Here is a 54,258-nt window from a genome sequence, read left to right on the forward strand (position 1 = left end):
TGTTCCTCGAGCGCGCGAGCGGCACGGACGCCGGCAGCCCCGAGGGCGCCGCGTTCGTCGTGCACTACGCGATCGCCGACGTCGCGTCGTTCGTCGAGCCCGGCGGGGCGATCGACACCGAGGTCCACGAACGCGGCTCGACGCTCTACGCGCCCGACGCCCGGACCCCGCTGCACCCGGCGGTCCTCTCCGAGGGGGCGGCGAGCCTGCTCCCCGACCAGGAGCGCCCGGCCGCGGCCTGGCGCATCGTGCTCGACGCGCGCGGCGAGATCGTCGACGCGACCGTCCGCCGCGCCGTCGTGCGCTCGACGCAGCGGCTCACGTACGACGAGGCGCAGGCCCGGATCGACGCCGGGGGCACCGGCCCCGAGGACGCCTCGCTGCTCCTCCTGCGCGAGGTGGGCGAGCTGCGCCTCGCGCGCGAGCGTGAGCGCGGGGGAGTGTCGCTCGAGGTGCCCGAGCAGGAGATCGTCCCGCGCGACGACGGCACGTTCGGCCTGGAGTTCCGCTCGACCCTCCCCGCGGAGGGCTGGAACGCGCAGATCTCCCTGCTGACCGGGATCGCGGCGGCACGGATCATGCGGGCGGGTGGCGTGGGGGTCTTCCGGGCGCTGCCGGAGGCGGACCCGCGCGACCTCGCACGGCTGCGCCGGACGGCCCGGGCGCTCGGCATCGACTGGCCGCGCGAGACGGCGTACGCCGAGCTCGTCCCGACCCTCGACTCCGGGCTCCCGCGCCACGCGGCGTTCCTCAGCGAGGCGACCTCGCTGTTCCGGGGCGCGTCGTACGAGGCCTTCGGCGGCACGGGCCAGGAGACCGGCGTGCCCGACGACGCCGCGCACGCCGCGATCGCGGCCGAGTACGCGCACGTCACCGCGCCGCTGCGCCGGCTCGTCGACCGCTACGGCACCGAGGTGTGCCTCGCGCTGTGCGCGGGGGAGGAGGTGCCGCGCTGGGTGCTCGACGCGCTGCCCGGCCTGCCGCGCACGATGGCCCGCACCGGGCAACGAGCCGGGTCGTACGAGCGCGCGATCGTCGACGTCGTGGAGGCGGCGCTGCTGACCGGACGCGAGGGCGAGGAGTTCGACGGTGTGGTCGTCGACGTCGAGGACGACCGCGAGCGGGGGCGCCGGCTCGAGCGCGAGGGTGCCGGGGACGCCGCGCCCCGACGGGGCCAGGTCGTGCTCGCCGACCCTGCGGTGCGCGCGCCGGTCGAGGGCACCGAGGGCACCGACCTCCCGCTCGGCGACCCCGTCCGCGTGATCCTGCGCGAGGCGTCGGTGCCCGCGCGACGCGTCCGCTTCTCCGTCGGCTGAACCGTCGGACCGCACGGCCTACCCTGGTGCCGTGCCTGCCCGACGACGCACCGACCCGTCCGCCGGCCGCCTCGCCCTGGCGACGTGGCGGGGAGACCCGACCGACCGGAAGGCCGTGACGACCGCGGTGCGGTTCACGCTCGAGGAGCTCGCCGACGTCGCGCCCGGGCACGCAGTCGAGGTGCGGGTCCCGCCCGCCGGAGCCGTCCAGGCGGTCGAGGGGCCGCGGCACACCCGCGGTACGCCACCGAACGTCGTCGAGACCGACCCCCAGACGTGGCTCGGCCTCGTGACGGGCGAGCTCGCGTGGGCCGACGCCGTCGCGGACGGGCGGGTCCGGGCCTCCGGCGAGCGGTCCGACATCTCGTGGCTGCTCCCGCTCCAGGCGGCCCGTCCGCGCTGAGGCGCGCCCCCGGCCGATGCACCGGGTGAACGTGTTACTGGTGCGTAACGTTCTGGGCCGGTGGTCTGGCGTACCCGGGCACCGGGGGCTAGCGTCCGATGATGACCGGCCGCCGTCCGCGCGGGCGCTCGCAGCACGACGACGTGCCGCGGCGTTCTCGCGGCGGTGACGTGGCAGCAACCGTCCGTTCATCCGGGTGGGGTGCGATGACCTGCGGAGGCAGGGCGCCGACCCGTCCGACTCGTGGACGTGTCAGGCTGCTGCCCGGCCGTCCGCACGAGATGAAGGAGTCAGCGTGACCGACCACCAGCACCTGCGGCGACGGAGGGTGGTGGCGAGCACGTTGACCCTGGCGCTCGCCGCGCCGTTGTCCGTCGCGGCGGCCACCGCCGCGAGCGCGGCGCCCGACGGGTCGGGTCTCGTCATCAACGAGGCCTACCTGAGCGGCGGCAGCGCGAACGCCCCGTTCACCCACAAGTTCGTCGAGCTGTACAACCCCACGCAGGCGGCGATCGACCTCTCCGGCATGTCGCTCCAGTACCGGTCCGCGACGGGCACGGCCGGCTTCACGGGCGTCACCCCGCTGTCCGGCACCGTCGCCCCCGGCGGGTACTTCCTCGTGCAGGGCGGCTCCAACGGGTCCACCGGCGCGGCTCTCCCGACGCCGGACGCGACCGGCAGCCTCAACCCCTCCGGCACGACAGGCACCGTCGCGCTCGTGCGCTCCACCTCGGCGGTCACGCTGCCCGCGGGGAACGCCGCGGGCGCCGCGAACGTCGTGGACCTCGTCGGGTACGGCACGTCGAACACGTTCGAGACGGCCGTGAGCCCTGCGCCGTCGGCCAACAACGTGCCGGCCTCGATCAACCGGACCGGGTTCGCGGACACGGACGACAACAGCAAGGACTTCACGCTCTCCAGCGCCGTCACCCCGCAGAACAGCGGCGACGGCGGCGGCCCGGACCCCGAGCCGGGCGAGGTCGTCCCGATCGCCGAGATCCAGGGCACGGGCGCGGCGAGCCCCTTCGTGGGCCAGACGGTCACGACGCGCGGCGTCGTCACCGCGACGTACCCGACCGGCGGCTACGACGGCTTCTACCTGCAGACCGAGGGCACGGGTGGCGACCTCGACGCTTCGCACACGGCGTCGGACGCGATCTTCGTGTACTCGAAGGCCGGCGCGGCCGCGGTGCAGGTGGGCGACCACGTCGAGGTCACGGGCGCGGTGTCCGAGTACTTCACACTGACCCAGGTCACGCCCGCGGCGGGCGGCTGGACCGTCCTCGACGAGGCGGCCGAGGAGGTCAAGCCCGCGAACGTCGCGTTCCCGGCGACCGACGCCGCGCGCGAGGTGCTCGAGGGCATGCTCGTGCAGCCCGCGGGCGACCACGTCGTCGCGGACAACTACGACACGAACTACTACGGCTCGTTCCTCCTCGCTGCCGGCACCGAGCCGTTCCTCCAGCCGACGTCGGCCGGTCGACCCGGGTCCGCCGAGGCGGTCGCCGCGGTGGCCGACCGGGCCGCGCGCGGCGTCGTGCTCGACGACGGCGCGACGACGAACTTCAACAACGCGGCCAACAAGGGCATCCCGCTCCCGTACCTCACGGGTGGGGCGCCGGCGCGCGTCGGTGCGGGAGTCTCCTTCACGACGCCCGTGATCCTCGACTACCGGTTCGACGCCTGGACGTTCCAGCCGCTGACGCAGCTCTCCGCGGGCGACGGCGGCAACGCGGCCACGGTGCAGCCGGCCACGTTCGCGAACACGCGCGAGGACGCGCCGGCCGACGTCGGAGGCGACCTGTCGGTCGCGACGTTCAACGTGCTCAACTACTTCACGACGACCGGCGACCAGCTCACGGGCTGCCAGTTCTACACGGACCGCGCGGGCAACCCGATCACGGTCCGTACGGGCTGCGCCGCGCGCGGCGCAGCGGACGCCGAGAACCTCGAGCGTCAGGAGACGAAGATCGTCGCCGCGATCGATGCGCTCGACGCGGACGTCGTCGCGCTCATGGAGATCGAGAACTCGGCGCCGTTCGGCAAGGACCGCGACCAGGCGCTCTCCGACCTCGTGGACGCGCTCAACGCGGCCGCGGGTGCCGACGAGTGGGCGTTCGTGCCCTCGCCGGCGGCGCTGCCGACCGACGAGGACGTCATCCGGCTCGCGTACATCTACCAGGTGGACGCGGCCGAGCCCGTCGGCGAGTCGCGGATCCTGCTCGACGACGCGGCGTTCGTCAACGCGCGCGAGCCGCTCGCGCAGGTCTTCCAGCCGGTCGGCGGAGCGGCATCGGCGGACGACGACGTGCTCGTCGTCGCGAACCACCTCAAGTCGAAGGGCGACGGCGACCCCGTGCTCGACGGCGACGAGGACCAGGGCGACGGGCAGGGCTGGTTCAACGCGTCGCGCGTCGCACAGGCCACGGCGCTCGTCGGGTTCGCGCAGGACGTCGCGGCGGACGCCGGGACGGACAAGGTCCTGCTCGCGGGCGACTTCAACTCCTACGACCAGGAGGACCCGCTCCAGGTGCTCAAGGACGCCGGGTACACCAGCCTCGGCGCGACCACCGGCGAGCAGACCTACCTCTTCGACGGCTACGTCGGGTCGCTCGACCACGTGTTCGCCTCGCCCGCGGCGGCCGCGGCCGTCACGGGCACCGACGTGTGGAACATCAACTCGGTCGAGCCCATCGCGAACGAGTACAGCCGGTACAACTACAACGCGTCGATCCTCTACGACACGACGCCGTTCCGGTCCTCCGACCACGACCCCGTGCTCGTAGGCCTCGACCTCGCGGCCGAGGCCGGGACGACCGAGATCGACCTGCTCGCGATCAACGACTTCCACGGTCGCATCGAGCCGTACGTCACGAACCGGGACACCGGGGTCGTCACGAACAACACGCTCTCCTTCGCGGGGACGGTCGAGCAGCTGCGCGCCGAGAACCCGGAGGGCACCGCGTTCCTCTCGGTCGGCGACAACATCGGCGCCTCGCTGTTCGCGTCCGCGCTCCAGCAGGACCAGCCGACGATCGACGTGCTCAACGCGCTCGACCTCGCGACGTCCGCCGTGGGCAACCACGAGTTCGACCAGGGCTTCGCGGACCTCACCGGTCGCGTCGCCGACGAGGCGGACTGGAGCTACCTCGGCGCGAACGTGTACGACAAGGGCACGACGGACCCGGCGCTGCCGGAGTACGACGTCATCGAGGTCGACGGCGTCCGGATCGGCGTCATCGGTGCCGTGACGGAGGAGACACCCACGCTCGTCACCCCGGCAGGGATCGCCACGATCGACTTCGGCGACCCGGTCGAGGCGGTGAACCGCGTCGCGGCCCGGCTCCAGGACGGCGACGAGGCCAACGGCGAGGCCGAGGTGCTCGTGGCGCTCTACCACGAGGGCGCGGGCGCCGGGACGCCGGACGGCGCGACGCTCGAGGAGGAGGTCGCCGCAGGCGGCGCCTTCGCCGAGATCGTCAACGGCACGGACGCGTCGGTCGACGCGATCTTCACCGGGCACACGCACAAGCAGTACGCGTGGGACGCCCCGGTCCCGGGTGTGGAGGGCGCGACCCGTCCGATCATCCAGACCGGCAGCTACGGCGAGAACATCGGTCACGTCACGCTCCAGGTCGACGACGCCACGAGTGACGTCGTGGACTACGAGGTCGTCAACGTGCCGCGCACCACGGCCCCGTGGGAGCAGCTCGTGGCCACGTACCCGCGTGTCCAGGCCGTCAAGGACGCCCTCGACCCGGCGCTCGCCCAGGCCGAGGTCATCGGCTCCCAGCCGGTGGGCGAGGTGGCGGCCGACATCACGACCGCCTTCACGGGCGGCTCGTACGTGAACGGCGTCTACGTGGGTCCTGGCCCGACGCCGACGACGGGTCGTGACGACCGCGCGTCGGAGTCCACGCTCGGCAACCTCGTCGCCGACTCGCTGCTCGAGACGCTCGCGGACCCGGCTCGCGGGGGCGCGGACATCGGCGTCGTCAACCCGGGCGGCCTGCGCGGGGAGCTGCTCTACGGCGAGGACGGCGTGATCACGTTCGCCGAGGCGAACGCGGTCCTGCCGTTCGTCAACAACCTGTGGACCGTGACCCTCACGGGCGAGCAGGTCGTGGAGATGCTCGAGCAGCAGTGGCAGACGGACGCGAACGGCAACCGGCCGTCCCGCCCGTACCTGGCGCTCGGCCTCTCGGACAACGTCTCGTGGACGGCGACCACCGCCGACCCGAACGCGACGCCGGGCAGCAACGTCTCGTCCGTCACGATCGACGGCGAGCCGATCGACCCCGCGGGCGAGTACCGCGTGGCGACGTTCTCGTTCCTCGCGACCGGCGGTGACAACTTCCGGGTCTTCACCGAGGGCACGGATCCCCGCGACTCGGGCCTCGTGGACCGCGACGCGTGGATCGCGTACCTGCGCGACCACTCGGCCGAGGCGCCGATCGCGCCGTCGTTCGACCGCTCGCGGGTCGTCGTCGGTGCGCTGCCCGAGCCGGTGGCGGCAGGCGAGGACGTGAGCGTCGAGCTCTCGCGCCTCGACCTCACGTCGCTCGGGTCGCCGCAGAACACGGAGGTGACGGGCTACCTCGTCCCCGCGGACGGTGAGTTCGACCCGGCGAACCCGGGCGACGCCGTCGGGACGGCCACCGTCACGGGCGGTGCCGCGACGCTCACGGCCACCGTTCCCGCCGACGCCGCGGAGGGTGAGTACGACCTGTGGGTCGTCGCGTCGCCGAGCGGCACGACCGCCCGGATCCCGCTCACGGTCGAGGCCGCAGCCCCGACCGTCGTCCTCGAGAACGTGGAGGCCTCGGCACGCTGCCTCGGCAAGTTCGTCCACGTCGCCGTCCGCGCGACCAACGGCGAGGACGTCCCGGTCGAGGTCGTGGTCGAGACCCCGTACGGGTCGAAGCGGTTCCCGAACCTCCAGCCGGGCAAGAACGCGTACCAGTCGTTCAGCACCCGGGCCACGTCGGTCGAGGGCGGCACGGTGACCGTCACCGCCACGCTCGACGGCGTGACGCAGGAGTACGAGGTCCCGTTCGAGGGCCAGACCTGCGGCTGACGCGCTAGCGGAGCCGAGCCGCGACCCGGGTCCCGTCCGACGGGCCCGGGTCGCGGTGCGTCCGGGGGCGAGCGCCGGGTGGGGAGGGCTCCCAGGAACCGCGGGTAGGGTCGTCACGTGAGCTCCGAGCAGTCCCCCGTGCCCGACGACGCGGCCACCGACACGTCCGCCGCACCGGACACCGCGGCGCCCGAGCAGACCCCCGCGGGGGCCCCTCGGGCGGACGAGGTCGAGATCGAGACCGTCGTCGACCCCGCGACCGTCCGTCGCGCGCCGCGCTACCGCGCGTTCTTCACCGTGGGCGTCCTGCTCGGCACGGTCCTGGGCCTCGGCATCGGCGGCGCCTGGCTGCAGTCCCCGGTCTCGGAGCCCGTGTACAAGCCCGGCGTCTACTTCACGGTCATCGTCGTCACGTGCGCCGCGCTCGGCGCGGCCGTCGCGGGCCTGTGGGCCGTGGTCGCCGACCGCAGGAGCCTGCGCGGGCGACGCTGACGGCGTCCTGACGGCGCTGGGCGGCCGACGCGGCCGGGTCACCCGACGAGCGACGCCGTCCGAACACCCTCGGCCGGCGCGAGGCGGACGGCCACTCCCGACGCCAGACCCAGCGTCCTGGCCTCCGCCCGGGTCACGACGACGGACACCACCTCGTCGTCGGTCCTCACCTCGGCGCGCACCTCGAAGCCGACGCGGGTCGTCCGGGTCACGAGGCCGGTGACGGCGTGGTCCGTCGACGCGGGTGGGGCGCCGTCGGGCAGCACCTCGACGTGGATGTCGTGCGGACGTACGAGGACGCCGCCGAGCCGGGTGACCGGACCGAGGAAGCCCATGACGAACTCGTTGGCCGGCCGGTCGTAGAGGTCGTCGGGCGTGCCGACCTGCTCGATGCGGCCCTCGTTGACGACGACGATCTCGTCCGCGACCTCCAGGGCCTCCTCCTGGTCGTGCGTGACGAACACCGTGGTCACGGGGATCTCGTCGTGCAGGCGGCGCAGCCAGTCGCGCAGCTCCTTGCGGACCTTGGCGTCGAGCGCGCCGAACGGTTCGTCGAGCAGCAGGACGCTCGGGCGGATCGCGAGCGCGCGGGCGAGCGCCATGCGCTGCCGCTGGCCACCGGAGAGCTGGGACGGCAGGCGGTGCGCGAAGCTCTCGAGGTGGACGAGGCGCAGGAGCTCGTCCACGCGCGCGGCGATCTCGGGCTTCGGCGTCCGCCGGATCTCGAGCCCGAACGCGACGTTCCGCGCGACGCTCAGGTGCTTGAACGCCGCGTAGTGCTGGAAGACGAACCCGACGTTGCGGCGCCTCGCCGGAAGGTTGGTGGCGTCCCGGCCCTCGATCTCGACCTCGCCCGAGTCGGGCTGCTCGAGGCCGGCGACGACGCGCAGGAGCGTCGACTTGCCGCCGCCGCTCGGGCCGAGGAGCGCGGTGAGACGACCGGTCGGGACGGACACGGACACGTCGTCGAGCGCGACGAAGTCGCCGAAGGTCTTGCGGACGTTGTGGATCTCGATGCTCATGCGTCGGCCTTCGTGGGGGAGCCCGTGCTGCGGCGCGGGGTGCGGGTGGGAGTGCCCGGCGTGCGGGCCGGTGCGTCGTCGCGTCGCAGGAAGGTGACCGCGACGATGCAGGCGACGGACACGGACGCGAGGAGGAACGCGACGGCGTAGGCCGTGCCCTGCTCGAAGTCCTGGTAGCGCTGCTCGACGAGGAGCGTGGAGGTCTGGGTGCGGCCCTCGAAGTTGCCCGAGACGACCTTGACGGCGCCGAACTCGCCGAGGGCTCGCGCGAGCGTCAGGACGACGCCGTACACCACCGCCCACCTGATCGCGGGCAGGGTGATCCGCCGGAACGTCTGCAACCGGCTCGCGCCGAGGCTCGTCGCGGCGAGCTCCTCGTCGGTGCCGACCTCGGTGAGGACCGGGACGACCTCGCGGATGACGAGCGGCAGGCAGACGAACGCCGTCGCGAGGACGATGCCCGGCGGCGCGAAGATCACCTGGAGCCCGGCGTCCTCCAGCGCGCCGCCGAACCAGCCGTTCTGGCCGTACACGAGGACGAGCGAGAGCCCGACGACGATGGGGGAGACCGAGAGCGGGAGGTCGAGCAGGGCGTTGAGCAGCGCCTTGCCCGGGAAGTCGTAGCGCACGATGAGCATCGAGATCCCGACGCCGAAGATCGTGTTGAGGACGACGACCTGGACCGCGACGGCCGCGGTGAGCTGCAGCGCGAAGACCACCGACGGGTCGGCGAACGCGCGCGCGAACGTCTCCAGGCCGTCCGCGAACGCGTTCTTCGCGACGAGCGAGACCGGCCACCCGACGAGGAGCACGAGGTAGACGACCACGACCGCGCGCAGCGTGCGGCGCACCCACGGGGAGCTATCCACGGCGGGCCACCCTTCGCTGGAGGAGCTGGATCGAGGCGATGACGAGCAGCGAGACCCCGAGGAGCACCGACGCGACGGCGGCGGCCTGCTCGGGCTGCCCGTTCTCGAGGTAGCTGAGGATGCGGACCGAGCCGACCTCGGTGCGCATCGGCAGGTTCCCGGAGAGCAGGACGAGTGCGCCGTACTCGCTGATGGCGCGCGCGAACGACAGCGCCGCGCCCGCCGTGATCGCCGGCGCGAGGGCCGGGAGGATCACGCGCCGGAACGTCGTGGCGCGGGTCGCGCCGAGCGACGCCGCGGCCTCCTCCACGTCGCGGTCGAGCTCGGCGAGCACCGGCTGCACGCTGCGCACGACGAACGGGAGAGTGACGAACAGGAACGCGAGGAAGACGGCGGCGCGTGTGTTGGCGACGTCGACCCCGAGCGGTCCCGACGGCCCGTACAGCGCGAGCAGCACGAGGCCGGCGACGATCGTCGGGAGCGCGAACGGGATGTCGATGAGGACCTCGAGGAGCCGCTTGCCGGGGAACCGGTCGCGCACGAGGACCCAGGCGATGAGCGTGCCCATGACGACGTTCACGGCCGTGACGGCCAGCGCCTGGGAGACCGTGAGGGTGAGCGCGGCCGCAGTCTGGGGCTGCGTGATCGCGGCGGCGAACGCGGGCCAGCCCCCGACCGACGTCTCGACGAGGACGGCGACGAGCGGGACCAGCGCGAGGGCGGAGAACCACAGCAGCGAGACGCCGAGCCCGAGGCCCGAGACGCCGGTGAGAGGGTACGGGCCGTTCGGCGTGCGACGGCGCGCCCGTCGGACGCGTCCGGACGCGGCCGGGGCCGGACGGCGCTCGCGCGCCGCCCGGCTCGGTCGTTCAGCGAGGGTCGAGGACACGGGTCACTGCTTCCCGGTCTCGGTCTGGATCTGGGTCACGAGCCCGGCGTCGCCGAAGAACTTGTCGTTGGTGGCCGACCAGCCGCCGAAGTCGTCGGCGATCGTGAGGAGCTTCGGGACGGTCGGGAAGGGGGCGCTGGGGTCGTTCGCGCCCTCGACGTCGATGTCCACCCCGTCCACGAGAGGCCGGAAGCCCTTGCTCGCGAACGCCTGCTGGCCCTCCGGGGTGAGGACGAAGTCGAGGTAGCTCTGCGCCTTCGGGTCGGCGTCGACGGTCACCGCGGCCGGGTTCTCGATGAGCAGCGTCTCGTCGGGCACGACGTACTCGAACGTCTCGCCGTTCTGGCGCGCGAGGATGGCCTCGTTCTCGTAGGACAGCAGGACGTCGCCCGTGCCCGAGGTGAACGCCGTCGTCGCGTCGCGACCGCTGCCCGGGAGAGCCACGGCGTTGGTGAAGAACTTCCGCAGGTACTCGGTCGCGTCCTCCTCGGTGCCGCCGTTCGCGATGACGCTGCCCCACCCGGCGAGGACGTTCCAGCGCGCGGAGCCGGACGAGCCGGGGTTGGGCGTGACGATCTCGACACCGGGCTGGACGATGTCGTCCCAGCTGTCGATGTTCTTCGGGTTGCCCTCGCGCACGATGAGCACGACGACCGACTGGCTGACGATGCCCTGGTTCTCGCCCGCGTTCCAGTCCTCGGCGACGATCCCGGCGTCGACGAGCCGCGTCACGTCGCCCTCGAGCGAGAAGTGCACGTAGTCGGCCTTCAGGCCGTCGGCGACGGCGCGGCTCTGGTCGCCCGAGGCGCCGTAGGACGTCTCCCAGGTGACGCCCTGGCCGTCGTCGGTCTCGCCCCACAGCTCCTGCGCGGCGTCGTTGCCCGCCTTCGGCACGGCGAACCCGACGAGCGAGAGGGTCGTGGGCTCGGCGGTGGTGTCGCCCGTGGCCTCGCCCCCGCCGGACCCGTCGACGGCGGTCGGCGCGCAGGCGGTGAGGACCAGGGCGGTGGCTGCCGTGGCAGCCGCGAGGGTGATCGTCGTCCGGAGGCGTCGCATGGTGTCGTCCTTCGTCGGGTCCCGGAGGCCCGGGAGCGGGTTGATCGAGGGTGATCGGGCGTCGACCGGTGCGGGTCCCGATAAAACTGGACTGCCACGATCGGGCTTGTCGAGATTCAAGCGCGCCGTTCCCACGCTGCGGAACCCCCGCCCGACTGGTGGGACGACGTAACGCGTTCGTGAACACCGCCGGGGGCGCCCTCGCCGGGGGTGACCTGGCGCTTCGGTCCGGGCGTGCCTGCTGTGGGACACTGGGGTACGTGGCCCCCCGCGGAGATGGACTTCTCAACCACGACCTCATGCCCGGCGAGAAAGGCCCCCAGGACGCGTGCGGCGTCTTCGGTGTCTGGGCGCCCGGCGAAGAGGTCGCCAAGCTCGCCTACTTCGGCCTCTACGCCCTGCAGCACCGGGGTCAGGAGTCGGCCGGCATCGCCACCAGCAACGGTGAGCAGATCCTCGTCTACAAGGACATGGGCCTCGTGTCCCAGGTCTTCGACGAGACGGCCCTCAACGCCCTGACCGGGCACATCGCCGTCGGCCACTGCCGGTACTCCACCACGGGTGGCGTGACGTGGGAGAACGCCCAGCCCACGCTCGGGGCGACGGCGTCCGGCACGGTGGCCCTCGGGCACAACGGCAACCTCACCAACTCCGCGGAGCTCGTCAACCTCGTCGCGGAGCGCTACGGCAGCCAGCGCCGCGGCGAGCTCGCGCGGGGCAACACGACGGACACCGCGCTCGTCACGGCGCTCTTCGCCGGCGACGCCGACCACACGCTCGAGGCGACGGCGCTCGAGGTGCTCCCGCGACTGCGCGGTGCCTTCTCGCTCGTGTTCATGGACGAGCGCACGCTCTACGCGGCGCGTGACCCCCAGGGGGTGCGCCCGCTCGTCCTCGGCCGCCTCGAGCGCGGCTGGGTCGTCGCGAGCGAGACGCCGGCGCTCGACATCGTCGGCGCGTCGTTCGTGCGCGAGGTGGAGCCGGGCGAGCTCATCGCGATCGACGCGGACGGGCTGCGCTCGCAGCGCTTCGCGCCCGCCGAGCGCGCCGGCTGCGTGTTCGAGTACGTCTACCTCGCGCGTCCGGACACCTCGATCAACGGGCGGTCCGTGCACGCCGCGCGCGTCGAGATGGGTCGCCAGCTCGCACGCGAGCACCCGGTCGAGGCCGACCTCGTGATGCCGGTCCCCGAGTCGGGGACGCCCGCCGCGGTCGGGTACGCGGCCGAGTCAGGCATCCCGTTCGGCCAGGGCCTGACGAAGAACGCCTACGTGGGGCGCACGTTCATCCAGCCGTCGGACACGCTGCGCCAGCTCGGCATCCGCCTCAAGCTCAACCCCCTGCGCGACGTGATCCGCGGCAAGCGGCTCGTCGTCGTCGACGACTCGATCGTGCGAGGCAACACGCAGCGCGCGCTCATCCGCATGCTGCGCGAGGCCGGCGCGGCCGAGGTGCACGTGCGCATCAGCTCGCCGCCCGTGAAGTGGCCGTGCTTCTACGGCATCGACTTCGCGTCCCGTGCCGAGCTCATCGCGAACGGGCTCAGCCCGGACGAGATCGGCCAGTCCCTCGGTGCCGACTCGCTCGGCTACATCTCGACCGAGGGCATGATCGCCGCCACCGAGCAGCCGTCGTCGCAGCTCTGCAGCGCCTGCTTCACCGGGAAGTACCCGATCGAGCTGCCGCCGGACGACCAGCTCGGCAAGCACCTCCTCGAGCAGGCGGAGCTGCCGCTCGGTGCCCCCGAGGACGGCCTGCGCAGCCTGTCCGTGGGCGTCGGCGGGGCCGGCGCCCTCCAGCACCCCTGACCACCGCACCCATCGCACCACCGGCGCGCGCCCCGTCGCGTCCGCCTCGATCCGCACAGGAGCCGACACCGTGACTGCCGACTCGCCCCAGACGGGCCTCACCTACGCCGCCGCAGGCGTCGACACCGAGGCCGGTGACAAGGCCGTCGAGCTCATGAAGGACGCGGTGCGCCGTACCCACGGCCCGCAGGTCCTCGGCGGCGTGGGCGGGTTCGCCGGGCTCTACGACTTCTCCGAGGTCGCGACCTACCGCCGGCCGCTGCTCGCGACGTCCACGGACGGCGTCGGGACGAAGGTCGCGATCGCGCAGGCGCTCGACGTGCACGACACCATCGGCTTCGACCTCGTCGGCATGGTCGTCGACGACATCGTCGTGGTCGGGGCCAAGCCGCTGTTCATGACGGACTACATCGCGTGCGGCAAGGTCGTGCCCGAGCGCATCGCGGGCATCGTGCGCGGCATCGCGGCGGCGTGCGAGGTCGCGGGCACCGCGCTCGTCGGCGGCGAGACCGCGGAGCACCCGGGCCTGCTCGGCGAGGACGAGTACGACGTCGCCGGCGCGGCCACCGGGGTCGTCGAGGCCGACGCGCTGCTCGGCCCGGAGCGCGTCCGAGAGGGCGACGTGCTCGTCGCGATGGCGTCCTCGGGCCTGCACTCCAACGGCTACTCGCTCGTGCGCGCCGTGCTCAAGCACGCGGGCTGGGGCCTCGAGCGCCACGTGGACGAGCTGGGGCGCACCGTGGGCGAGGAGCTCCTGGAGCCCACCCGCGTCTACGCGAGCGACTGCCTCGCCCTCGCCGCGGACAGCGCGGCGCAGGTGCACGCGTTCACCCACGTCACCGGAGGGGGACTCGCGGCCAACCTCGCGCGCGTGCTGCCCGCCGGGCTCGTCGGTGTCGTGGACCGAGGGAGCTGGGACGTCCCGCCCGTGTTCCGCCTCGTCCGCGAGCTCGGCGGCGTGCCGCGCGGCGACCTCGAGAACACCCTCAACCTCGGCGTCGGCATGGTCGCGGTCGTCGGAGCCGAGGGCGTGGACGCGGCGCTCGCGCGGTGCGCAGCCCTCGGGGTGCCCGCCTGGGTGCTCGGCTCCGTCGAGGCGTTCGACCCGTCCGCGCACGACGACATCGCGGACGGCGACCTCGTCGCCGGGACGAAGGGCGTGCAGGCCGGCGCTGTGCGTCTGACCGGTGACTACCGCGCCTGATGCGTCAACGGAAGGCGCCGCCACCTGCGCAGGGCAGGCGGCGGCGCCGTCGTGAAGATCAGGCGTGACCCGCGCCGGGCGGGACAGAGGGGACGACGACCGTCAGCGGTCGTCGGACCAGCCGTTGTAGCGCTGGTCGTAGCGCTCGAGGTCCTCCGAGGACTCGGCGCCGAAGCGAGAGTCCGTCGCGACATCCGTGTGGCTGTGACCGGTGAGCTCCTGCTCGAGCGCACTGTAGTTCGTCTCGGGGCTGTAGTACTTCAGCGCGCGAGCGACCTTGGTCTGCTTTGCCTTCTGACGGCCGCGGCCCATGGCTCCGACCCCCTCAACGTAGAAGCGGAGCGGCAACGTACTCAGACGTGCGGCCCCGGGGTGTAGTTTCGTCTGTTCAGGGTCCAACGCTACATGGTCAGGGGCTATTCCATCCACTCGGGACCCCCTGTCCAGGCCCGGACGTGTACACCGTCACACACTCTCCACGTCCGCCCGCGGCGGGAGAGGGGCTCGGCAGACGAGGCAAGCGGACCGTAAGCCGCACGGGCGCCTATCCGGCCCTTCCGACCATAGGGCCCCTAATTCACCCGTCCGTCAAGTCGCCCGAAATCCGCATGCTGCGACAATGGACTGTACTGCGTCGTGCTGTCGTCGTGTCCGGGGGCCTGCCGGACCAGCGCGTCCCAGGAGGAGGTGTCGTGATGTCCATGCACGGAGAGTCCGAGGTCCTGCTCACCCCTGCCGAGGTCGCCAGTCTCTTCCGCGTCGACCCCAAGACCGTCACGCGCTGGGCGAAGGCCGGCAAGCTCTCGTCGATCAGGACGCTCGGCGGGCACCGTCGTTACCGCGAGTCCGAGGTCCGCGCGCTGCTCGGCGCCGCGAGCGAGCCCGCCGAGGGCAGCGACAAGGGCTGACAGGTCTGGCAGGGGGCGTCCGCCGCCGTTCAGGAGCGGCGGCGCAGCACCGCCGCCGCGACGAGCGCGACGCCCGCCACGACGACCCCCAGCAGCAGCTTGACGTTGCGAGACCGGTCGGGATCCTCCTCGGGCAGGCCGCCCCCCGTGAGGAACGCCCCCGTGTCGGTCGCCGCCTGCTTCGCCTGGTGCGCCGCCTGCTTCGCCTGGACCCGCGGGTCCAGGCGCGTCGTGAGCTCGTCGATCGTCCCGGCGAGCTCGGCGCGCGTCCGGGCGATCTCGTCCTCGAGCTGGCTCTGGGACATCGGAGGGGTCGAGGCGTCGGGTCCGCTCACGGGCGCAGTCCTTCCTTGATGGTCGCGACGTCTTCCTTGATGCTGTCGACCGCCGTCGTCGGGGTCGGGGGGACGCCGCGCTGCAGCTGCTTGACGCCCACGAACGCGAGCGTACCGGCGACGAGGACGAGCACGAGGCCGACGATCAGCGCCGCGAGCCACAACGGCATGACCGTCGCGAGGCCCTCCATCGCGGAGTGGAAGAGGAACCCGAGTCCGTAGAGGACCAGGACTCCGCCGACGACGAGCAGCCCGATGCCGATGCCCGCGTGCTTGGCCTTGGTCGTGAGCTCCGACTTCGCGAGCGCGATCTCCGACCGGACGAGCCGGGTCGCCTGCTCGGAGAGGCGCTCGACGAGCTGCCCGACCGTCGGCTTCTGCTCCTCGGGCGGGACGCGCCCGTCGATCCAGTCGCTCATCTCTCAGCCCTTTCGCAGAGGATCCCAGCACCACTCAACCGGCACCCGAGACGGCGCGCAACTCACCGCACGAGACGGAGGGCATGGATGACGTGCGCCGACGCACCGACCGACGAGGGGCCGACAGGAACAGGGCCCCGACGAGAAGACCCCCGCCCGGTCACCCGGGAGGGGGTCTTGTGCGTGGCTCCGACCGGCGTCGATCCGGTGACCTTTCGATTTTCAGTCGAACGCTCTACCAACTGAGCTACAGAGCCCTGACGCGAGAGCCCGGCCGGCCGATGCCGACCGGGCTCTTCGCCTCGCGCGACCCTGACGGGACTTGAACCCGCGACCTCCGCCGTGACAGGGCGGCGCGCTAACCAACTGCGCTACAGGGCCTAGATGATCCGTGCGGTGACCCGCTTTCGAACCGAGAGGATCGTACCGTACCGACGAGCCGATCCGTAAATCGGCTGGTGACCGCCGGTCCCGACGCGATCTCGCGTACCCCCAACGGGATTCGAACCCGTGCTACCGCCGTGAAAGGGCGGGGTCCTAGGCCGCTAGACGATGGGGGCGAAGGAACGTCGGCCAGTGTACAGCGGGAGGTGCCGGGAGCGCGGTCGCCGTCGACCGCGTCCGCGGCGCCTGCCGACGCCCGCCGACGTCCGCGGTCGGGGAGGATGGGCACGTGGTGGAGATGACGAGGGACGAGTTCGAGGACGCCGTGCGCGACGGGCTGGACCTCGTCCCGCCCGACCTCGCCGCCCAGATGGACAACGTCGTCGTGCTGGTCGAGGACGAGGCGCCCGACGACGACCCCGAGCTGCTCGGGCTCTACGAGGGCGTCCCGCTCACGGAGCGCGACCACCACTGGGCCGCGGGATCGCTGCCGGACCGCATCACGATCTTCCGCAACCCGACGCTCGCGATCTGCGAGACGCGCGAGGACGTCGTCGAGGAGGTCGCCATCACGGTCGTGCACGAGATCGCGCACCACTTCGGGATCGACGACGACCGTCTGCACGCGCTCGGCTGGGGCTGACCGGCACGACGGAGGCCGGCGGGCCGCGCCGGATAGCATCGGTGCATGACGACGGGTGCGCACGTCCGGCACGCAGCGCGGGCCGCCGCTGCGCCGCCGCACCGACAGGGCGCGCACGGCGACGCCCCGGACGGTGCGCACGACCACGAGGCGGTCGCACGACTCCTGCACGCGCTCGCCGAGCCGAGCCGACTCGCCATCGTCCACCTCCTCTCCGGGGCGGAGCGACGGGTCGTCGACCTCACGCGCGAGCTCGGGCTCGCGCAGTCCACCGTGTCCGCGCACCTGACGACGCTGCGCGAGGTGGGTGTCGTCGCGGTCCGCCGCGAGGGTCGCTCGTCCTGGTACCGCCTCGTGCGCCCGGAGGTGGCGCACCTGCTCGCCGACGCGGAGAACGTGGCGCTCGCGCCGTCGTCGAGCGCGCACCAGCAGCCGGTCTGAGGCGAAGGCGCAGGGTCGCCTGGACTTATCGTCCTTGGGCGATATCATCGGTGCTTAGCGATGATTCGACGCAGCGCGTCGACCGAGGGCTGAGGAGTGCGGATGGGTGCCGGGCACGACCACGGCGGGGGATCGGGCGGCGTCGCGGCGCCCGACCACCGCGCGCGGCTCGCCGTCGCCTTCGGCATCACGGCCACGGTGCTCGTGGCCCAGGCCGTCGGCGCGGTCCTGACGGGCAGCCTCGCGCTCCTCACCGACACCGCGCACATGCTCACCGACGCGACGGGCCTGCTCGTGGCGCTCGTCGCCGCGTCGCTCGCGCTCCGGCCGGCGACCAAGCGGCGGACCTGGGGCTGGCGCCGCGTCGAGGTCCTGGCGGCGCTCGCCCAGGCGACGCTCCTGCTCGCCGTCGGTCTGTACGCCCTCGTCGAGGGTGTCCGGCGCCTCTTGGAGCCGCCCGACGTGCCGTCCTCGGAGCTGCTCCTGTTCGGCGTCGTGGGACTCGTAGGCAACGTCGCCGCGATCGCCGTGCTCGCGTCCGGCCGTCGCGCGAACCTCAACCTGCGTGCCGCGTTCCTCGAGGTCCTCAACGACGCGCTCGGCTCCGTCGGCGTGATCGTGGCGGCCGTCGTCATCGCGACGACGGGCTACCAGCGGGCCGACACGATCGCCGGGCTGTTCATCGCCGCGCTCATCGTGCCGCGTGCGTTCCGGCTCATGCGGGAGACGGCGGGCGTCCTCATGGAGTTCACCCCCAAGGGGCTGGACCTCGACGAGGTCCGCGCGCACATCCTCGCGCTCGACCACGTGGAGGACGTCCACGACGTGCACGCCTCGACCGTCGCGTCGGGCCTGCCGACCATCTCCGCGCACGTCGTCGTGGACGACGCGTGCTTCCACGACGGGCACGCGCTCGACATCGTCGAACGCGTGCGGTCGTGCGTCGCGCACCACTTCCCCGTCTCGATCGAGCACTCGACGTTCCAGGTCGAGACGGCGAGCGTGCGCGACCGCGAGTCGCACGGGCACGCCTGAGCGCGGGGACGGGTGCGTCACGCGTCGCACTAGGCTGACCGCCATGACGATCCTCGTGACCGGCGGAGCCGGGTACATCGGCGCGCACGTGGTGCGCCTCCTGCAGGAGCGCGGCGAGAAGGTGGTCGTGGTCGACGACCTGAGCACCGGCCGCGCCGACCGCGTCGGCGACGCCGAGCTCGTGCAGCTCGACGTCGCGTCGCCCGAGGCGGTCGACGTGCTGGCCCGTGCCCTCACGGAGCACGAGGTGCGCGCCGTCGTGCACTTCGCGGCGCGCAAGCAGGTGGGCGAGTCCGTGGAGAAGCCGGCCTGGTACTACCAGCAGAACGTCGGCGGCTTCACGAACCTCGTCACGGCGATGCAGGCGGCAGGGGTCGACCGGCTCGTGTTCTCGTCGTCGGCCGCGACGTACGGCATGCCGTCGGTCTCGCTCGTGGAGGAGAAGCTGCACGCGGAGCCCATCAACCCCTACGGGGAGACCAAGCTCGTCGGCGAGTGGCTCGGGCGCGCGGCCGGGCGGGCCTGGGGGCTGCGGTTCGTCGCGCTGCGGTACTTCAACGTCGCGGGCGCCGGCTGGCCCGACCTGGGTGACCCGGCCGTCCTCAACCTCGTGCCGATGGTGCTCGACCGCCTCGAGCGCGGGGAGCACCCCAAGATCTTCGGTGACGACTACCCGACGCCCGACGGCACCTGCATCCGCGACTACATCCACGTGCTCGACCTCGCGCAGGCCCACCTCGCGGCGCTCGGGTACCTCGACGTCGACGAGCGCCCGTTCGACGTCTTCAACGTCGGGACCGGTCAGGGCTCGTCGGTGCGGGAGGTCATCGACGAGATCGGGCGCGTCAGCGGGCTCGACGTCACGCCCGAGGTCCTGCCGCGCCGCGCGGGCGACCCGCCGCAGCTCGTCGGCGACCCGCGTCGCATCAACGAGCTCTTCGGCTGGCACGCGACGAACGGGCTCCCGGAGATCATCTCCTCGGCCTGGGAGGCGTGGCAGGCCGGCCCGCGCCGCATCCCCGTCGAGCCGGGGTCGGCTCCCGAGATGTGAGCGGCGCCATCCCGTGAGACTCTGATGCTCAGCATGCTGAGTATTGTCGAGGGGAAGCCTCGACACGCAGAGACGGGATGGTGGCGTGAAGGGCGAGAACGACCCGGTACGGCTGTACGACCTGACGGCCGCGCGGACGAGCCGGGTGGTGCTCGCGGCGTACTCGACCTCGTTCGGGCTCGGCGCGCGCCTGCTCGACCCCGCGACGCGCGACGGCATCCACGCCGTGTACGGGCTCGTGCGGATCGCCGACGAGGTCGTGGACACCCGCCGCGGTGACGGCGCGGCGGAGCTCCTCGACGAGCTCGAGGCCGAGACGGCCCGCGCGCTCGAGCGGGGCTGGTCCACGAACCTCGTCGTGCACTCGTTCGCCCGGACCGCGCGCCGCTGCGGTATCGGGCACGCGGAGGTCGACCCGTTCTTCGCCTCCATGCGGACCGACCTCACGGTGCGCGTGCACGACCGCGAGAGCTACGAGCGGTACGTCTACGGGTCCGCGGAGGTCGTCGGCCTCATGTGTCTCGCCGTCTTCCTCAACGCGCACCGCCGACCGGCGGAGCCGCTGCGGGAGGCCGCGCCCTGGGTCACGGCCGGTGCGCAGGCGCTCGGTGCCGCGTTCCAGAAGATCAACTTCCTGCGCGACCTGGGCACCGACCACGACGAGCTCGGGCGGCGGTACCTGCCCGGCGTCGAGCCGGAGCACCTGTGCCGGCGCGACGTCGACGACTTCTGCCGCGAGGTGAGGGCCGACCTCACGACCGCCCGCGCTGCGCTCCCCGGGCTCCCCGTGCGTGCGCGGATCGCCGTCGCGGCGACCCTCGCGGTGTACGAGCGGCTGCTCGCGCGGCTCGCGGCGACCGCTCCCGCGGCCATCCTCGACTCCCGGGTGCGCGTGCCCGACCCGGTCAAGGTGGCGCTGGCGGCGCGGGCGGCCGGCAGCCAGCTGCTCGGCGAGGTCGCGTCAGGTCGCCGCGCGGTGCCGAGCTCGCGGACGAGCGCGCGGGTGGTGGTGTGAGGGCGTCGCGGGTCGTCGTCGTCGGGGGAGGGATCGCCGGGCTCGCGACGGCCGCCCTGCTCGCGCGCGGCGGCGCCGAGGTGACGCTGCTCGAGCGCCAGGACGCGCTCGGGGGCCGTGCGGGCACGCTCGAGGTCGACGGGTTCCGGTTCGACACCGGGCCGTCCTGGTACTTCATGCCCGAGGTGTTCGAGCACTTCTTCGCGCTCCTCGGCGAGAGCCTGGAGGACCACCTGGACCTCGTGCGCCTCGACCCGGCGTACCGGGTGTTCTTCGAGCCCGGACCCGCCGGCGCGCCGCTCGACGTCGTGGCGGACCGCGCCGCGAACGCGGCCCGCTTCGACGCGCTCGAGCCGGGGGCAGGCGCACGGATGGGCGCCTACGCCGACGAGGCGAGCGAGGCGTACCGGCTCGCGCTCGACCACTTCCTCTACACCACGTTCGAGCGCCCGGAGCGTGCGCTCTCCCCGGCGGTGCTGCGCCGCCTGCCGCGCCTGGCCGGCCTGCTGCGCGAGCCGCTCGCCGACCGGACCGCCCGGACCGTCGCCGACGAGCGGCTGCGTCAGGTCCTCGGCTACCACGCGGTGTTCCTCGGTTCGTCGCCCTACCGCGCACCCGCGCTCTACTCGCTCATGAGCCACCTCGACCTCGTCGACGGGGTGCGCTACCCGCGTGGCGGCATGTACACCGTGATCGAGGCGATCGCCGGTCTCGCGCGCGCCCAGGGCGTCGAGCTGCGGACCGGCGCGGACGTCGTCGGGATCGAGGTGGAGCCCGGTGCCCGACGGCGCGGGCGTGCCACGGGCGTGCGGCTCGCGTCGGGCGAGGTGGTCCCGGCCGACGTCGTCGTGGCCGCGACGGACCGGCACCACACCGAGACGGCGCTCCTCGCGCCCGAGTGGTCCGACCGTCCCGCCGCGTGGTGGGAGAGCCGAGGGCCGGGCATCTCCGCGCTGCTCGTCCTGGCAGGGGTCCGGGGCGAGCTGCCCGAGCTGGCGCACCACTCGCTCTTCTTCACGCGGGACTGGCCGGGCAACTTCGAGTCGGTGCTCGGGCGGGACGCGGCGAGCGACGTGCGGGGCCTGCGCGTGCCCGAACCGGCATCGCTCTACGTGTCGCGGACGTCGGCGACCGACGGGCCGTCGTCGGACCGGCCCGCAGCCCCTCCGGGGCACGAGAACCTGTTCCTGCTCGTCCCCTTCCCCGCGGACCCGGCGCTCGGCGCGGACGAGCCGTCGCGCCGCGGCCTCGAGGCGCTCGCCGACCAGTACCTCGCCCAGGTGGGTGCCTGGGCGGGGATCGACGACCTGCCCGGCCGGGTCGTCACACGGCGCGTCCTCGGCCCGGCGCACTTCGCGGACGAGCTGTCGGCGTGGCGGGGGAGCGCGCTCGGGATGGAGCACACGCTGCGGCAGTCGGCGCTCTGGCGGCCGGGGAACGCGTCGCGCCGCGTCGACGGGCTCTACCACGCGGGCAGTGGCACGATCCCCGGTGTGGGTCTGCCGATGTGCCTCATCAGTGCCGAGCTCGTCGCGAAGCGGCTGCTCGGCGAGACCTCCGCGCGCCCGTTGCCCGAACCCCTGCGGCCCGGGTTCCTCGCGGCGAGCCGGCGTCCCGGACGGCTGCGGCCCGGTGGCGCCGTGCGGGCGGCGGTGCGGCGATGACCGGCCTCGCCTACCTCGGCGCGCTCTGCGTGTCCCTGGGCGGGATAGCGCTCGTCGACCGGCGCTACCGGCTCGCGTTCTGGCACGACGGGCGGCGCGCGGCGCTGACCGTCGGTCTCGGCGTCGTCGGCTTCCTCGCGTGGGACGTGGCCGGCCTCGCCCTCGGGATCTTCGCACGCGGCGAGAGCCCGTGGATGACCGGCCTGCTCCTCGCGCCCGACCTCCCGGTCGAGGAGGCGGTGTTCCTCACGCTGCTCTGCTACGTCGCGCTCGTGCTGTGGCGCTGGTTCGAGCGGGGGGTCCGTACCCGACGCGACGCGGCCGCGCGTGCCGAGACCCCGGCGGCGGGCGCGCCCGGCGACGGGGGCGACCGATGACGAACCTCGTGCTCAACCTCGTCGTGCTCGCGGTGCTCGTCGGCGTGTCCTGGCGCGTGCTACGACGGCTCGGCGCGAGCGCGCTCGTATGGACGCTCGCCGCGCTGTGCGCGCTCACGCTCGTGTTCGACACCCTCATGATCGCCGCCGACCTGTACGTCTACGACCCCGACAAGATCGTCGGCGTCTACCTGTGGGGCGCGCCGGTCGAGGACTTCGCGTACGCGATCGCTGCCGCGCTCGGGATGCCGGTGCTCTGGACCGTGCTGGGCGACCGACGACGGGCGCCCGGCGTGGAGCCCGCGTCACGCGCCGACGACGGCGACCGGGAGCCGCGGTGAAGGAGGTCCTCGCCGCGTCGCGCCCGTTCTCCTGGATCAACACCGCCTACCCGTTCGCCGCCGGGTACCTCGTCGCGGCGGGTGGACGGGTCGACCTCGCGCTCGTCGTCGGGACGCTCTACTTCCTCGGTCCGTACAACCTGCTCATGTACGGCGTCAACGACGTGTTCGACTACGAGAGCGACCTGCGCAACCCGCGCAAGGGCGGGATCGAGGGCGCGCTCGCGGACCCCGCGACCGCGCGGGCGACCCACCGGCGCATCCTCGCCGCGTGCGCCGTGACGAACGTGCCGTTCCTGGTGGCGCTCCTCGCGCTCGGGGACGTCCTCGCGGGCGCGGTGCTCGCGCTGGTGGTGTTCGGCGTCGTCGCGTACTCGGCGCCCGGGCTGCGCTTCAAGGAGCGCCCGTTCCTCGACTCGTTCACGTCGGCGATGCACTTCGTCGGCCCGCTCCTGTACGCGCTCGTCCTGGTGGACGCCGACCTCGCGGCGCGCTCGGTGTGGCCCGTGCTCGTCGGCTTCGTGCTGTGGGGCATGGCATCGCACGCGTTCGGCGCGGTCCAGGACGTGCGGGCCGACCGCGAGGGCGGCATAGCGTCCGTCGCGACGGCGGTCGGCGCCCACGCGACCGTGCTGGCCGCGGCCGCGGCCTATGTCGCGGCGGCGGCCGTGCTCGCGCTGCTGCCGTGGCCGGGGGTGCTCGCCGCGCTGCTGCCGCTCCCCTACGCCGCGAACGTGCTGCGGTTCCGCGACGTGCACGACGACGACTGCGAGCGCGCGAACGCCGGCTGGCGCACGTTCCTGTGGCTCAACCTCGTCACGGGGTTCCTCGTGACGATGCTGCTCCTCGCGACGGCGCTGACCTGACGCGGGAGCGACCGGGACGACGACGGCCCCGGACCCGCGAGGTCGTCGCGGTGCCGGGGCCGTGGTCGGGGGATCGGGTGCCTCAGGAGAGGTCGCCGTACTCCCAGTGCCAGGGCTCGTTCTTCGAGCCGCCGGCGCGCGCCCACTCGGGGTTGTCCCAGCCGTAGGCCGGCGCGTTGGCACGCATCCACTCGTACTGCGCCGTGCCGTAGCCCTGGATGCCGCCGCCGAGGTCCAGCGCGAGCGCCCAGCCGTGGTTCGACATGCCGGGCGGCGCGGCGAAGTACCCGCGCGACGCCTTGACGGCGACCTGCGAGGAGTACGAGCGGTACGAGTCGGTCACGGAGAGGTTGACGCCGAACGCCTCGCGGTACTTCACGTTGAGCGCCTCGATCTGGTGCGCGGCGTCGCAGCGCAGCTGCTCGCCCGGCGCGAACGACAGCTCGCACAGCGCGCTCGCGGGGATCTCGCCGTTGCCGTAGCCGGCAGTGGACGCCGCCCACTGGGCGAGCTGCGCGGCGACCTCCTCGGCCGACGGCGGTCCGGGCACGACCTGGACGGCGACACCCGTGCGGGCGGCGTCGATCAGCGTGCTGAGCTCCGTCGTGAGTGCGGTGATCTCCTCGGTCGTCGGTGCCGGTGCCGGTGCGGCCTCGTCGGCCGTCGCGACCGCTGCCGGGTCGGCGGCCGGGCCGGCCGCGGAACCGGCGGACGCGTCCGCAGCTGCTGCCGCGCCGGCATCGCCGGTGCCCGCCGCCGCGCCGTCGCCGGTCGCTGCCGTGGCGCCGGTCGCGGTGCCGTCCGCAATCGGCTCGTCGGCCTCGTCCGCTGGCAGCCCGGTGGTGTCCAGGGCGTCGCGTGCGTCGTCGGCACCCGTGAGCGCGGGCAGCGGGGCGGTGAGCTCGGCGAGCGGCGTGCGCGCCGTCGAACGGCTCGCGCGGTCGGCGGTGCGCTCGGCGAGAGGAGCGGCGTCGGCCGCGAGGGTCCCGGCACCGTCGGGCTCGGTCGCGGACTCCTCCGGGCTCGTCGCGTCGTCGTCCGCGGGTCCGGCCGCGAGCGTGGCCGCGCCCGCGAGCGCGCCGCCGGTCGGCTCGCCGGCCGCCGCGACCGCCTCGCTCAGGCGGGCACGCGTCTGCTCGAGCTGGGCGGCCTGCTCGGGCGTGAGCGTCGCCGCGCCCTCGCTCGCCAGGAACTCGGCCCGTACGAGCGCATCGCTCGCGGCCTCGACGGTGGCGGGATCGGCCGGGACGACGGCGGTCTTGAGCGTCGGGGTGCCGAGCGCCGCGGTGGTCTCGGGGGTGGTCGTGCTCGGGCCGGCCGTCGACGAGCCGAGGGCGGTGCCCGTGCCGCTCGGGGCGGTGCCGTCGGCCAGTGCGGCCGCTGTGGTGGTCGCGGTGAGAGCGACCGTGGCGAGTGCGGCGCTGACGCCGAACGCGGAACGACGGGCAGGAGGGACCTGGCGGGAGATGCCGCGCGAGGCGCCGTGGGCGGCGTGGCGGGCGGCGGTGGTGAGGACGGAGGTGAGCGAGACCCGGCTCGCGGTGTGGCGCCCCATCTAGCGCGCCTCGCCGGGAGCGGCGAGCCGCGCGTCGGTCAGGGTCGAGAGCTGTGCTGTGGTCATTGCGGACGATCCGATCATCGGGTCGTGGTCGCGGGCCGGCGAGCGCGGAAGCGCTCCCAGCCCTGGTGCACCTGCGCAGGACGGAGCGCTGGGTGACCACGACGGCGTGCGGTCGATGGCGGGACGCACGGCCCTCGCACCACGACGCCGGCAGGCCTGGTCGCACGGTGGACCACGGAAGCCTGTCGGCCGTTCCATCTTCAACTAGACATGTGTCCAACCCGGCACCGTTCCGGGGTGAAGCCTCGCGAATGGTGTGGCGACCGTGTGATCAGGATGTGAAGAGGGTACGTGTCACGCGTCCTGCGTCCCGCGTGATCGCCGTCCCGACGAGCGTCCCGAGCGCGATGCCGAACACGGCGACGACGGCGTTCGCGATCTCCTGGGCGGCACTCGGGTCGCCGGCGACGAGGTCCGAGAGCCCGAGGAGGCTCAGCGCACCCGGGACGAGCAGCCAGAAGGCCGGGAGCGTGGTCACCGCGGCGGGCGGGCCGCTCGGTGCGCGATCGACCAGCGCGGCGAGAGGCGCGAGGACGAGCGCACCGACGAACCCGGCGAGCGGTGCGGCGGCGAGCGCCCCGGCGAGCTGGGCGGCGTACGCGCCGAGAAGGACGATCAGGACCCAGGGGAGCGACCCGCTGGGTGACGACGCGAAGAGCATCTGGCCGAGCCCGACCGCGAGGATGCCCGCCCACGGCGCCCACCACCCGAGCGTGACCGACTCCGACCCGTGCACGAGCGGACCTGCCACGGCGGCGCCGGCGACCACGCCGAACACGAGCAGGAGGAGCTGGGCTCCCCCGTACACGAGCCGGCTCGCGCCGGCGACGATCTGGTTGCTCGTGAGCTCGATGGCCGCCACGGTCAGCACCGACCCGGGCAGGAAGGAGACGAGGGGTGGCAGGAGCACCGACAGCGGGTCGTCCCCGAGCCACGGCTGGACGACGTCGATCGCGACGAGCGTGACGAGGAACGCGGCGACGACGGGCAGCGCGGTCTGCAGGGTCGGCCAGCGGGACCCGAGCCAGCGCAGCGTCCCGACGAACAGGCCGAGCACGAGGTAGACGGGCAGCAGCTGTGCCGTCGGGTTGAGCACCAGGCCGAAACCGACCGTCAGCACGCCGTGGCCGACGACGGTGAGCACCGCGCCGAACCGCGGCGGGCGGGAGAGGATCACGCGCAGCGCGACGCGGGCGTCGGCGAGCGGGACGTCGGTCGTGGTCAGCCGGTGCACCAGGGTGTCGAGGGCACCGATCTGGTCGAGGTTCAGGCCGCTCCCGGCGGCGCCGGCGAAGTCCGCGACGGTCCCGGTCGCCGTGCTCACGCGCACGAACACGCCCGTGGGCAGGACGAGCGTCCCGACCGTGGACGCGCCGGAGCGCCGCGCCACGGCCTCGAGCGTGTACCCGACGGCCGACACGGACTGGCCCGAGTCGAGGAGCGCGCTGCCGAGCTCGCGCAGGATCGGCACCAGGTCGGGCGAGACCTCCGGCGGTTCCGGCGCCTCGGCGGTGCGAGGCTCCTCGCCGAGCGCGCGCAGGACCTGTCGCACGACGGCCGGGGTGCGCCGGACGTCGTCGAGCCAGCGGTGGGTGCGCCGGCGGCTCAGCGGTCCTCCTCCGCGCTCGCGGCGACGAGCGCGAGCAGGGCACGTGCGTAGGCGTCCGCGGGGTCGGCCGCCGCGAACGTCGCGACGTCGTCGAGCACCTCGGTGTGCACGACGTAGCCGCCGGGAGTCCGTTCGAGCCGGCGGAAGGTACCGCCGAGGAGCTCCCGCAGCTGGCTCTCGAGCGGGTGCCACAGCGCGTCCTCGATCGCCACGGAGTCGAGCGCCCACTCGGTCGTGCCGTTGAACCCGAGCACGACCCCGGTGTCGAACTCGTGCGGCTCGATCGTCATGTCGCTGACCGTGAAGACGTCGCCGTCGCCCCCGGTCGCCAGGAGTCGGAAGCGGTCGCCGGAGACGGGCGACCACCGCACCCCGGCGTCGCGCAGGGCGAGGGCGAGCTCCCACGAGATCATGCGGGCCACGCTAGGCCCGCGACGGCCGTCGCGCGCGCCGCGCCCTGCGCCGCGCCGCCGACCACCACCCTGCATAGCCTGGAGCGATGGAACCGGAGCTCGAGAGCACGACCGACGTCCTCGTGACCCTCGCCGCGGCCGCCGGCGGGATCGTCGTGGCGTTCGCGCTCGGGACCGTCGTCTCGGCGGTCGTGCGGCGGGCGGGCCGGCGCAGCGAGCTCGCGCGCGACCTGTCGCGGCGCCTGCGCCGCCCGGACCGTGCGGTCCTCATGGTGGTCGCGGTGTGGATCGCGGTGCGCCTGACGACCGACGCCGCGACGCCGTGGCTGCCCCTGGTCGAGCACCTGCTGCTCATCGCGCTGATCGTCGTCGCCGCGTGGTGGGTCGGGGCGATCGCGTTCGTGCTCGAGGACTCCGCGCTGCAGCGCTACCGCATGGACACCGAGGACAACCGGCACGCGCGCCGGGTGCGGACGCAGATCACGGTGCTGCGGCGGCTCACCGTCGCCGTGATCGTCGTGTGCGCGATCGCGGGCGTCCTGCTCACCTTCCCGGAGGCGCGCGCGGCGGGCGCGAGCCTCCTCGCCTCGGCCGGGCTGATCTCGATCGTCGCCGGCCTCGCCGCGCAGACGTCGCTCGCGAACGTCTTCGCGGGCATGCAGATCGCGTTCACCGACGCGATCCGCGTCGACGACGTCGTCGTGCTCGAGGGCGAGTGGGGGCGGATCGAGGAGATCACCATGACGTACGTCGTGGTGCACCTGTGGGACGACCGGCGCCTCATCATGCCGTCCACGTACTTCACGACGACGCCGTTCCAGAACTGGACGCGCCGCGCCGCCGACCTGCTCGGCACCGTCGAGCTCGACCTGGACTTCGAGGTACCGGTGGGTGAGATGCGGACCGAGCTCAAGCGGTTGCTCGGCCTCACGGACCTGTGGGACGAGCGCGTCGGCATCCTCCAGGTGACCGACGCGGTCGGCGGGCTCGTGCGCGTGCGCGCCCTCGTCAGCGCGCGCGACGCGCCCACGCTCTTCGACCTGCGCTGCTTCGTGCGCGAAGGGCTCGTCGACTGGCTCCAGCGCGCGGCGCCCCAGGGTCTTCCGCGCACGCGGTGGGAGGACGCGGTCGCCGTCGTGCCCGACGACGACACCCTGTCCGAGGATCGCGCCGCGCCCGACGGTGCGAGGCCGGTGCCCGAGGCGCCGGCGCCCGCGCAGGCGCCCCCGACGAGCCCGGCCCGTCCGCCGCGTCTGCCCGCGGACCGCGGTGCTCGTCGGGCGGACGCTCCTGTCGTCGTCGGGACGATCCGGCGCGCGGGCGGCGGCGCCGGCGCCGCGCCGAGCGACGACCCGACACGGCTCGTCGGCGTCGTGCCGGGGCCGGACGGAGGCGTCGGCGCCCCGGGCGGCACCCGGCCGCTGCCCGCCGTCGTGCCGTCCGACGAGCAGCCCGCGGCGGCGGAGTCGGCGTTCTTCAGCGGGAGCGCGGAGGGCGAGGAACGGTCACGCGCGTTCTCGGGGCCGGGTCAGGACGTCATCGACGAGCGCGAGCGCACGGCCGAGCACGGCGTCGTGGACCACGACGAGGCCGATCACGACGCAGCCGACGCCGCCGAGCACGGGGACGACGACCGCCGACCACGGGACTGACGACCGGGACCGACCGGATCCGGTCGGCGATCCCGTGCTCGCCGGTCGGTGCCGCGCGTCAGGGGAGGCCGGGGATCTCGACGGCGGTGTCGGCGTAGGGACCGAGGAGCAGCGTCGCGGTGGCCCAGCCGCGCGTGAGGAGACCGGCGTCGGAGTCGGGCTCGGAGTGCCGCTCGGTGCCTGAGTACTGCAGGACGAGGTGGCGCTCGCCGTCCGCGTGGATGTTCGCCTGCACGAGGCCGAACGTCGCGAGCGGCGCCTGGCGCAGGCCGCGCAGCTGGTCGGGCGGGACGTCGGGCACGTTGACGTTCACAGTCCGGCGCGCGGCCGGGGTCAGGTCGCGCGGGACCGCGTCGAGCCACCCCAGGACGTGGTCGGTGACGAGCCGCGCGGTGTCCCAGTGCCGCGGCTCGGCGGCGTCGACCGAGACGGCGATCGACCGGATCCCGTGCGTCATCGCGGACAGCGCGGCCCCGACCGTTCCCGAGTGGAGGATCGCGTTGCCCGTGTTCGCGCCCTTGTTGACCCCGGAGAGCACGAGGTCCGGCTTGGGGCCGAAGCCGCCGAACGCCGCGACGAACGCGATGAGCGCGGGGGCGGCCCGCACCGCGTAGGACTCGACGCCGTCGGGCAGGCCGGGTGCCTGTCGTGCCTCGACGGCGAGGCGGCCGTCGTGCTCGGCGCCGAGCAGCGAGGCGCTGGCGCCGGACGACTCGCGGGCCGGCGCGGCGACGACCACCTCGTAGCCCGCGTCGAGCGCGGCCCCGGCGAGCACGGCCAGGCCGGGAGAGTCGATCCCGTCGTCGTTGGTCACGAGCGCACGCACGATGTCCTCCTGCGGGTCGGGTCGGGTCGGGTCGGGTCGGGTCGGGTCGGGTCGGGTCGGGTCGGGTCGGTGGTCAGGTCACCTCGCGCACCGTCACGCGCTGCGCGAAGCGCTCGATCTGGTCACGACGCCCGGTCCCGAGGCCCCGTCGCGTGACGTTGAGGGCGCCGGCGGCGGCGCCCATGCGGACGGCGTCGGGCAGCTCCAGGCCGCGCCCCAGGCCGACGGCGATCCCGGCGGTCATCGAGTCGCCCGCGCCGCGGTGGTCCACGGTCGTGACGCGCGGCGTCGTGACCAGGTACGTGTGCTCGCGCGTCACGAGCAGCGTGGGGTCGTGGGCGCGAGAGACGACGACGGCCCTCGGGCCGGACTCGACCATCGCGCGCGCCGACGCGAGGAGGGACTCCTCGGAGTCGTCGTCGCTGAAGCCGCCGTCGACGAGCTCCTCGTGGCTCATCTTGAGCACGACGCCGGGCGCGTCGCACACGGCGCGCGCCTGCTCGGCGGACAGGTCGGCGACGACCTGCCGGTCCGAGGCGTCGAGGTCGTGCGCGAGCCGGCGGAAGAACGACGCGGGCACCCCGACCGCCGTCTCCGACCCGGTGAGGATCGTCACCGCGGCGTCGAGGGCACTGACCAGCACGGTGCTGTAGAGGTCGTCGACCTCGTGCCGGTTGAGCGGGTACGGGTCCATCGTCACGACCTCCGAGCGGTCGCCGCTCCGGCGGTCGTGGATGAACGCCCCGTTGCCTCCCGTGCCGACCGTCCGCAGCTCGAGGTTCTCGGCACGGGCGAGGTGCGCGGCGACCGTGCCGGTCTCGCCGCCGAACGGCCCGCACACCACGACGCGCGCCCCGAGCGAGTACGCCATGCGCCCGAGCCACAGACCCTGCCCGCCCGGGTGGACGTGCACCTCCGGGGACGTCTCGTGCGGCCCGGCGGGCTCGATCTCGATCGTCAGGAGCGGGGTGAGCGCCAGCACGCAGACCGTGGGCGCGCGGATCTCGTCCTTCAGCGCGACCGGGGAGGAGCTCATCCGACGAGGCTAGGGCCGGGGCGGGCGGTTCACCCGTCGAGCGCAGCGGGACCGCCGTCCCGCCCGCCCCGTCCGGCGAGCCAGCCGGCGAGCCGGTCCGGCTGGTCGGTGACGACGCCGTCCACGCCGAGGTCCAGGAGATCGGCCCACGCGGTGGGCTCGTTCGCCGTCCACACGAACGTGCGCAGCCCGGCGTCGTGCAGCGTCCCGACCAGCCCCGGCTCGTCCGCGAGCAGCGCGACCTCGGGGTTGCACGCGACCACGCCGAGGTCCGCGCACACCGCGAGGAGCTCGTCGTCGCTGTCCGGGCGCAGCGCGAGGAGCAGCGCCCGCTCGAGGTGACCCGCCGCGTCGCGCAGCGCCGCCACCGTCTGCGGCCAGAACGACTGCACGACGACGCGGCCGGCCAGGCCCGCGTCGTCGACCTGCTTCGTCACGAGCAGGACGTCCTGCGTCGACCACACGCCCTTGAGCTCGACCAGCAGGTCGACGCCGGGGCGTTCCGCCACGAGGCGCGTGACCTCGTCGAACCTCGGCACGCGCTGGCCGGCGAACGCCCGCGAGAAGGTCGCGCCGGCGTCGAGCGCGCGCACCGCCTCGAGCGTGAGCTCCCCGACGCGGCCCGTCCCGTCCGTCGTCTCGTCCACGACGTCGTCGTGGATCACGACCACGTGCCGGTCCGCGGTGAGGCGCACGTCGAGCTCGATCGCGTCGGCGCCCGCGCGCCACGCCGCCTCGAACGCCGCGAGGGTGTTCTGCGGGGCGACGGACGAGTTCCCCCGGTGCGCGACGACGAGCGGTCGCCCGCCACGGTGGGCGACCGGTGCGAGCAGGGGACGGTCGTGTGCGGCCACGTCGTCAGTCTGACCGGCGCGCCTCGCCGACGCCACGGGTGCCGCGCGTCGTCCGACCAGCGTTCACGTGCTCGTCAGCGTCGCCGGCCGGTGAGGGCGAGCAGGCGGGTGAGGTCGTCGACGTCGGCGTCTCCCGCGGGTCCCGTGCCGAGCGGCCTGCGGAACAGCGGGCTCGGCCCGAGGAGCGTCGAGCGTGACTCCGCGTAGTGCAGCGCCCACGCGACCAGGGCCGGGTCGCCCTCCTCGTCGGCCCCGGTCGCGCGCGCGAGGTCCCACGCGTGGACGACCAGGTCGAACGTCAGCTGGGCGCAGTACTCCGCCGCGGACTCGTCGCCGTAGGACAGGTGCACCCGGCGGTCGAGCGCGTCGGGCGCGAGGAACGCCTCGCGCGCCTGCACCGACGCGTCGACCCACCGGTCGACGGGGTCGTCGCCGAGCACGTCGCCGTCGAACACGTCGCCGACGTCCGCGATCCACCGGCCCTCCAGCAGCTCGGGTGCCCACAGCTGCTCGCTGGTGAGGTGGTTGACGAGGTCCCGGACGGTCCAGTCGGTGTCAGGGGTGGGCAGGTGCCACTGCTCGTCGCGCACGGGCCGCACGAGAGCGTCGAAGGCGCCGATCGCGTCGCCGTGGGCAGCGAGGACGTCCATGCGTTCCTCCCGGGTGGGTCGTGCGGGTGGTCGTGCTCCCACCGTGGCACGGGTCACGCCGTCCGGCTCGATGGGGAGCGGCCCGTCCGGAAGACTGGTCCACCGTGACAGACCGATGGACCTGGCCGGCGTACGTCGGCGTCATAGGCGGCGTGATGCTCTTCGCCGCGTTCCTCGTGCCCGTGCTCGCGTGGCAGTCGCGCCGATACGGCCGGCTCGACGGCCGCCGGCTCGTGGGCGCCGCGGCCGTCAGCGTCTACGGCGTCGCGCTCGTCGCGTACACGCTCCTGCCCCTCCCGAGCGGGGATCTTGCGGGGTGGTGCGCGCAGTACGGTGTCCCGGGCGCCGAGCTCGTCCCGCTGCACTCGCTCGGGGACATCGCACGGGACACGGCGGGCCTGGGACCCGGGGCGACGCTGCGCAGCCCGGCGGTGCTCCAGGTCGTGTTCAACGTGGTGCTGTTCGTGCCCTGGGGCGTGCTCGTGCGGCGGTACCTCGGTCGCAGCGTCCTCGTCGCGACGCTGTCGGGCCTCGCCGCGTCGCTGCTCGTCGAGACGACGCAGTACACCGGGATCTTCGGGCTGATCCCGTGCTCGTACCGCGTCGCGGATGTCGACGACGTCCTGACCAACACGCTCGGGGCGCTCCTGGGGGCGCTCGCCGCGCCCGTCCTGCTGCGCTGGATGCCGCGTGCCGCGGAGCTTGGGGAGCGCCGGGGCGAGGCACGGCCCGTGACCGCGCGACGGCGCTGGCTCGGGATGCTCGTCGACGCCGCGCTGGTGTGGGTGCTCGGGGTCGTGGCGCTGGTCGCGCACCGCACCGCGTTGCTCCTGCTCGGGCGGCCGCTCCCGGACGGTCCCGACTGGCCGCAGTGGGCCCTCTGCACGGTGGTGCCCTTCGTCCTGGTGTTCCTCGTGCCGCCCCTCGTCGGCAGCGGCGCGTCCTGGGGACAGCGCGTCGTCTGGCTCGAACCGCGCTGGGAGGGGGGCCGCGGGTCCCTGCGGCGACGTCTCGCGCGAGCGTTCGCGGGAGGAGCGTCGTGGGGAGCGCTCGGCGTCGTCGCGGGCCTGCCCACGGACGTGCCGCCGGCGCTCCAGGTGCTGAGCGACCTCGCGGGCCCGGTCGCCTGGCTCGTGGCTCTCGCGGCGGTGGTCGCCGTCCCGGGCACGCGCGGTCGGCGCGGGCTCTCGGGCGTCGCCACCGGCTGCGAGATGGCGGACGCGCGGCTCCCAGCCCGAGAGTCGCCCGCGCGCTGAGGCGGCGTCGAGGGGTCAGGTGCGCGTCGCGAGGCCGACGACGAGCGCGATCGCGCCCCAGATCGTCAGCCCGCCGCCGACGGCGATCGCCAGGCCGTTCGCCCCGCTCGCCCGTCCTCGTCGCGCGCCGAGGACGGCCATCGCGGCGATCGCGAGGCCGGACACGACGAGCACAGCCCCCACGACGATCCAGAACATCGCGCTCACCGTGCCACACCGGGTGGGGGCTGCGCATCGTGGACGACCGTCCAGGCGGCGTGGCGTCGCGGTCGGCCGAGCCGGGGTCGCGGTATGTCGCGGCTCTCGGGCACCCACCTTCTCGGAGAGCGAACACCGCGAGAGGTCCGGAAGGCGTCGGCTTGCGCCGCGGCGGCTCGAGGCAGCACCGTGTGCGCGTGCCCCGAACCACCGAGCTCGACAGCCCGCCCGTGCGGCGGATCCTCTTCCCCGGCCGCCACCACGTCGTCACCCGGTTCCAGGTCGACTACCTGCGCGCGCTGCGTGCGGGACTCGTGCGGGACCTCGACGGGCGCCGGGTGCGCTGCGCACCCGACGTCGAGGTCGTGTGGGTCGTCACCTCGGCGAACCACCAGGGCACGCGCCGCAACCCGCTGCCGGGCCACCGGCGCGAGGCGCTCGTCGAGAACGTGAGCGTGCGCGAAGGCCTCGCGTCCGTCGTCGTGCCCGTGCCGGACGTGGCGCCGAACGCCCGCTTCCCCCAGCTCGTGGTGACGAGCGTCGCGACCGCGACGGGCGTCGCACCCGACCCGGCGGACACCGTCGTCGCGTGCTCGACGCCCGCCCTCGTCGCCGCCTACCGCGATCTCGGCTACCGCGTCGCGGGGGTCGAGCTCGACGTCGTGGGGGACGCGCCGGACGGCGACGCGCCCGCCCGGCCGTGGGACGTCGTCGAGCTCATCGCCGCGGGCGACGAGCGCTGGCGCGAGGTCGCGCACCCGGCCGTGCCCGAGTTCTACGCGCGCTACGGGTTCGTCGACGAGCTGCGTCGCGTCTTCGCGGACCCGGTCGTCTCGGGCGACGGCGACCTGACCACGACACGCGACTACCGGACGTACGCCGCCGCGTTCGAGGACGCATCCGCGCGCAAGTGGGCCCAGGTCGCCCCGTACGTCCGTCCCGGCCGGGTCGTCGACATCGGCTGCGCGACGGGCGGGCTCCTCGAGCACGTGGCGCGCGAGCCGCGCCTGCACGAGTCGGACCTGTTCGGCGTCGACGTCGCACGCCACCTCGTCGCCGAGGCGGAGCACAAGAAGGCCCAGGGCGTGTTCGCGAACCCGAACGTGTGGTTCGTGCAGGCGAACATCCTCGACCGGTCGGTCATGCCCGCCGCCTCGGTCGACACGACCCTGACCATCGCGCTCACGCACGAGGTGTCGTCGTACGGCGACGGCGTCCGCGACGTCGAGACCTTCGCGCGCCGCGTCCACGAGCACACCCGGCCCGGCGGGGTGTGGGTCAACTCGGACGTGTGCGGTCCCGCCGAGCCCGACCGCGCCGTCGTGCTCACGCTGCGCACCGACGACGGCGCGCCGGCCGCAGGCGACGGGCCCGGCGGTGCGCGGACCGACCTCGACGGCCTCCCGCGCGCGGACGTCGCCGCGTACGTCGGCGGGCTGTCGACCGACGCGCGGCTCGCGCAGTTCGCGCACGACTTCCCGCGCCTGTCCGGCGCCCCGTTCGCGCCCGAGCGGACAGGCCCCGGTGTCTGGCGCCTCGCGCTGCGCGAGGCGATGGAGTTCTGCACGCGCAAGGACTACGTCGACAACTGGCTGTCCGAGTGCCACGAGCGGTTCTGCGACCTGACCGGCCCCCGCTGGGCGACGCTCCTGCACGACGCCGGGTTCGAGCTCGAGCCCGGCAGCGGCGCGTGGCGCAACGACTGGCTCGTCGAGCACGCGTTCGCGCCCGTCGCGACGCTCCACGACGCCGCGACCGGTGAGCCCGTGGACTGGCCCGACACCCACGTCCTCACCGTCGCGCGCCGCCCCGAGCTCGCCTGACGGAGCCTCTGCCTGCCGAGGGAGAACCGTGGTCGGCCGAGGTAGAACCGTGGTCCGCCGAAGTAGAACCGTGGTCGCGCGAGGTAGAACCGTGGTTCTTTTGTCGGACGGCGCATGGTCGGGCTGGGTGTCGGGGCGGGTAGGGGCGCCGCGTCTACCATCCGCCGCTCGTTCCTCGCGGCTCCCGCCAGGCCCGACCACGACGCGGCGCCCCCACCCACCCCTCCGGCGTCGTCCCACCCTGGTCTCCGCTCACCCGGGCGACCGCCCCGTCGGCCACGACGCGGCGCCCCCACCATCCCTTCCGGCGTCGTCCCGCCCTGGTGTCGGGACCCGTCGACGCGTGCCTCCACCGGCTGCTCCCGGTGTCGTCTTGCCCCGCCTCAGGTCGACGGCGAGTTCTCCCCGTCGTCGTGCCGGACGCGGCGTGCGCTCGTACGCTCGTGACGTGCTGCTCGATGCGCGGACGCTGCGCGGGCTCCAGGACGGGACGGTGACGCTCGCGTTCCGGCGCTGGACGACGCCGCGCGTCCGCGTCGGGACGCGGCAGCGCACACGCATCGGCGTGGTGGAGGTGACGTCGGTCGAGCCCGTCGCGATCGGCCCGGACGGCGCCCCGCTCGTGTCCGACGACGACGCTCGCCTCGCCGGCATGGCGTCGCCCGCCGCGGTGCTCGCCCGGGGTGCCGCGCGCGAGGGAGACCTGTACCGGGTCGGGATCCGGATCGCCGGGCCGGACCCGCGCGTCGCGCTGCGTGAGGACGCCGACCTGGACGCGGACGCCGTCGAGCAGCTCCGAGCGACCCTCGCGCGCAAGGACCGCGCCGCCGCCGAGCCCTGGACGAGGCAGTACCTGGAGCTGATCGCGGCGAACGAGGGAGTCGTGGCGCGCGAGCTCGCGGTGGGGCTCGGGATGGAGCGCGACGACTTCAAGGTGCGCGTGCGCCGGCTCAAGGAGCTCGGCCTCACCGAGAGCCTCGACGTCGGCTACCGGATCTCTCCGCGCGGCCGCGCCTACCTGGACGCGACCGCCGACGACGCCTGACGAGCGGTCGCGGCTGCGACGGGTTCGGGCGTGCCGTCGGCGCCGATCGCCGGCAGGCCGTCGAGGCTCGTCGTGTTCTTCTGGAGCCGGTACGCGTCGAGCTGCTCCGGCGACTTGCGCTCGGCCCAGCGGTCGAGCAGGTCGCGGTCCTCCACGAACGCCATGCGCGGCACGGAGAAGCCGCACGAGTCGGAGACGCGCGTGACGTCGACGAGGACGATGCCCCGCTGCCCGGCCTCGTGCTCCTTCGAGAACCGCGGCCGCAGCTCGTCGAACTCCGGGGAGCCGGCCTCGACGTACCGCCCCCTCCCGTGCAGCCGGACGATGTTCGGCGGTCCGTCGAACGCGCAGAACATGAGGACGATCCGGCCGTTCTCGCGCAGGTGCGCCGGGGCCTCTGCGCCCGAGCCCGTGTAGTCGAGGTACGCGACGCGGAGCGGGTCGAGCACGACGAACGTGCCCGCCATGCCCTTGGGCGAGACGTTGACGTGCCCGTCGCCGTCGAGCGGCGCCGTGCCGACGAAGAACACGGGTTGGGCGAGGACGAAGGAAGCCAGCCGTTCGGAGATCTCTGCGTGGACTGTCGCCATGGGGCGAGTCTGGCACCGCTGTCGGCGGACGGGAGTAACGTCCGACGGATGGGCACGACGACGTCACCGCACCACGACCCCAAGGCGACGCTTATGCGTTACCTGACCCGCGAGCGCGAGGCGCTGCTCGCCAAGGCGGAAGGGCTGAGCGAGTACGACGTCCGCCGGCCGCTCACGCGCACGGGCACCAACATCCTGGGACTGGTGAAGCACGTGGGCAGCGTGCAGCTCGGTTACCTGCACGAGGCGTTCGGCGGCAGCCACGACCTGGAGATGCCGTGGTTCGCCGACGGCGCGGAGGTGAACGCCGACATGTGGGCGACGGCGGACGAGAGCCGCGAGGAGATCTTGAAGCTCTTCCGACGGTCGTCGGAGCTGTGCGACGCGACCGTCGCGTCGCTCGACCTGGACGCCCACGGGACGGTGCCGTGGTGGCGGCCGGCGAACCGCGACGTCACGCTGCACCAGGTGCTCGTCCACGTGCTCGCCGAGGTGTCGCACCACGCCGGCCACGCGGACATCGTGCGCGAGCTGATCGACGGCGCCGCGGGGGACGGCCGGGGCAACCTCCCGGGGCTGAGCGACGACGAGTGGGACGCCTACCGCGCGCGGGTCGAGGCCGCGGCGGTCGAGGCGGCCCGGCACGCGGGCGCGCAGCCCTGACCGCGCGGCCCGGCGGAGGAGCCGGGCTCAGGCGCGCTCGAGCAGGACCGCGACCTCGTAGTGCGACGTCTGCGGGAACATGTCGAGCACCCGGGCCTCGCACGGCCGGAGCGACGGCATGAGCGCGAGGTCGCGGGCGAGCGACGTCGCGTTGCAGCTCGAGTAGACGACGCGGCGCACCCCCGACTCCTCGAGCCACGTGCTGAGCGCCTCGCCGATGCCGCGCCGCGGCGGGTTCACGACGACGAGGTCCGGCACGTCGGGGCGCGACAGCGCGAACGCCGTCGCGTCCCCGGCGAGGAACGTGGTGCGGTCGAGGCCCGCGTCGCGGGCGGTGAGGCGCGCGCTCGCCACGGCCTCGGCGCTCGTCTCGACACCGACGACGTCGCGGCCCGGCCCCGCGACGTGCAGCGCGAACCCGCCCACCCCGCAGTACAGGTCCCAGACGGTCGACGGCGCGGCGGCCTCGACCCAGTCCCGCCCCTGCCGGTACAGCGCGGCGGCGACGTCGGTGTTGGTCTGGAAGAAGCTCTGCGGGCGCAGGTGCAGGTCGAACCCGTTGACCGGCATCCGCAGCGTCTCGGTCTCGGTGAGGAGGACCTCCGTGTCGCCCTCGACGACGGCCTTGTGCTCGGGGTGGAGGTTCGCGGAGACGACCCGCAGGCTCGGGAGGTCGTCGAGCAGGGACGGCAGGTGCTTGCGCAGGCGCGGGAGCGACTCCGTCGACCGCAGGACGAACCGCGCCATGAGGTCTCCGGTGGGGGAGAGCGTCACGAGCACATACTTCAGCTCGCCACGGCGGGCGCGGACGTCGTAGGGGACGAGGCGGGCGCGCGTCACGAATGCCGCGAACGCGGGGAACGACGCCTGCAGCGCGGGCGGGTAGAGCGGGCAGTCGGTGAGGTCGACGCCGCCGCCCTCGCCGAGGATGCCGAGCACCGGGGCGTCCGTCGTGCCCGTCACGACCATCTTGGCCTTGTTGCGGAAGCCGGACTCGGCGGACTCGACGGTCGGCAACCAGGTCAGGTCCGGCGCGAGCGGCGCCAGGAGGTCGGCGCAGTGCTCCTGCTTGCCCGCGAGCTGCGTGGGGTACGGCAGCTCGAGGAGGGTGCACGACCGGCACCAGCCGGCGTCGTAGTGGTGGCACTGCACTCGTTCGAGTCTACGGCTGCGACGCCGAGCGTCGGCGCGTGCGACCGGCGAGAACGGTGCGGGTCCGGCTCGGGGAGCGCTCCCTGGCGTGTTCGCGCGCGGTCGGCTACCGTCGTGGCAGCGCTTCCACGCCCCCTGTGGCAGCGCTGTCGCCGGACGATCCGGCGACTGCGGTTTCGACGGAGCAACCGAACAGGAGCAGATCCGCATGAACCTCAGCAGGCGGAGAAGGAGCAGACGAGCGTGGGCCGCGCTGTGCGCGGCGGTCCTCGCGGTGAGCGGAGCGGTCGTCGGCGCGGCGGCGCCGGCGACGGCCGTCCCGGCGACCATCCCGCTCACGATCACCAACGACTCGGGCAGGGGACCGATCTACCTGTACGTGCTCGGTGAGCGCGACGGCGTCGCCGGGTGGGCCGACGCCGGGGGCACGTTCCACCCCTGGCCCGGCGGGGTCGGGCCCGTGCCCGTCCCGGCACCCGACGCGTCCATCGCGGGCCCGGGGCCCGGCCAGTCCGTGACGATCCAGCTCCCGAAGCTGTCCGGGCGCGTGTACTACTCCTACGGCCAGAAGATGACGTTCCAGATCGTCCTGGACGGACGGCTCGTCCAGCCGGCGGCCCAGAACGACTCCGACCCCAACCGGAACACGTTGTTCAGCTGGACCGAGTACACGCTCAACGACGGCGGCCTGTGGATCAACAGCACGCAGGTCGACCACTGGTCCGCGCCGTACCAGGTCGGCGTGCAGCGCGCCGACGGGCACGTCGTCAGCACCGGCATGCTGAAGCCCGACGGGTACCAGTCCTTCTACACGGCGCTCCAGTCCGCCGGCTGGGGCGGGCTGATCCAGCGCGCGCCCGACGGCAGCGTCCTGCGGGCGCTCAACCCGTCGCACGGGATCGACGTCGGGAAGATCTCGTCGGCGTCGATCGACTCCTACGTGAACGACGTCTGGAACCACTACCGCACGCGCGACATGGTGATCACCCCGTTCGCGCACGAGCCCGGGACCCAGTTCCGCGGGCGGGTCGACGGCGACTGGTTCCGCTTCCGCAACGGGTCGGGCACCGAGGTCGCGGCCTTCGCCAAGCCCGACGCGTCGAGCGTCTACGGCTGCCACAAGGACCTCCAGGCGCCCAACGACCACGTCGTCGGGCCCATCGCCCGCACGCTGTGCGCCGCGCTCGTCCGGACCACGGCGCTGACCAATCCGAACCAGCCGGACGCGAGCAGCGCCGGCTTCTACCAGGACGCCCGGACCAACGTCTACGCCAAGCTCGCTCACCAGCAGATGGCGAACGGCAAGGCGTACGCGTTCGCGTTCGACGACGTCGGCGCGCACGAGTCGCTGGTCCACGACGGCAACCCGCAGGCGGCGTACATCCAGCTCGACCCGTTCTCCGGAGCGGCGACGCCGATCGGGGACGACGGCGGGACCGAGGAGCCGGGAAACCCCGGCGGTGGGCTGCCGACGGGCACGGGCGAGATCCGCGCGGGCAACGGCATGTGCCTCGACGTCCCGTGGGCCGACGCGCGTGACGGCAACCAGACGCAGATCGTCACGTGCAACGGCAACGCCGCACAGCAGTGGACGCGAGGGGCGGACGGGACCGTGCGCGCCCTCGGCAAGTGCCTGGACGTGGCGGGAGGCTCGAGCGCCGGGGGGACCGCGGTCCAGCTCTGGACGTGCAACGGGACGGGCGCCCAGGCGTGGACCTACGACGCCTCGGCCAGGGCGCTGCGCAACCCGCAGTCGGGCAAGTGCCTCGACGCCGCGGGCGGCGAGCCGCTGCACGACGGCCAGAAGACGATCATCTGGGACTGCTGGGCGGGCCTCGGCCAGCAGTGGACCTTCTGAGCAAGGGTCCAGGGAGCCGGAGCCGGGGTGCGGGGAGTCCTGGCCGGAGCGACTGACCCACGGCCGAGACGTCCGGACGACCTGCCCGCCCTGCGGGTGGGTCGTCCGGACGTCTCGGCAGTGCGGCGTGCGCTCGGCTGGTCGTCGTATCCGTGCTCGGCACCCTCGTGGTCGTCGCGGCGCACACTCTGTGGGAGGGGGTCGGCCCGTTGCCGGAGAACCCGGCGTGGTGTCCGAGTCGCTCCGGTCGCGGTCAGGCAGTCACGGCAGGGTTGGTGGCCTTGCCGTCGAGCCACAGGGTGTCGGACTCGTCGCGGTGCGTTCCCGAGGAGCCGACATGCTTCGTCGAGATCTGCGGGCCCTTGGTGATGACGTGGACCATGGCCATCCCGTGCCCGCGGCCCAGCCCGTAGTCCTCCTTGAGCCACTCGAGGATCGGGCCGGCCTTCGTCGACTCGTCGAAGCCGCGCTCGTGCGCGAGGTCGACGAGGGCGCGAGGCGTGAGACCGGTCTTCTCCTCGACGGCGTCGAGGTAAGCCTGGAAGGACATGCGTGCTCCTCTGCTCGGTGGCGGGCGCCCTGCCCGACGGTCGGAACCTACCGACCGGCACAGACACGCGAACTCATCGCGACGACCCCGAGCGCAGCACGTCCGTCACGGTGTTCTCCACGAGGACGGGGACGAAGTCGCGCACGTGCGCGGTCTGGTACCGACCGAGCTCCGCGAGCACCTGGGCGCGCACGTCGTCGACCGGCACCTCGGGGAAGCGCGCGCTGATCCGTTCGACCACGACGTCGATCTCGCGGTCCTCGTCCTCGATAGCCATGACCCGACGGTCCGGCGGCGGCGCACGGTAGCGCAACCAACGGAAGGTGAACGATGAGCCAGGCCGAGCCTCCTGGATTGAAGCACCGCCGAGCCGCACCGGCTGGTCGGTGGGCCCCGTGGGATTCGAACCCACAACCTACGGATTAAAAGTGCGATCGGGCCCGTGAAGCACGGTCCAGCGACGTGACGTGCGGCGGGCTGTCGGTGCAGGTCAGTGGCCATTTTCGACCCCCTCTCGTCGTCGGTGGTGCAGCCGTGTGCAGCAGCGTACACGGAGAATCTGCCCAGCATCTGCCCAGCAGGGCAGGTGAATCGGCTGACTCCGTGGTGGCTGCACGGGTGGGCGGCTGCCTACGATCGCAACGTGACCGACGAGGAGGTTGGGTCGACGACCCGGAAGCGCTGCGTGTTCTGCGGCGCGCAAGATAGGAAGATCTCGAACGAGCACATCATCGGGAAGCGATGGGGCGACATCTTCGCGAGTGACAGCCTCGTTCACCGTCGCTTCGGGTGGAAGCTCGAGCCGGACGGGGAACCGAGCGACCCGTGGGACGTGTCGTGGCGTTCATCCAAGGGGCTCGATTTCAAGGTCAACGCTGTGTGTCGTGACTGCAACAGCGGCTGGATGGCGACGCTTGACGACGATGTTGAGCCCTTCGTGCGCCCAATGGTCGAGAACGCGAAGCATCAGACTCTTGGTGTAGAAGAGTCGGCCATCCTGGCTCGATGGGTTGCGAAGACCGCGATCATGATCGCCACCTCCCAGGACGCGGCCTGGACGTACTCACAGGCGCAGGCGGCCGAGATCATGGCTGGTGGCTTCCCGGACGGCTTCCACGTCTGGGCCCTGGCGTGGCTCGGTAAACCGATGGTTCATCTCTGGACGACTCCGATCGCCGGGCTCTCGCCCGAGCGCGGGCTCTCACCCGAGCGCGTGCTGGCGCATTGCATCACGTCGTTCACGTTCGGGCATATGTACTTCCTAGCGATGCACAGCCCCGATCCCGACTTCCCGGTCAAGCTTCAGTGGCTGCTCGGGCGAAACGTTGACTCGCGTGAGAGCGAGTGGAATTGCCCGCCGCCGCTTTCCGTTGCGAGGCCGGACATGCTCCCCGACTACCACAAGGGTGTCTTTCGGGAGTGGGTGCGGGTGTTCGAAGAGCAGGGAAAGTTCTCCTGGCCAGTTCGCAAGAAGCCAGCAGGCTGAGGCACGGGGGCGGGAATCAGCGCACGACGCGGAGGTGGGCTCGCCGCCCTCCGGCGGAGCGAACAACTTGCCCCCTCGGTGGAGGCGGCGGGCCTTCGCCGAGTGCGGCAAGCACGGCATCCGACGGCTCGTCCGCCAGGTGGGCGTACCGCTGCGTGGTGAGCGGGGAGACGTGCCCGAGAAGCTTGCCGACCTCGGCGAGCGAGACGCCGCCCTGGATGAGCCACGACGCGTAGGTGTGCCGCAGGTCGTGCACGCGGGCATGCTCGACGCCGGCGTCGGAGAGGGCCGCGACCCAGGCTTTGCGGAAGTTCGACTGCTCGAACCGGTGCCCGTCGCTCGTCGTGAGGACGAGGCCGCTCGTGCACGCACCGGTGGCATGGTCGTAGCCGCACCCGCCTGCGGCCGGTTCCTCGATTGTGACCCATGACGGGATCGGCACGAACCGACGGCGTTTGCCCTTCGGGTACGGCTTCATTACGCCGCCGCGGTTGTCCCATACGTCGGCGACCTCGATAACACGACGCTCGAGGTCGACGCGGCGGGCGTGAAGGCCGGTCGCCTCGCCCCACCGCATGCCGGTGCCGACGAGCATGTCGACAACGGCACGCTCGGCGTCGGGCAACTCGGCGCGGATCGCGTCCACCTCGTCGCGCGTGAGGTATCGCTCGTTGCTCGTCTTGCCGGCGGCGAGGCGAAGTGCGGCCGCGGGGTTCGCTGTGAGGATTTCGGCGTCAACGGCGGCGCGCAGGGACGCGGAGAGCAGATGCACGATGCGCTGGACGGTCGTCGGGGCGAGGCCGCTCGTGCGCAACTCGGCGGCCCACGCCTTCACTTCGTGTCGGGTGATGTCCACGAGCGGCGTGCGGCCCCAGCGTGGGGTGAGGTGCAGGTCGCGGCGTCCGCGGTCGGTCGCGAGGGTGGACGGCTCGACATCGCGCGTTGGCCACCATTCGGCGCACCACTCGCCCCACGTGCGCGCGGCGGCGTCGGGGGAGCGCCACCCGAGCGACCGTGAAGCGGCCTCGGCTGCCTCGCCCGCGCGCTCGGCGGCCTTCTTGTGGATGAACGGTGACCCGTCGGCGGTGCGCTTCTTGCCGTCGGCGTCGCGGTAGCGCGCGAGGTAGCGGCCGCTTGAGGTGCGCTCGATCCAGGCCATCAGGCGATCCGTCCTCGGCGATCGTGGAGCCACGGCGCGCGGCCCCATGGGGTCGCGTAGGCGACGGGCGGGATGCGGCGTAGGACTCGCTGGAAGATGCTCACGACGTCGGGGTGCACGTCGAGCTCGTCTGCCAGGGCGCCGACGTGCGGCCCGTAGAGCGCCTCGGCGCGCGCGTACTGCTCGGGATCGATGAGCAGGCTCGCGGCGTGCTCATCGGCGAGCCGCTCAGCCTCGAGGTCACCGTGCGGGTCGATGGCGTCGAGCTCGTGCTCGTGCCAGGCATGCCCGAGCTCGTGCGCCAACGTGTACCGCTGCTGCCAGATGTCCATCGACGAGTTGAGCGTGATCGTCCGGACGTGGTGCTCGTACACCCCGCGAAGCCAGTCACCCATATCCCGGTCCCACTCGACCTCGACGCCGCGCTCGCGTGCGATCACCAGCAGCTCCCGCATCTATTGCCCCCGTAGTTCCTGTTCCTCAGAGATCGACCGCTTCGTCACGTGCGCCGCCGCCGTGGCCGAGAAGTCCCGTTCGCTCCCGAGCCTCCGGAAGCGACCCTCGATCACTGCGCTGGCGTCGTCATTGTGCGCCTCGGCCGCTCGAACGCGTCGCATCGCCTCGCGCATGACATCCCCGGCGTCCAGCCCGAGCGCCTCGCAGAGCGCGTAGAGCTCTTGCGCGAGCATCGCCTTCTCGGGCTTCAGCATCCGTGAGAGCTGAGATGGCTCGATGTCTGCGGCTCGAGCGAGGTCGGCGATCGACATTCGGGGCCGACGGTCGACGCGCGAAGCGTCAATGATCCGGGCCAGCTCGACGCCGAGTGCGGTGGGCTGGTGCCTCGTTCGCGAAGGGTTCACGCCAGTAATGATGCCGCACCGGCACGATTCATGGCGTACCGGCATGATTTGTTATCGATCCGTTACACATGGCAATTGCCATGGCTACTGCCAGGTGGCATGGTTACTGCCATGACGAGACCAGCAGAGATCAACGCCGAGATCGCTCGTCGGGTGGTCGACGCTCGACGTCAGCAGGGGCTGAGCCGACCGTCCCTCGCGGGCCTCTCGGGCATCGCCGAGCGCACCCTCGCGCGCCGTGAGTCGGGCATGTCGGCTTGGACCACCGACGAGCTCGCGGCGATCGCGACTGCACTCAACATCGACGTCGCGACGCTCTGGGTTGCTCGCAGCCTGGCGGTGTCGGCGTGACCGCCCGCGCGCTGACGGCGGCGGCGGACCTGCCGCGCCGCACCCTCCGACTCACCGTCGAGGAGGCCGCGGACGAGGCCCGCAAGCACCCCGAGACGATCCGCGACGCGTGCCGATCGGGTGAGCTGCACGGCTCGCAGCGCACGAAGCGCGGCCGCTGGACGGTCGAGGAGCCGTGCCTGTCGGCATGGCTCGCCGGTGCCGAGTGCGAGCACCAGCGGGCCGCCGTGAAGTCCGCCGTCGTCCCGTTCCGGCGCCCGCGCGCCTGACCCACCCCTTCGCTTGACCCTCGCGGCCGCCGGTCGCGTGGCTTCGTGCACCCCGGGAAGGACCGAGACCGTGCAGAACGAGTTCCTGTGGCTCCTGTGGCTCTTCGCCGCGGCGATCGTGACCGCGGCCGTGATCGCGCTGGTCGCCTACGCGTCGGGCCTCGCTGAGGCCGTGTACCTCGAGGCGCGTGCCGGGCACCGTCGCCGGCGTCGTCGCGCACGAGCTGCGCGGCTCGACCGTCGCCTGCGAGCCGGGACGCGGGAGGTCGAGCGCGACCTGCGCATGGCACTCGCCCGGCCGCGGCCCGCGCCGTCGGGCACGGTGCTGAGGTTCGAGCGCACCCGTGACGGGCTCATGGCCGTCACCGACGCGACGCACGAGGAGCAGGACCGGTGACCGCCCCGGCAGACGCGCTCGCGCTCAAGGTCGAGGGCCGGGCGCCCGCGGCCCGCCGCGCGACGCCGGCGCACCGGGCGGCGTTCGTCGCCGCGGTGCGCGCCGTCCCGGTCGGGCGGGTGTTCACCGTCAACGACCTTCGTGCCCAGCTCGACGACGCCGGCGTGCCCGCCCGTGCCCGCGCTTCCCTCATGGCGACCGCGGCGCGCGACGGGCTCGCCGAGCGCGTCGTCGAGGTGCACGACGGCGTCGTGTACGAGCTCAAGCGCCCGTCGTCGGGCCGCTCGGCTCGAGGTGCCGACGTCACGGCCTGGCGCCGCACCGACCCGGGGGCGTCGGCGTGACCCGCCGCAGCGCGGCCGACGAGCACGCCGCGAGCATGCGCGCCCTCGCGGCCTCGGGCGCCCTCGTCGACGTCCCCCGCGGCGCTCGCTGCGGCGAGCACGACATCCGCCTCACGACCGCCGGAGCGTGCGGCTCGTGCGCATCTGACCACCACGTCGGCGAGCACATCGGCAAGCCGCGCACGACGTGCGCGCGCTGCTACCCGACCCCTGTCCCGCCGATCACCCACCAGCCCTACGCAGAGAGGACCTCGCGATGAGCGAGACCACCGACCAGACCACGACGGAGCAGCTGCCCGGCCTCGAGCTCGTGCCGCCCGGCGTCGCCTACCAGGTGCAGGCCGCGCACGACGCGCAGGTCAACACCCTGCGCGCGCTGCTCGCTGAGGCTCGGGAGAGCGTCAACCTGCCGACCGTCCAGGACGTCGCGCTGTCGGACATCGTCGCCGCCGCGGCGGCGGTCACCGAGGCAGGTCGCGGCACGCCGGGCGCGACGGATCGCCGCAAGTACCTCGAGCGCGTCCTCGCCACCGTGGACGGGCCCCTCGCCGTCGTCGTCGCGGCCGCGCGCTGGACCGATCGATACGGCCGTGTCGGCGCCGTCGGTGCGCTCGGTTCGCTCGAGGACGCCGTGCGCGACCTTCCCGCCGGGGAGGTGCGCCGTGCCTGAGCACAAGGTCATCACGCGCCCGCGGGTCGTCGTCGAGCCGGTCGACCCCGAGCAGCGCGGCCGCATGTGGCGAGCGCGCTGCGAGCACTGCCCGTGGACGAAGGGCCCGACCGCGAAGTCGTGGCTCGAGGACGAGGAGGCGCGCGCCCACCGGGCCGTGCACCGTGCCGGCCAGGCGCCGGTGTGCGCGATCGCGGTCGTCCTGACCGACTCCGGGCAGGACTGGACGTGGACGTGCGCGTGCGACGCGGGTGCGGGCGGCGTCTGGCACGGCTCGCCGTTCGAGCATGCCGCCGTCTACCCCGCGCTCGACGCGATCGCGCACGGACACCGTGGGCCGATCGCGTGGCCGGCCGAGCTCCCGCTCGCCGTCGCGCAGGCCGCGGACAAGTACGTCGACGCCCGCCGCGTCGAGCTCGAGCGGGACTTCCTCGTAGCTCGGAGGGTCGCCTGATGCGCGCCGTCGGAACCGTCGTCTCCGGCGGCGTCGTGGGCACGGCGGCACCCGCGCTGCCGATGGAAGAGCGCGAGTCCCGCGACGTCGTCCGCGCCCGCATGGAAGCCAAGCGCGCCCGCGCGGCAGCGTCGAGCCCGTTCGCCGGCCTGCCGACCGCTGGCGCGGCCGCCGCCTATGGCACCCGCTCAACCGAGGACCCGGCGCTCGCGGCCGCGAAGTACACGACGCCCGACCTCGAGCCCGACGACGACGTCGACGAGCCCGCGGGGATCGAGACGCTCGAGCGGCCCAAGGCGGTTCGCAAGCCGCACGAGGCCGTTCCCGACGAGACCTCGCCGGCGCTCGCTGCAGAGCCGGTCCCGACGCTCGCCGCGCACCCTGACGTGCGCGCGTTCCTCACGGCGCTGCAGGACGCGCTCGACACGTCGGCCGAGGTCGTCATGGCCGACGTCCGCAACGCGACGGACCGCCTGCGGGCGCGCGCCGTCGCGAACCGCCGCACGGCGGCCGCATCCCGCGGGAGGGCGTCATGAACCGCGGCCCCCAGATCAACCGCCCGGCGCAGGTGAAGCACCGCCCTTACGACCCGCAGGAGTGGGCAGCCGGTGCGGCCTGCCTCAGCGACGACGTCGACCCGGAGGTGTTCTTCCATCCCGAGGGAGAGTCGGGCCAGGCTCGCCGCGATCGCGAGGCCGAGGCGAAGGCGGTTTGCGTCGGCTGCGACATCCGCGCCGTCTGCCTCGAGTACGCGCTCGAGCGCCGCGAGCAGTACGGCGTCTGGGGCGGCAAGGGCGAGGACGAGCGTGCGGAGCTGCGCCGCCGTGCCCGCCGTCTTGAGCGGGCGGCGTCGTGAGCGCCGAGGAGGGCACCACGGCCGCCCTGTGGTGCCACGTCTGCGGGCGGTACGTCGACCACCACGCGGCCGTCGTCTCGGTCACCCGTGGCGGCCGCGTGCTGCACATGACGCCCGCGGTGCTAGCGAAGCACCGCGCGACGCACGCCGGCGGTGGATCGGCATGAGCGCGATCTTCGACGCCGCGGCCGAGCAGTACCGCTCGTGCAAGGCCGCGTTCGAGGACTACCGGGAGAACCAGTACCGGCGCGCGCTCAACGACCTCGGCGGCGTGCTGCTGAACCGTGAGGCGCTCGCGGCGGGCATCGACACGTGGTCGCTGTTCATCGGCTTGCACCAGCGGGCCGACCGGTGGGCGTCGGAGGAGCTGCGCGCGTGGTTCGCCGAGCACGGGCGCATGACCTACACCGAGTTCGAAGCCCAGTACGTCGAGATCGGCGCGGCCGCGTGACGGCCCGCGTGCTCGTGCTCGAGATCCCGGGCACCCGCTACCCGGGCAAGCCGCTCAACGTCAACGACCTGCGCGGCCAGACGAAGCACCTCGCCCGTCTCGTGACGCCCTGGCGGCAGCTCGGGTGCGTCCTCGGCCGTGACCGCCGCCTGCCGCACCCGGTCGTGCACCCCGTGCGCCTGTGGGCCGAGTTCCGCTTCCCCGACAACCACCGCCGCGACACGGCGAACCTCTACCCGACCGTCAAGGCGCTCGTTGACGGCCTCGACGACGCCGGCGTGCTCCTCGGCGACCACGACGGCCGCGTCGAGGGCCCTTGGCTCAAGCGCACCTACCCGAACGGCCCCGCCCGCATCCGAATCGTCCTCGTCCCGCTGCTCGGCGGCGACGGGCTCGGCACCCCGTACCCCGAGGAGACACCATGACGACCGCCACCCTGCCCAGGACCGCGCACCGCCGCGCGACCGTCCCCGACCCCGTGAGGCTGCCCCCGCGCGACCCCGACCCGATACCCACGCTCGCCGACCTCGACGTCGTCCTCGGGCACCTCCTGATCGGCGCCGAGCTCGATGCGATCCGCGACGAGGTCGCCGGCATGCGCGACGACCTCGACGAGACCCGCGTCGCCCTGCGCGGGCCGTACTACGCCGCGATGATCGAGACCGACGTTTACCTCGCCGCCGCGCTCGAGTACAGGCTCACTGAGGACGACGTCGTCGCGATCGCCGCCCGCGCCCTTCACCTCGGCCGCCCAGGCGGCCTCGCGCGCCCCGACGAGGCACGCGACATCGCCCTCGCCGCGCTCCGCGGCTGGACCCACCGCCAGGCGCTCGCTGCTGGCGGTGCCCGGTGAGCGCGGATCCGCACGTCACAGGTCGACGCGTCTACTACGTCCGCTCGGCGGTCGAGGCGATCGCGACGAAGCTCGGCATCGAGCTCAACGAGTACGGGGAGCCCGTCCAGCCGCCGGCCCCTCGCGAACTGACCACTCCGGCCGAGGTCGACACGCTCCCCCTGCGCGCCGTTGTGCGCTCCCGCGGAGGCAGCGTCGTCGAGAACGCCGGAGGCCCGCTCCCATGGCTCGGAACCGGGTTCACCGACGGCCTTGCGTCCACCGACCTCGACTACCCGGTCACGGTCCTGTGGCCTCTCCCCGAGGCGGGCCAGTGACGACGGCGTGGCGAACGACCGGCGGCGAGGTCCACGCCAACGCGAAGGCTCGGATGAGCTCGCTCGATCTCGGCGACTTGCGCGAGCTCGTGCAGCGAGCCGACGAGCTCGGACTCACCGACAAGGCCGACGTGTACGTGGGCGGCGTCTGCCCGAGCACGATCTTCGTCGACCTCGCGGCCGTGAAGACCATCCGGGTCCGCGAGGTGGCCTACGCGAAGCACGAGCCCGCGGGGGAGGTGACCCCTGATGGCTGATGACCGCTGCCCGTCCTGTGACGGATGGATCAACCCCCACACCGGCGAGTGCCGGTGCTCCGACTAACCGAGAGGAACACCCCGATGACTGCCACCACCGCCGACCACGAGGTCTTCAACGACGAGCAGCGTGCTCGGGCCAAGGCGCTCGACACGGCGCGGGGCGTGCTTGTCACGAAGGTCGGCTTCGCGAGCGGCGAGGTCAACGTTCCCGTCGCCGAGATCGTCGACCTCGCCGAGTACATCATTCGCGGCACGCACCCCCTCGACCGGTATGAGGAGACGACCGTCGAGGTCGAGGTCGACGACGTCGAGCGGTGCGAGGGCTGCGCCTCGACCGAGATCGCCGCGCACGACTCCGAGGGCGTGCCTCTGTGCGCCGGCTGCGACAAGGCGAACCGTGCCGAGCAGGTCGAGGAAGAGGCGGCGCGTGCCGACGACTGACCTCGTCGGCGCTCGCGGCGGGTCGGCGGTGACCTCGCAGTCACCGCCGGCCCGCCGGCCGCGACGCGGGCAGAAGCTGGTGATCCCGGCGCAGGCGATGACCTACGTCGTGGTGTGGGACGCGTTCAACGTCGTCAAGGTCGGGCGCGCGTGGAAGCGGTACAGGCTCAAGGGCTTGACCGACACGGGCGGGCGCGTCCTGATCCTGCAGCGCGACACCGAGGACGTCGTCGAGTGGGCGGTGCTGACGATGCTGCGCGCGCACCCCGAGGTCGTCCGGCCGGCGTTCGCGAACGCCGAGGAGGCGCTCGGATTCCTGCCCCACGGCCGCGGGTGGACCGAGTGCTTCGTCTACGCCCCGGGCATGTACGGGGCCGTGCGCGACCTGATCTTCCGAGGACTGGTGAATGGTGACCGAATCCAAGCCCGACGCGCCCGCCACGCAGCCGCCGACGACGTCGAGCGGCCCGTCGCGGCTCTTCACGGACCCGCGGCTCCTGGCACTGCCGGAGCGGACGAGGCTGACGGCGCTCGGGTTGTGGCACCAGCACGTCGACGAGTCGGGGCTCGGCCCGGCGGACCCGACGATGGTGCGCGAGTCGGTGTGGCCGGCGAGCGCGACCGTGACCGACGACGACGTCCTGGACGACGTCGTCGAGCTCGGGGACGCGGGGTGGCTTTCCCTCGTCGACGGGCCCCGCGGGGATGCCCTGCTGCAGCTCGCGGACTGGCCTTCCATCGCACACCCGGTATCAGCACCAACCACTCAACTCGGACATTCGACCCCGGGAGTAGTGGGAGGGAAGGAAGGAAGGGAGAAAGGAGAGGGAGGAGGGCAGGCGCCCCCACCACCGTCCGGACCTGTCCCGCTCTCGACAACCCTCGCCGTCCTCGCCGCGATGCCCGAGCCCTCACCCTTCTGCAGCCAGCACCAGCCCTGGGGGTCCGACGAGAAGTGCGGCCCCTGCGGTGGTGCCCGCAAGCGACACGACCTGTGGTCCCAGGCGAACAAGGAGTCCCGATGAGCACGACCCTGACCACCCACGGCACGCTCAGTGAGCCGCACCTCTGGATCGAGACCACGACCCACGACGACGGCCGGTCCGTGTTCGCCTGCACCGGTTGCCCCGAGACGACGGCCGGATGCCAGGACTGCGCGCGCCCGCTCGTCGACACGTCCCTGCCGATCTGCACACGCTGCCTCGACCGTGCTCGCGACCTGCTCGACGACATCGGCACGTACCTCGCCGAGATGTCGGACGTCGCCAAGGTCGCCGTCGGGCTGCGCGCCGTCCGGTACGACCTCGCCGGCACTCCCTCGGCCGCGAACCCCGACCGGCTCCCGCACGGCCTGGACCCCGCCTACCGCGAGGACGTGTTCCGCTCCGGCCCGTCGTCGATCCGCACCCAGGACGGCGCGCTCGACCTGCTCGAGGCGTGGGTCGACGACTGGGCCGAGAGGTGCGGCGACGGCGAGGGCGCGTGGGACACGCTCGCCTACCTGCGGTCGAAGACGCTGTGGGCCGCCCTCAACCACGCGGCCTGGCCCACCTACCTCGACGAGCTCCGCACCACGCGCGCCGTCGTGCGCCGCCTCGCCGGCCTCGCACCCGAGCGCGAGGCCGCACCGTGCTTCCACTGCGGCGGCGCCGTCGTGCGCGACTGGCACGTCGCCGAAGGGCTGTCCGACGTCGTGCGCTGCACGCGCTGCCGGCGCTCGTGGGCGACCAGGGCGCACCTCGCGCTCGCGGCCCGCTGGCACGTGCACGCACTGCCCGAGGAGCGGCCCGACACCCTCGTCACCGCAGAGCAGGTGCGCACGATCTTCCCCGAGCTGAACCCGTCGACGTGGCGGTCATGGATCCGCCGGGACCGTGAGACCGCGGTGCCGTTCGCCCCGCGCATCCCGGTGCGTGGGCTCGACGACCGTGGCCGCCCGCTGTACGACGTCGGGTCGATCGCGGCGCGCATCGCCGGCGCCCAGGACCGATCGGACGCGCCGGGTGGTGAGGCGCTTCCTCAGGGCCAGCAGCAGGCGCTATAGTCGGTGCAACGCTTCTGAGGTTCTCGCGCGCCTCGAACCCAAGACCGCCCGGTCGAGCATCCCGCTCCCGGGCGGTCTTCGCGTTCCCAGACCTTCCCGCCGCCGCCCGGACCGTGCGACACACATGACCACGGGATCTCGGCACGGGTCACCGGCGGCGGCGGGAGGAACTCATGCGAGGACGGGGCGGTCACGCGTGGCGCGAGCTGGTCCGGGTGCTGTGCCCGCCCGGCTCGTACTGCGAGGTGGAGGAGTGCTACGGCCCGAGCCGCGTCATCCTGTTCGGCCTGCGCCGCGGGCACCCGCTCGGCCCGACGCTCGACCACGTCGTCGAGCTGTGGGAGGGCGGCGACCCGGAGCACCCGGCGAACCTGCGGCCCGCGCACCTGACGTGCAACGTCCGCAAGTCCAACGCGCGCCGCGCCGAGTGGCGAGCGCAGCAAGCCAGGGCCCGGCACTCCCGTGCTCGCCTCGCCGCGGCCGACGAACAACCACGGCGACGTCGCTCCTCGTCCGTGTTCGACGACGACTGACCAACCTCGCCGCGTCCTCGCGATCCCGCGTCGTCCCTGGTCAGCGCCCAGTTTTTTGAGGGATCGCTGCAGCGGAGACCCGCGCGTGTCCGTTTTTCCGCCCACGTTCTCCACTGGGTCTGTAAGGCCCTTCGCAGCGACGAACCCGCAGATCAGCGCGGTGAAAGGGCGTATCTCCCGGCTATCCTCGGCGGCGTATGCCGCGACCGCGGCCTGCTCCGCTCACCGTTGAACCTGGAGTTTGTGTGAGACCTCAAAGTACCGGGCGCTTCATCGCGCTCCTCGCCGCGTTCGTCATGGCCTTCACCCTCGCCGGACCCGCGTCGCCGGCCAACGCTGCCGACTATGTCAAGTACCCGTGGTCCAGCTCGGTCTACTACGTTTACGGCTCGAACGCCGCCGCGTTGTCGTACCAGGATTGGGTTGGGCGAGGAAGCCCGACCCCGACCACGGTCTATCGGATCCCGGGGGATCACACGTATCGCAACGCCAGCAGCCCTGACGAGCTCTTCGTCGCACCGCCCACCGGTGGGCTCCCGACACCCAACCACCATCTGACGCTGGCGGAGTGGAACAAGCGGGGCGGGCCGATCACGAGCCGTATCACGCGCTACTGGAAGTACGCCAACAACGCGACGATCTACCGCACGCAGGGCAACGCGACCTCGCCCCTCTCGTTCGACGGCTGGGTGTGGGACGGGAGCCCGACCCCCGACGTGGTCTAGTTCCGAGTCACACGGCGCAGTGGTGCCTCCTGTTCATCGTTTCGATCTCGACCAAGAACAGGGGGCATCGCTGTGTCGCCCGAACACGACGTCACCAAGAGCAAAGCTGCGGGAACAACCGGCTACCGAAAGGGCTGCCGGTGTCGGGATTGCATCACGACGAACGCGAGCTATCTTCGGGATTGGAGGGAGAGGAAGCGCCAGGCTCTCGTCCCCGAGACCCTCCCCGTTCAGCACTCCGTCATCGATGACTCCCACGTCGGCGGAACCGAGGAGTCGACTCTCGCTGGGCCGGTCGAGCAGGCGCTCGCGGACGATCTCGCGCGCGACGACGGCAAGCCCGAGTTCCTGCGCGCGGTCGCCATCACGGTGGCCCG

The 54,258-nt window shown here is 73.2% G+C and carries 65 protein-coding genes and 3 tRNA genes (2 of these 68 running past the window's edge); 42 read left to right on the top strand and 26 right to left on the bottom strand.

Features of this window, described 5'->3' with window-relative positions:
- The 4 genes from ACMXGY_RS03365 to ACMXGY_RS03380 all read left to right on the top strand — a co-directional run.
- Positions 1–1,316: the 3' portion of an RNB domain-containing ribonuclease gene (locus ACMXGY_RS03365; protein ID WP_483775474.1), read on the top strand. It extends 265 nt beyond the left edge of the window; 1,316 of the gene's 1,581 nt are visible here — the last part of the coding sequence; its start codon lies beyond the left edge, outside the window; it ends in the stop codon at positions 1,314–1,316.
- 31 nt (positions 1,317–1,347) lie between these two features.
- Positions 1,348–1,719, top strand: coding sequence for a sterol carrier family protein (locus ACMXGY_RS03370; protein ID WP_483775475.1), 372 nt, complete (start codon positions 1,348–1,350; stop codon positions 1,717–1,719).
- Between the two features lie 295 nt (positions 1,720–2,014).
- Positions 2,015–6,796 (top strand): ExeM/NucH family extracellular endonuclease, encoded by a 4,782-nt coding sequence (locus ACMXGY_RS03375; RefSeq protein ID WP_483775476.1) that lies wholly within the window; start codon positions 2,015–2,017, stop codon positions 6,794–6,796.
- A 117-nt stretch (positions 6,797–6,913) separates the two neighbouring features.
- Positions 6,914–7,288 (top strand): histidine kinase, encoded by a 375-nt coding sequence (locus ACMXGY_RS03380; RefSeq protein WP_483775477.1) that lies wholly within the window; start codon positions 6,914–6,916, stop codon positions 7,286–7,288.
- A 38-nt stretch (positions 7,289–7,326) separates the two neighbouring features.
- Here ACMXGY_RS03380 and ACMXGY_RS03385 read toward each other — a convergent pair whose 3' ends face one another.
- Genes ACMXGY_RS03385 through ACMXGY_RS03400 form a run of 4 tightly spaced genes read right to left on the bottom strand, consistent with a single transcriptional unit; the run spans position 7,327 to position 11,124 of the window.
- Positions 7,327–8,310, bottom strand: a complete 984-nt coding sequence (locus ACMXGY_RS03385) for a sulfate/molybdate ABC transporter ATP-binding protein (RefSeq protein WP_483775478.1) — start codon at positions 8,308–8,310, stop codon at positions 7,327–7,329.
- On the bottom strand, positions 8,307–9,179 hold the full coding sequence (locus ACMXGY_RS03390; RefSeq protein ID WP_483775479.1) for a sulfate ABC transporter permease: 873 nt from the start codon (positions 9,177–9,179) through the stop codon (positions 8,307–8,309). The genes ACMXGY_RS03385 and ACMXGY_RS03390 overlap by 4 nt, the downstream gene beginning before the upstream one ends.
- Positions 9,172–10,068, bottom strand: coding sequence for a sulfate ABC transporter permease subunit CysT (gene cysT / locus ACMXGY_RS03395; RefSeq protein ID WP_483775480.1), 897 nt, complete (start codon positions 10,066–10,068; stop codon positions 9,172–9,174). The genes ACMXGY_RS03390 and cysT overlap by 8 nt, the downstream gene beginning before the upstream one ends.
- A 3-nt stretch (positions 10,069–10,071) precedes the next feature.
- On the bottom strand, positions 10,072–11,124 hold the full coding sequence (locus tag ACMXGY_RS03400) for a sulfate ABC transporter substrate-binding protein (protein ID WP_483775481.1): 1,053 nt from the start codon (positions 11,122–11,124) through the stop codon (positions 10,072–10,074).
- Between the two features lie 260 nt (positions 11,125–11,384).
- Here ACMXGY_RS03400 and purF point away from each other — a divergent pair, with 260 nt between their 5' ends.
- Positions 11,385–12,932 (top strand): amidophosphoribosyltransferase, encoded by a 1,548-nt coding sequence (purF, locus tag ACMXGY_RS03405; RefSeq protein WP_483775482.1) that lies wholly within the window; start codon positions 11,385–11,387, stop codon positions 12,930–12,932.
- Positions 12,933–13,002: 70 nt separating this feature from the next.
- Positions 13,003–14,136 (top strand): phosphoribosylformylglycinamidine cyclo-ligase, encoded by a 1,134-nt coding sequence (purM, locus tag ACMXGY_RS03410; protein WP_483775483.1) that lies wholly within the window; start codon positions 13,003–13,005, stop codon positions 14,134–14,136.
- Positions 14,137–14,238: 102 nt separating this feature from the next.
- Here purM and ACMXGY_RS03415 read toward each other — a convergent pair whose 3' ends face one another.
- On the bottom strand, positions 14,239–14,448 hold the full coding sequence (locus ACMXGY_RS03415) for a DUF3073 domain-containing protein (RefSeq protein WP_483775484.1): 210 nt from the start codon (positions 14,446–14,448) through the stop codon (positions 14,239–14,241).
- A gap of 383 nt (positions 14,449–14,831) precedes the next feature.
- Between ACMXGY_RS03415 and ACMXGY_RS03420 the strand changes: the two genes are divergently transcribed.
- On the top strand, positions 14,832–15,044 hold the full coding sequence (locus ACMXGY_RS03420; RefSeq protein WP_483775485.1) for a BldC family transcriptional regulator: 213 nt from the start codon (positions 14,832–14,834) through the stop codon (positions 15,042–15,044).
- A 29-nt stretch (positions 15,045–15,073) separates the two neighbouring features.
- On the opposite strand, the gene ACMXGY_RS03425 is transcribed toward ACMXGY_RS03420, so the two are convergent.
- From ACMXGY_RS03425 to ACMXGY_RS03445, 5 genes are all read right to left on the bottom strand, one after another.
- Positions 15,074–15,379: a DUF3618 domain-containing protein gene (locus ACMXGY_RS03425; RefSeq protein ID WP_483775486.1), complete on the bottom strand. Its 306-nt coding sequence runs from the start codon at positions 15,377–15,379 to the stop codon at positions 15,074–15,076.
- Entirely contained in the window at positions 15,376–15,798 is a 423-nt protein-coding gene (locus ACMXGY_RS03430) for a phage holin family protein (RefSeq protein WP_483775487.1), read from the bottom strand. Before ACMXGY_RS03430 ends, ACMXGY_RS03425 begins: the two co-directional genes overlap by 4 nt.
- A gap of 184 nt (positions 15,799–15,982) precedes the next feature.
- Positions 15,983–16,055: transfer RNA gene (locus tag ACMXGY_RS03435), tRNA-Phe, on the bottom strand.
- 50 nt (positions 16,056–16,105) lie between these two features.
- A tRNA-Asp gene (locus ACMXGY_RS03440) sits at positions 16,106–16,179 on the bottom strand.
- Between the two features lie 106 nt (positions 16,180–16,285).
- Positions 16,286–16,358: transfer RNA gene (locus ACMXGY_RS03445), tRNA-Glu, on the bottom strand.
- Positions 16,359–16,480: 122 nt separating this feature from the next.
- On the opposite strand from ACMXGY_RS03445, the gene ACMXGY_RS03450 reads away from it, so the two are divergent.
- The 9 genes from ACMXGY_RS03450 (at position 16,481) to ACMXGY_RS03490 (ending at position 23,615) form a co-directional block, all read left to right on the top strand.
- On the top strand, positions 16,481–16,825 hold the full coding sequence (locus ACMXGY_RS03450; RefSeq protein WP_483775488.1) for a metallopeptidase family protein: 345 nt from the start codon (positions 16,481–16,483) through the stop codon (positions 16,823–16,825).
- A 45-nt stretch (positions 16,826–16,870) separates the two neighbouring features.
- A complete protein-coding gene (locus ACMXGY_RS03455) occupies positions 16,871–17,266 on the top strand; it encodes an ArsR/SmtB family transcription factor (RefSeq protein ID WP_483775489.1) in 396 nt (131 codons plus the stop codon).
- A gap of 102 nt (positions 17,267–17,368) precedes the next feature.
- Entirely contained in the window at positions 17,369–18,301 is a 933-nt protein-coding gene (locus ACMXGY_RS03460) for a cation diffusion facilitator family transporter (RefSeq protein WP_483775490.1), read from the top strand.
- Between the two features lie 43 nt (positions 18,302–18,344).
- On the top strand, positions 18,345–19,352 hold the full coding sequence (gene galE / locus ACMXGY_RS03465; protein WP_483775491.1) for a UDP-glucose 4-epimerase GalE: 1,008 nt from the start codon (positions 18,345–18,347) through the stop codon (positions 19,350–19,352).
- Positions 19,353–19,437: 85 nt separating this feature from the next.
- A complete protein-coding gene (locus ACMXGY_RS03470; RefSeq protein ID WP_483775492.1) occupies positions 19,438–20,367 on the top strand; it encodes a phytoene/squalene synthase family protein in 930 nt (309 codons plus the stop codon).
- A complete protein-coding gene (gene crtI, locus ACMXGY_RS03475; RefSeq protein ID WP_483775493.1) occupies positions 20,364–22,031 on the top strand; it encodes a phytoene desaturase family protein in 1,668 nt (555 codons plus the stop codon). The genes ACMXGY_RS03470 and crtI overlap by 4 nt, the downstream gene beginning before the upstream one ends.
- Entirely contained in the window at positions 22,028–22,408 is a 381-nt protein-coding gene (locus tag ACMXGY_RS03480; RefSeq protein ID WP_483775494.1) for a lycopene cyclase domain-containing protein, read from the top strand. Before crtI ends, ACMXGY_RS03480 begins: the two co-directional genes overlap by 4 nt.
- Positions 22,405–22,749 carry a lycopene cyclase domain-containing protein gene (locus tag ACMXGY_RS03485; protein ID WP_483775495.1) on the top strand — a complete coding sequence of 115 codons (345 nt, stop codon included), beginning with the start codon at positions 22,405–22,407 and terminating at the stop codon, positions 22,747–22,749. The genes ACMXGY_RS03480 and ACMXGY_RS03485 overlap by 4 nt, the downstream gene beginning before the upstream one ends.
- Positions 22,746–23,615: a prenyltransferase gene (locus ACMXGY_RS03490; protein ID WP_483775496.1), complete on the top strand. Its 870-nt coding sequence runs from the start codon at positions 22,746–22,748 to the stop codon at positions 23,613–23,615. Before ACMXGY_RS03485 ends, ACMXGY_RS03490 begins: the two co-directional genes overlap by 4 nt.
- A gap of 82 nt (positions 23,616–23,697) precedes the next feature.
- On the opposite strand, the gene ACMXGY_RS03495 is transcribed toward ACMXGY_RS03490, so the two are convergent.
- From ACMXGY_RS03495 to ACMXGY_RS03505, 3 genes are all read right to left on the bottom strand, one after another.
- Complete coding sequence (locus ACMXGY_RS03495) at positions 23,698–25,170, bottom strand: M15 family metallopeptidase (protein WP_483775497.1); 1,473 nt, start codon at positions 25,168–25,170, stop codon at positions 23,698–23,700.
- Positions 25,171–25,507: 337 nt separating this feature from the next.
- Positions 25,508–26,788, bottom strand: coding sequence for a threonine/serine exporter family protein (locus ACMXGY_RS03500; RefSeq protein ID WP_483775498.1), 1,281 nt, complete (start codon positions 26,786–26,788; stop codon positions 25,508–25,510).
- Positions 26,789–26,841: 53 nt separating this feature from the next.
- Positions 26,842–27,258 (bottom strand): hypothetical protein, encoded by a 417-nt coding sequence (locus ACMXGY_RS03505; RefSeq protein WP_483775499.1) that lies wholly within the window; start codon positions 27,256–27,258, stop codon positions 26,842–26,844.
- 86 nt (positions 27,259–27,344) lie between these two features.
- Between ACMXGY_RS03505 and ACMXGY_RS03510 the strand changes: the two genes are divergently transcribed.
- Positions 27,345–28,910 (top strand): mechanosensitive ion channel family protein, encoded by a 1,566-nt coding sequence (locus tag ACMXGY_RS03510; RefSeq protein ID WP_483775500.1) that lies wholly within the window; start codon positions 27,345–27,347, stop codon positions 28,908–28,910.
- Between the two features lie 58 nt (positions 28,911–28,968).
- On the opposite strand, the gene surE is transcribed toward ACMXGY_RS03510, so the two are convergent.
- The 4 genes from surE to ACMXGY_RS03530 all read right to left on the bottom strand — a co-directional run bounded on the left by surE (position 28,969) and on the right by ACMXGY_RS03530 (position 32,276).
- Positions 28,969–29,736, bottom strand: a complete 768-nt coding sequence (gene surE, locus ACMXGY_RS03515; protein WP_483775501.1) for a 5'/3'-nucleotidase SurE — start codon at positions 29,734–29,736, stop codon at positions 28,969–28,971.
- Positions 29,737–29,809: 73 nt separating this feature from the next.
- Positions 29,810–30,772 carry a 1-phosphofructokinase family hexose kinase gene (locus ACMXGY_RS03520; RefSeq protein WP_483775502.1) on the bottom strand — a complete coding sequence of 321 codons (963 nt, stop codon included), beginning with the start codon at positions 30,770–30,772 and terminating at the stop codon, positions 29,810–29,812.
- 29 nt (positions 30,773–30,801) lie between these two features.
- Entirely contained in the window at positions 30,802–31,626 is an 825-nt protein-coding gene (locus ACMXGY_RS03525; protein ID WP_483775503.1) for a glycerophosphodiester phosphodiesterase, read from the bottom strand.
- Between the two features lie 74 nt (positions 31,627–31,700).
- Positions 31,701–32,276, bottom strand: coding sequence for a TIGR03086 family metal-binding protein (locus ACMXGY_RS03530; RefSeq protein WP_483775504.1), 576 nt, complete (start codon positions 32,274–32,276; stop codon positions 31,701–31,703).
- A gap of 104 nt (positions 32,277–32,380) precedes the next feature.
- On the opposite strand from ACMXGY_RS03530, the gene ACMXGY_RS03535 reads away from it, so the two are divergent.
- Positions 32,381–33,532, top strand: a complete 1,152-nt coding sequence (locus ACMXGY_RS03535; RefSeq protein ID WP_483775505.1) for a VanZ family protein — start codon at positions 32,381–32,383, stop codon at positions 33,530–33,532.
- 15 nt (positions 33,533–33,547) lie between these two features.
- Here the strand turns inward: ACMXGY_RS03535 and ACMXGY_RS03540 are convergent, their stop codons facing one another.
- A complete protein-coding gene (locus tag ACMXGY_RS03540) occupies positions 33,548–33,739 on the bottom strand; it encodes a hypothetical protein (protein WP_483775506.1) in 192 nt (63 codons plus the stop codon).
- A 188-nt stretch (positions 33,740–33,927) separates the two neighbouring features.
- On the opposite strand from ACMXGY_RS03540, the gene ACMXGY_RS03545 reads away from it, so the two are divergent.
- Together ACMXGY_RS03545 and ACMXGY_RS03550 are read left to right on the top strand one after the other, a co-directional pair.
- Positions 33,928–35,553 carry a class I SAM-dependent methyltransferase gene (locus ACMXGY_RS03545; RefSeq protein ID WP_483775507.1) on the top strand — a complete coding sequence of 542 codons (1,626 nt, stop codon included), beginning with the start codon at positions 33,928–33,930 and terminating at the stop codon, positions 35,551–35,553.
- A 448-nt stretch (positions 35,554–36,001) separates the two neighbouring features.
- Complete coding sequence (locus tag ACMXGY_RS03550; RefSeq protein WP_483775508.1) at positions 36,002–36,598, top strand: ASCH domain-containing protein; 597 nt, start codon at positions 36,002–36,004, stop codon at positions 36,596–36,598.
- Here ACMXGY_RS03550 and ACMXGY_RS03555 read toward each other — a convergent pair.
- Positions 36,568–37,188, bottom strand: coding sequence for a pyridoxamine 5'-phosphate oxidase family protein (locus ACMXGY_RS03555; RefSeq protein ID WP_483775509.1), 621 nt, complete (start codon positions 37,186–37,188; stop codon positions 36,568–36,570). The two genes, ACMXGY_RS03550 and ACMXGY_RS03555, sit on opposite strands and share 31 nt — an antisense overlap.
- 48 nt (positions 37,189–37,236) lie before the next feature.
- Between ACMXGY_RS03555 and ACMXGY_RS03560 the strand changes: the two genes are divergently transcribed.
- Positions 37,237–37,851: a DinB family protein gene (locus ACMXGY_RS03560; RefSeq protein WP_483775510.1), complete on the top strand. Its 615-nt coding sequence runs from the start codon at positions 37,237–37,239 to the stop codon at positions 37,849–37,851.
- A 27-nt stretch (positions 37,852–37,878) separates the two neighbouring features.
- Here ACMXGY_RS03560 and rlmC read toward each other — a convergent pair whose 3' ends face one another.
- Positions 37,879–39,003, bottom strand: coding sequence for a 23S rRNA (uracil(747)-C(5))-methyltransferase RlmC (gene rlmC / locus ACMXGY_RS03565; protein ID WP_483775511.1), 1,125 nt, complete (start codon positions 39,001–39,003; stop codon positions 37,879–37,881).
- A 208-nt stretch (positions 39,004–39,211) separates the two neighbouring features.
- Here rlmC and ACMXGY_RS03570 point away from each other — a divergent pair, with 208 nt between their 5' ends.
- Positions 39,212–40,861: a glycoside hydrolase family 64 protein gene (locus ACMXGY_RS03570; RefSeq protein ID WP_483775512.1), complete on the top strand. Its 1,650-nt coding sequence runs from the start codon at positions 39,212–39,214 to the stop codon at positions 40,859–40,861.
- Positions 40,862–41,114: 253 nt separating this feature from the next.
- Here the strand turns inward: ACMXGY_RS03570 and ACMXGY_RS03575 are convergent, their stop codons facing one another.
- Both ACMXGY_RS03575 and ACMXGY_RS03580 read right to left on the bottom strand, forming a co-directional pair.
- On the bottom strand, positions 41,115–41,411 hold the full coding sequence (locus ACMXGY_RS03575; protein ID WP_483775513.1) for a DUF4287 domain-containing protein: 297 nt from the start codon (positions 41,409–41,411) through the stop codon (positions 41,115–41,117).
- A 73-nt stretch (positions 41,412–41,484) separates the two neighbouring features.
- Positions 41,485–41,688 (bottom strand): three-helix bundle dimerization domain-containing protein, encoded by a 204-nt coding sequence (locus ACMXGY_RS03580; RefSeq protein WP_483775514.1) that lies wholly within the window; start codon positions 41,686–41,688, stop codon positions 41,485–41,487.
- Positions 41,689–42,054: 366 nt separating this feature from the next.
- Here ACMXGY_RS03580 and ACMXGY_RS03585 point away from each other — a divergent pair, with 366 nt between their 5' ends.
- Complete coding sequence (locus ACMXGY_RS03585) at positions 42,055–42,897, top strand: hypothetical protein (RefSeq protein ID WP_483775515.1); 843 nt, start codon at positions 42,055–42,057, stop codon at positions 42,895–42,897.
- Positions 42,898–42,913: 16 nt separating this feature from the next.
- Here the strand turns inward: ACMXGY_RS03585 and ACMXGY_RS03590 are convergent, their stop codons facing one another.
- Genes ACMXGY_RS03590 through ACMXGY_RS03600 form a run of 3 tightly spaced genes read right to left on the bottom strand, consistent with a single transcriptional unit; the run spans position 42,914 to position 44,916 of the window.
- The gene (locus tag ACMXGY_RS03590) at positions 42,914–44,056 is read right to left on the bottom strand and encodes a tyrosine-type recombinase/integrase (RefSeq protein WP_483775516.1); all 1,143 of its coding nucleotides are present in this window, start codon (positions 44,054–44,056) and stop codon (positions 42,914–42,916) included.
- A complete protein-coding gene (locus tag ACMXGY_RS03595; protein WP_483775517.1) occupies positions 44,056–44,496 on the bottom strand; it encodes an ImmA/IrrE family metallo-endopeptidase in 441 nt (146 codons plus the stop codon). The genes ACMXGY_RS03590 and ACMXGY_RS03595 overlap by 1 nt, the downstream gene beginning before the upstream one ends.
- Before the next feature lie 15 nt (positions 44,497–44,511).
- The gene (locus ACMXGY_RS03600; RefSeq protein ID WP_483775518.1) at positions 44,512–44,916 is read right to left on the bottom strand and encodes a helix-turn-helix domain-containing protein; all 405 of its coding nucleotides are present in this window, start codon (positions 44,914–44,916) and stop codon (positions 44,512–44,514) included.
- Between the two features lie 111 nt (positions 44,917–45,027).
- Here ACMXGY_RS03600 and ACMXGY_RS03605 point away from each other — a divergent pair, with 111 nt between their 5' ends.
- From ACMXGY_RS03605 to ACMXGY_RS03675, 15 genes are all read left to right on the top strand, one after another.
- Entirely contained in the window at positions 45,028–45,267 is a 240-nt protein-coding gene (locus ACMXGY_RS03605) for a helix-turn-helix domain-containing protein (RefSeq protein ID WP_483775519.1), read from the top strand.
- A complete protein-coding gene (locus ACMXGY_RS03610) occupies positions 45,264–45,536 on the top strand; it encodes a helix-turn-helix domain-containing protein (RefSeq protein WP_483775520.1) in 273 nt (90 codons plus the stop codon). The genes ACMXGY_RS03605 and ACMXGY_RS03610 overlap by 4 nt, the downstream gene beginning before the upstream one ends.
- 70 nt (positions 45,537–45,606) lie before the next feature.
- Complete coding sequence (locus ACMXGY_RS03615; protein ID WP_483775521.1) at positions 45,607–45,933, top strand: hypothetical protein; 327 nt, start codon at positions 45,607–45,609, stop codon at positions 45,931–45,933.
- Complete coding sequence (locus ACMXGY_RS03620) at positions 45,930–46,277, top strand: hypothetical protein (RefSeq protein WP_483775522.1); 348 nt, start codon at positions 45,930–45,932, stop codon at positions 46,275–46,277. Before ACMXGY_RS03615 ends, ACMXGY_RS03620 begins: the two co-directional genes overlap by 4 nt.
- Before the next feature lie 256 nt (positions 46,278–46,533).
- Entirely contained in the window at positions 46,534–46,947 is a 414-nt protein-coding gene (locus ACMXGY_RS03625) for a hypothetical protein (protein WP_483775523.1), read from the top strand.
- On the top strand, positions 46,940–47,401 hold the full coding sequence (locus ACMXGY_RS03630) for a hypothetical protein (protein WP_483775524.1): 462 nt from the start codon (positions 46,940–46,942) through the stop codon (positions 47,399–47,401). The genes ACMXGY_RS03625 and ACMXGY_RS03630 overlap by 8 nt, the downstream gene beginning before the upstream one ends.
- Positions 47,401–47,937, top strand: coding sequence for a hypothetical protein (locus tag ACMXGY_RS03635; protein WP_483775525.1), 537 nt, complete (start codon positions 47,401–47,403; stop codon positions 47,935–47,937). The genes ACMXGY_RS03630 and ACMXGY_RS03635 overlap by 1 nt, the downstream gene beginning before the upstream one ends.
- Positions 47,934–48,257, top strand: coding sequence for a WhiB family transcriptional regulator (locus ACMXGY_RS03640; protein WP_483775526.1), 324 nt, complete (start codon positions 47,934–47,936; stop codon positions 48,255–48,257). The genes ACMXGY_RS03635 and ACMXGY_RS03640 overlap by 4 nt, the downstream gene beginning before the upstream one ends.
- Positions 48,254–48,424, top strand: a complete 171-nt coding sequence (locus tag ACMXGY_RS03645; RefSeq protein ID WP_483775527.1) for a hypothetical protein — start codon at positions 48,254–48,256, stop codon at positions 48,422–48,424. Before ACMXGY_RS03640 ends, ACMXGY_RS03645 begins: the two co-directional genes overlap by 4 nt.
- The gene (locus ACMXGY_RS03650; protein ID WP_483775528.1) at positions 48,421–48,708 is read left to right on the top strand and encodes a hypothetical protein; all 288 of its coding nucleotides are present in this window, start codon (positions 48,421–48,423) and stop codon (positions 48,706–48,708) included. The genes ACMXGY_RS03645 and ACMXGY_RS03650 overlap by 4 nt, the downstream gene beginning before the upstream one ends.
- Positions 48,705–49,133: a hypothetical protein gene (locus ACMXGY_RS03655; protein WP_483775529.1), complete on the top strand. Its 429-nt coding sequence runs from the start codon at positions 48,705–48,707 to the stop codon at positions 49,131–49,133. The genes ACMXGY_RS03650 and ACMXGY_RS03655 overlap by 4 nt, the downstream gene beginning before the upstream one ends.
- Entirely contained in the window at positions 49,130–49,561 is a 432-nt protein-coding gene (locus tag ACMXGY_RS03660; RefSeq protein ID WP_483775530.1) for a hypothetical protein, read from the top strand. The genes ACMXGY_RS03655 and ACMXGY_RS03660 overlap by 4 nt, the downstream gene beginning before the upstream one ends.
- On the top strand, positions 49,558–49,878 hold the full coding sequence (locus ACMXGY_RS03665) for a hypothetical protein (protein WP_483775531.1): 321 nt from the start codon (positions 49,558–49,560) through the stop codon (positions 49,876–49,878). Before ACMXGY_RS03660 ends, ACMXGY_RS03665 begins: the two co-directional genes overlap by 4 nt.
- Positions 49,879–49,931: 53 nt before the next feature.
- Positions 49,932–50,135, top strand: coding sequence for a hypothetical protein (locus ACMXGY_RS03670; protein ID WP_483775532.1), 204 nt, complete (start codon positions 49,932–49,934; stop codon positions 50,133–50,135).
- 84 nt (positions 50,136–50,219) lie between these two features.
- Positions 50,220–50,579 (top strand): hypothetical protein, encoded by a 360-nt coding sequence (locus ACMXGY_RS03675; RefSeq protein ID WP_483775533.1) that lies wholly within the window; start codon positions 50,220–50,222, stop codon positions 50,577–50,579.
- A gap of 40 nt (positions 50,580–50,619) precedes the next feature.
- Here the strand turns inward: ACMXGY_RS03675 and ACMXGY_RS03680 are convergent, their stop codons facing one another.
- Positions 50,620–51,063, bottom strand: coding sequence for a hypothetical protein (locus tag ACMXGY_RS03680; RefSeq protein WP_483775534.1), 444 nt, complete (start codon positions 51,061–51,063; stop codon positions 50,620–50,622).
- A gap of 537 nt (positions 51,064–51,600) precedes the next feature.
- Between ACMXGY_RS03680 and ACMXGY_RS03685 the strand changes: the two genes are divergently transcribed.
- The 4 genes from ACMXGY_RS03685 to ACMXGY_RS03700 all read left to right on the top strand — a co-directional run.
- Positions 51,601–52,623, top strand: a complete 1,023-nt coding sequence (locus ACMXGY_RS03685; RefSeq protein ID WP_483775535.1) for a hypothetical protein — start codon at positions 51,601–51,603, stop codon at positions 52,621–52,623.
- A gap of 173 nt (positions 52,624–52,796) precedes the next feature.
- Positions 52,797–53,156, top strand: coding sequence for a hypothetical protein (locus ACMXGY_RS03690; RefSeq protein ID WP_483775536.1), 360 nt, complete (start codon positions 52,797–52,799; stop codon positions 53,154–53,156).
- Between the two features lie 245 nt (positions 53,157–53,401).
- Positions 53,402–53,881: a hypothetical protein gene (locus tag ACMXGY_RS03695; RefSeq protein WP_483775537.1), complete on the top strand. Its 480-nt coding sequence runs from the start codon at positions 53,402–53,404 to the stop codon at positions 53,879–53,881.
- A gap of 72 nt (positions 53,882–53,953) precedes the next feature.
- Positions 53,954–54,258, top strand: partial view of a hypothetical protein gene (locus tag ACMXGY_RS03700; protein WP_483775538.1) — the 5' portion only. It continues 196 nt past the right edge of the window; 305 of the gene's 501 nt are visible here — the first part of the coding sequence; the start codon lies at positions 53,954–53,956; the stop codon falls past the right edge of the window.

The organism is Cellulosimicrobium sp. G4 BAM 1002, assembly GCF_057126935.1.

Bases quoted from the DNA above. Each gene is read 5' to 3' on its own strand.
- ACMXGY_RS03385 (WP_483775478.1), bottom strand. From the start codon at position 8,310: ATGAGCATCGAGATCCACAACGTCCGCAAGACCTTCGGCGACTTCGTC.
- ACMXGY_RS03400 (WP_483775481.1), bottom strand. From the start codon at position 11,124: ATGCGACGCCTCCGGACGACGATCACCCTCGCGGCTGCCACGGCAGCC.
- ACMXGY_RS03415 (WP_483775484.1), bottom strand. From the start codon at position 14,448: ATGGGCCGCGGCCGTCAGAAGGCAAAGCAGACCAAGGTCGCTCGCGCG.
- ACMXGY_RS03420 (WP_483775485.1), top strand. From the start codon at position 14,832: ATGTCCATGCACGGAGAGTCCGAGGTCCTGCTCACCCCTGCCGAGGTC.
- ACMXGY_RS03430 (WP_483775487.1), bottom strand. From the start codon at position 15,798: ATGAGCGACTGGATCGACGGGCGCGTCCCGCCCGAGGAGCAGAAGCCG.
- ACMXGY_RS03450 (WP_483775488.1), top strand. From the start codon at position 16,481: ATGACGAGGGACGAGTTCGAGGACGCCGTGCGCGACGGGCTGGACCTC.
- ACMXGY_RS03455 (WP_483775489.1), top strand. From the start codon at position 16,871: ATGACGACGGGTGCGCACGTCCGGCACGCAGCGCGGGCCGCCGCTGCG.
- ACMXGY_RS03460 (WP_483775490.1), top strand. From the start codon at position 17,369: ATGGGTGCCGGGCACGACCACGGCGGGGGATCGGGCGGCGTCGCGGCG.
- galE (WP_483775491.1), top strand. From the start codon at position 18,345: ATGACGATCCTCGTGACCGGCGGAGCCGGGTACATCGGCGCGCACGTG.
- ACMXGY_RS03480 (WP_483775494.1), top strand. From the start codon at position 22,028: ATGACCGGCCTCGCCTACCTCGGCGCGCTCTGCGTGTCCCTGGGCGGG.
- ACMXGY_RS03485 (WP_483775495.1), top strand. From the start codon at position 22,405: ATGACGAACCTCGTGCTCAACCTCGTCGTGCTCGCGGTGCTCGTCGGC.
- ACMXGY_RS03495 (WP_483775497.1), bottom strand. From the start codon at position 25,170: ATGGGGCGCCACACCGCGAGCCGGGTCTCGCTCACCTCCGTCCTCACC.
- ACMXGY_RS03505 (WP_483775499.1), bottom strand. From the start codon at position 27,258: ATGATCTCGTGGGAGCTCGCCCTCGCCCTGCGCGACGCCGGGGTGCGG.
- ACMXGY_RS03510 (WP_483775500.1), top strand. From the start codon at position 27,345: ATGGAACCGGAGCTCGAGAGCACGACCGACGTCCTCGTGACCCTCGCC.
- ACMXGY_RS03520 (WP_483775502.1), bottom strand. From the start codon at position 30,772: ATGAGCTCCTCCCCGGTCGCGCTGAAGGACGAGATCCGCGCGCCCACG.
- ACMXGY_RS03530 (WP_483775504.1), bottom strand. From the start codon at position 32,276: ATGGACGTCCTCGCTGCCCACGGCGACGCGATCGGCGCCTTCGACGCT.
- ACMXGY_RS03555 (WP_483775509.1), bottom strand. From the start codon at position 37,188: ATGGCGACAGTCCACGCAGAGATCTCCGAACGGCTGGCTTCCTTCGTC.
- ACMXGY_RS03560 (WP_483775510.1), top strand. From the start codon at position 37,237: ATGGGCACGACGACGTCACCGCACCACGACCCCAAGGCGACGCTTATG.
- ACMXGY_RS03570 (WP_483775512.1), top strand. From the start codon at position 39,212: ATGAACCTCAGCAGGCGGAGAAGGAGCAGACGAGCGTGGGCCGCGCTG.
- ACMXGY_RS03575 (WP_483775513.1), bottom strand. From the start codon at position 41,411: ATGTCCTTCCAGGCTTACCTCGACGCCGTCGAGGAGAAGACCGGTCTC.
- ACMXGY_RS03580 (WP_483775514.1), bottom strand. From the start codon at position 41,688: ATGGCTATCGAGGACGAGGACCGCGAGATCGACGTCGTGGTCGAACGG.
- ACMXGY_RS03590 (WP_483775516.1), bottom strand. From the start codon at position 44,056: ATGGCCTGGATCGAGCGCACCTCAAGCGGCCGCTACCTCGCGCGCTAC.
- ACMXGY_RS03605 (WP_483775519.1), top strand. From the start codon at position 45,028: ATGACGAGACCAGCAGAGATCAACGCCGAGATCGCTCGTCGGGTGGTC.
- ACMXGY_RS03625 (WP_483775523.1), top strand. From the start codon at position 46,534: ATGAGCGAGACCACCGACCAGACCACGACGGAGCAGCTGCCCGGCCTC.
- ACMXGY_RS03635 (WP_483775525.1), top strand. From the start codon at position 47,401: ATGCGCGCCGTCGGAACCGTCGTCTCCGGCGGCGTCGTGGGCACGGCG.
- ACMXGY_RS03640 (WP_483775526.1), top strand. From the start codon at position 47,934: ATGAACCGCGGCCCCCAGATCAACCGCCCGGCGCAGGTGAAGCACCGC.
- ACMXGY_RS03650 (WP_483775528.1), top strand. From the start codon at position 48,421: ATGAGCGCGATCTTCGACGCCGCGGCCGAGCAGTACCGCTCGTGCAAG.
- ACMXGY_RS03660 (WP_483775530.1), top strand. From the start codon at position 49,130: ATGACGACCGCCACCCTGCCCAGGACCGCGCACCGCCGCGCGACCGTC.
- ACMXGY_RS03670 (WP_483775532.1), top strand. From the start codon at position 49,932: ATGAGCTCGCTCGATCTCGGCGACTTGCGCGAGCTCGTGCAGCGAGCC.
- ACMXGY_RS03675 (WP_483775533.1), top strand. From the start codon at position 50,220: ATGACTGCCACCACCGCCGACCACGAGGTCTTCAACGACGAGCAGCGT.
- ACMXGY_RS03685 (WP_483775535.1), top strand. From the start codon at position 51,601: ATGAGCACGACCCTGACCACCCACGGCACGCTCAGTGAGCCGCACCTC.
- ACMXGY_RS03690 (WP_483775536.1), top strand. From the start codon at position 52,797: ATGCGAGGACGGGGCGGTCACGCGTGGCGCGAGCTGGTCCGGGTGCTG.